50 protein-coding genes (2 of these 50 cut by a window edge) are annotated in these 56,016 nt (G+C 68.4%); 15 read left to right on the top strand and 35 right to left on the bottom strand.

What is annotated here, in order from left to right; all coding sequences use genetic code 11:
- Both glcF and L1081_RS18970 read left to right on the top strand, forming a co-directional pair.
- Positions 1 to 1,098, top strand: partial view of a glycolate oxidase subunit GlcF gene (gene glcF / locus L1081_RS18975; RefSeq protein ID WP_489413559.1) — the 3' portion only. 135 nt of this gene lie to the left of the window's left edge; only the last 1,098 of its 1,233 coding nucleotides appear in the window; the start codon falls outside the window, past its left edge; the stop codon is at positions 1,096 to 1,098.
- 89 nt (positions 1,099 to 1,187) lie between these two features.
- Complete coding sequence (locus L1081_RS18970; RefSeq protein WP_489413558.1) at positions 1,188 to 1,622, top strand: carboxypeptidase regulatory-like domain-containing protein; 435 nt, start codon at positions 1,188 to 1,190, stop codon at positions 1,620 to 1,622.
- 12 nt (positions 1,623 to 1,634) lie between these two features.
- Here the strand turns inward: L1081_RS18970 and L1081_RS18965 are convergent, their stop codons facing one another.
- The 3 genes from L1081_RS18965 to lplT all read right to left on the bottom strand — a co-directional run bounded on the left by L1081_RS18965 (position 1,635) and on the right by lplT (position 4,469).
- Positions 1,635 to 2,126: a redoxin domain-containing protein gene (locus L1081_RS18965; protein ID WP_489413557.1), complete on the bottom strand. Its 492-nt coding sequence runs from the start codon at positions 2,124 to 2,126 to the stop codon at positions 1,635 to 1,637.
- A 13-nt stretch (positions 2,127 to 2,139) separates the two neighbouring features.
- Positions 2,140 to 3,030: an EamA family transporter gene (locus tag L1081_RS18960; RefSeq protein ID WP_489413556.1), complete on the bottom strand. Its 891-nt coding sequence runs from the start codon at positions 3,028 to 3,030 to the stop codon at positions 2,140 to 2,142.
- A gap of 134 nt (positions 3,031 to 3,164) precedes the next feature.
- A complete protein-coding gene (gene lplT / locus L1081_RS18955; protein ID WP_319440340.1) occupies positions 3,165 to 4,469 on the bottom strand; it encodes a lysophospholipid transporter LplT in 1,305 nt (434 codons plus the stop codon).
- Positions 4,470 to 4,641: 172 nt separating this feature from the next.
- On the opposite strand from lplT, the gene alr reads away from it, so the two are divergent.
- Positions 4,642 to 5,742, top strand: a complete 1,101-nt coding sequence (gene alr / locus L1081_RS18950) for an alanine racemase (protein ID WP_489413555.1) — start codon at positions 4,642 to 4,644, stop codon at positions 5,740 to 5,742.
- 82 nt (positions 5,743 to 5,824) lie between these two features.
- Positions 5,825 to 6,358 (top strand): DUF4329 domain-containing protein, encoded by a 534-nt coding sequence (locus L1081_RS18945; RefSeq protein ID WP_489413554.1) that lies wholly within the window; start codon positions 5,825 to 5,827, stop codon positions 6,356 to 6,358.
- Positions 6,359 to 6,385: 27 nt separating this feature from the next.
- On the opposite strand, the gene L1081_RS18940 is transcribed toward L1081_RS18945, so the two are convergent.
- From L1081_RS18940 to tssI, 16 genes are all read right to left on the bottom strand, one after another.
- A complete protein-coding gene (locus tag L1081_RS18940; protein WP_489413553.1) occupies positions 6,386 to 7,363 on the bottom strand; it encodes a 2-dehydropantoate 2-reductase in 978 nt (325 codons plus the stop codon).
- A gap of 1 nt (position 7,364) precedes the next feature.
- Positions 7,365 to 8,162, bottom strand: a complete 798-nt coding sequence (locus L1081_RS18935; RefSeq protein WP_489413552.1) for a class II aldolase/adducin family protein — start codon at positions 8,160 to 8,162, stop codon at positions 7,365 to 7,367.
- A 20-nt stretch (positions 8,163 to 8,182) separates the two neighbouring features.
- On the bottom strand, positions 8,183 to 9,172 hold the full coding sequence (locus tag L1081_RS18930) for a tripartite tricarboxylate transporter substrate-binding protein (RefSeq protein ID WP_489413551.1): 990 nt from the start codon (positions 9,170 to 9,172) through the stop codon (positions 8,183 to 8,185).
- Positions 9,173 to 9,202: 30 nt separating this feature from the next.
- Positions 9,203 to 10,933, bottom strand: coding sequence for a dihydroxy-acid dehydratase (ilvD, locus tag L1081_RS18925; RefSeq protein WP_489413550.1), 1,731 nt, complete (start codon positions 10,931 to 10,933; stop codon positions 9,203 to 9,205).
- Between the two features lie 14 nt (positions 10,934 to 10,947).
- On the bottom strand, positions 10,948 to 11,769 hold the full coding sequence (locus tag L1081_RS18920) for an aldolase/citrate lyase family protein (protein ID WP_489413549.1): 822 nt from the start codon (positions 11,767 to 11,769) through the stop codon (positions 10,948 to 10,950).
- 10 nt (positions 11,770 to 11,779) lie between these two features.
- Complete coding sequence (hpaH, locus tag L1081_RS18915) at positions 11,780 to 12,583, bottom strand: 2-oxo-hept-4-ene-1,7-dioate hydratase (RefSeq protein ID WP_489413548.1); 804 nt, start codon at positions 12,581 to 12,583, stop codon at positions 11,780 to 11,782.
- A gap of 4 nt (positions 12,584 to 12,587) precedes the next feature.
- The gene (locus L1081_RS18910) at positions 12,588 to 12,992 is read right to left on the bottom strand and encodes a 5-carboxymethyl-2-hydroxymuconate isomerase (RefSeq protein ID WP_489413547.1); all 405 of its coding nucleotides are present in this window, start codon (positions 12,990 to 12,992) and stop codon (positions 12,588 to 12,590) included.
- 11 nt (positions 12,993 to 13,003) lie between these two features.
- Positions 13,004 to 13,879, bottom strand: coding sequence for a 3,4-dihydroxyphenylacetate 2,3-dioxygenase (gene hpaD / locus L1081_RS18905; protein ID WP_489413546.1), 876 nt, complete (start codon positions 13,877 to 13,879; stop codon positions 13,004 to 13,006).
- A 2-nt stretch (positions 13,880 to 13,881) separates the two neighbouring features.
- Positions 13,882 to 15,342 (bottom strand): 5-carboxymethyl-2-hydroxymuconate semialdehyde dehydrogenase, encoded by a 1,461-nt coding sequence (gene hpaE / locus L1081_RS18900; RefSeq protein WP_489413545.1) that lies wholly within the window; start codon positions 15,340 to 15,342, stop codon positions 13,882 to 13,884.
- Positions 15,339 to 16,112 (bottom strand): fumarylacetoacetate hydrolase family protein, encoded by a 774-nt coding sequence (locus L1081_RS18895; protein WP_489413544.1) that lies wholly within the window; start codon positions 16,110 to 16,112, stop codon positions 15,339 to 15,341. The genes hpaE and L1081_RS18895 overlap by 4 nt, the downstream gene beginning before the upstream one ends.
- Positions 16,109 to 16,744 carry a fumarylacetoacetate hydrolase family protein gene (locus L1081_RS18890; protein ID WP_489413543.1) on the bottom strand — a complete coding sequence of 212 codons (636 nt, stop codon included), beginning with the start codon at positions 16,742 to 16,744 and terminating at the stop codon, positions 16,109 to 16,111. Before L1081_RS18890 ends, L1081_RS18895 begins: the two co-directional genes overlap by 4 nt.
- Entirely contained in the window at positions 16,741 to 17,175 is a 435-nt protein-coding gene (gene hpaR, locus L1081_RS18885; protein ID WP_215245661.1) for a homoprotocatechuate degradation operon regulator HpaR, read from the bottom strand. Before hpaR ends, L1081_RS18890 begins: the two co-directional genes overlap by 4 nt.
- A gap of 183 nt (positions 17,176 to 17,358) precedes the next feature.
- On the bottom strand, positions 17,359 to 17,793 hold the full coding sequence (locus tag L1081_RS18880) for a hypothetical protein (RefSeq protein ID WP_489413542.1): 435 nt from the start codon (positions 17,791 to 17,793) through the stop codon (positions 17,359 to 17,361).
- Positions 17,794 to 17,813: 20 nt separating this feature from the next.
- Complete coding sequence (locus tag L1081_RS18875) at positions 17,814 to 22,118, bottom strand: RHS repeat-associated core domain-containing protein (RefSeq protein ID WP_489413541.1); 4,305 nt, start codon at positions 22,116 to 22,118, stop codon at positions 17,814 to 17,816.
- A gap of 44 nt (positions 22,119 to 22,162) precedes the next feature.
- Positions 22,163 to 23,746 (bottom strand): hypothetical protein, encoded by a 1,584-nt coding sequence (locus L1081_RS18870; RefSeq protein WP_489413540.1) that lies wholly within the window; start codon positions 23,744 to 23,746, stop codon positions 22,163 to 22,165.
- 7 nt (positions 23,747 to 23,753) lie between these two features.
- Positions 23,754 to 26,138, bottom strand: a complete 2,385-nt coding sequence (gene tssI, locus L1081_RS18865; protein ID WP_489413539.1) for a type VI secretion system tip protein TssI/VgrG — start codon at positions 26,136 to 26,138, stop codon at positions 23,754 to 23,756.
- A 195-nt stretch (positions 26,139 to 26,333) separates the two neighbouring features.
- Between tssI and radA the strand changes: the two genes are divergently transcribed.
- Entirely contained in the window at positions 26,334 to 27,722 is a 1,389-nt protein-coding gene (gene radA / locus L1081_RS18860) for a DNA repair protein RadA (protein ID WP_489413538.1), read from the top strand.
- Between the two features lie 249 nt (positions 27,723 to 27,971).
- Positions 27,972 to 28,415 (top strand): glycerate kinase, encoded by a 444-nt coding sequence (locus L1081_RS18855; protein ID WP_489413537.1) that lies wholly within the window; start codon positions 27,972 to 27,974, stop codon positions 28,413 to 28,415.
- A gap of 24 nt (positions 28,416 to 28,439) precedes the next feature.
- Here L1081_RS18855 and L1081_RS18850 read toward each other — a convergent pair whose 3' ends face one another.
- The gene (locus tag L1081_RS18850; protein ID WP_489413536.1) at positions 28,440 to 29,444 is read right to left on the bottom strand and encodes a recombination-associated protein RdgC; all 1,005 of its coding nucleotides are present in this window, start codon (positions 29,442 to 29,444) and stop codon (positions 28,440 to 28,442) included.
- Positions 29,445 to 29,576: 132 nt separating this feature from the next.
- On the opposite strand from L1081_RS18850, the gene L1081_RS18845 reads away from it, so the two are divergent.
- A complete protein-coding gene (locus L1081_RS18845; RefSeq protein WP_012745418.1) occupies positions 29,577 to 30,530 on the top strand; it encodes a branched-chain amino acid transaminase in 954 nt (317 codons plus the stop codon).
- An 8-nt stretch (positions 30,531 to 30,538) separates the two neighbouring features.
- Positions 30,539 to 30,748 (top strand): zinc-finger domain-containing protein, encoded by a 210-nt coding sequence (locus tag L1081_RS18840; RefSeq protein WP_012745419.1) that lies wholly within the window; start codon positions 30,539 to 30,541, stop codon positions 30,746 to 30,748.
- A 39-nt stretch (positions 30,749 to 30,787) separates the two neighbouring features.
- Here L1081_RS18840 and L1081_RS18835 read toward each other — a convergent pair whose 3' ends face one another.
- From L1081_RS18835 to L1081_RS18805, 7 genes are all read right to left on the bottom strand, one after another.
- The gene (locus L1081_RS18835; protein ID WP_489413535.1) at positions 30,788 to 32,047 is read right to left on the bottom strand and encodes an O-antigen ligase family protein; all 1,260 of its coding nucleotides are present in this window, start codon (positions 32,045 to 32,047) and stop codon (positions 30,788 to 30,790) included.
- A 71-nt stretch (positions 32,048 to 32,118) separates the two neighbouring features.
- Positions 32,119 to 33,318: an ATP-binding protein gene (locus tag L1081_RS18830; RefSeq protein ID WP_489413534.1), complete on the bottom strand. Its 1,200-nt coding sequence runs from the start codon at positions 33,316 to 33,318 to the stop codon at positions 32,119 to 32,121.
- Between the two features lie 7 nt (positions 33,319 to 33,325).
- Complete coding sequence (locus tag L1081_RS18825) at positions 33,326 to 34,048, bottom strand: response regulator (RefSeq protein ID WP_012745423.1); 723 nt, start codon at positions 34,046 to 34,048, stop codon at positions 33,326 to 33,328.
- The gene (locus tag L1081_RS18820; protein ID WP_489413533.1) at positions 34,045 to 35,751 is read right to left on the bottom strand and encodes a tryptophan 7-halogenase; all 1,707 of its coding nucleotides are present in this window, start codon (positions 35,749 to 35,751) and stop codon (positions 34,045 to 34,047) included. Before L1081_RS18820 ends, L1081_RS18825 begins: the two co-directional genes overlap by 4 nt.
- A gap of 6 nt (positions 35,752 to 35,757) precedes the next feature.
- Positions 35,758 to 36,606: a beta-ketoacyl synthase chain length factor gene (locus L1081_RS18815; RefSeq protein WP_489413532.1), complete on the bottom strand. Its 849-nt coding sequence runs from the start codon at positions 36,604 to 36,606 to the stop codon at positions 35,758 to 35,760.
- 112 nt (positions 36,607 to 36,718) lie between these two features.
- A complete protein-coding gene (locus L1081_RS18810; RefSeq protein WP_489413531.1) occupies positions 36,719 to 37,915 on the bottom strand; it encodes a beta-ketoacyl-ACP synthase in 1,197 nt (398 codons plus the stop codon).
- Positions 37,916 to 38,044: 129 nt separating this feature from the next.
- Positions 38,045 to 39,412 carry an AmpG family muropeptide MFS transporter gene (locus tag L1081_RS18805; RefSeq protein ID WP_489413530.1) on the bottom strand — a complete coding sequence of 456 codons (1,368 nt, stop codon included), beginning with the start codon at positions 39,410 to 39,412 and terminating at the stop codon, positions 38,045 to 38,047.
- A gap of 76 nt (positions 39,413 to 39,488) precedes the next feature.
- Here L1081_RS18805 and L1081_RS18800 point away from each other — a divergent pair, with 76 nt between their 5' ends.
- The gene (locus L1081_RS18800) at positions 39,489 to 40,355 is read left to right on the top strand and encodes a M48 family metalloprotease (protein ID WP_489413529.1); all 867 of its coding nucleotides are present in this window, start codon (positions 39,489 to 39,491) and stop codon (positions 40,353 to 40,355) included.
- Between the two features lie 19 nt (positions 40,356 to 40,374).
- On the opposite strand, the gene L1081_RS18795 is transcribed toward L1081_RS18800, so the two are convergent.
- From L1081_RS18795 to L1081_RS18780, 4 genes are read right to left on the bottom strand one after another with little or no spacing between them, the layout of a single operon-like run.
- Positions 40,375 to 42,360, bottom strand: a complete 1,986-nt coding sequence (locus L1081_RS18795) for a DUF4034 domain-containing protein (RefSeq protein ID WP_489413528.1) — start codon at positions 42,358 to 42,360, stop codon at positions 40,375 to 40,377.
- 37 nt (positions 42,361 to 42,397) lie between these two features.
- Positions 42,398 to 43,180, bottom strand: a complete 783-nt coding sequence (locus L1081_RS18790; protein ID WP_489413527.1) for a DUF1266 domain-containing protein — start codon at positions 43,178 to 43,180, stop codon at positions 42,398 to 42,400.
- Positions 43,174 to 44,418 (bottom strand): hypothetical protein, encoded by a 1,245-nt coding sequence (locus L1081_RS18785; protein ID WP_489413526.1) that lies wholly within the window; start codon positions 44,416 to 44,418, stop codon positions 43,174 to 43,176. The genes L1081_RS18790 and L1081_RS18785 overlap by 7 nt, the downstream gene beginning before the upstream one ends.
- A gap of 11 nt (positions 44,419 to 44,429) precedes the next feature.
- A complete protein-coding gene (locus tag L1081_RS18780; protein WP_489413525.1) occupies positions 44,430 to 45,233 on the bottom strand; it encodes an exodeoxyribonuclease III in 804 nt (267 codons plus the stop codon).
- Between the two features lie 12 nt (positions 45,234 to 45,245).
- Between L1081_RS18780 and pyrE the strand changes: the two genes are divergently transcribed.
- Both pyrE and L1081_RS18770 read left to right on the top strand, forming a co-directional pair.
- Positions 45,246 to 45,929, top strand: coding sequence for an orotate phosphoribosyltransferase (gene pyrE, locus L1081_RS18775; RefSeq protein WP_124958378.1), 684 nt, complete (start codon positions 45,246 to 45,248; stop codon positions 45,927 to 45,929).
- Positions 45,930 to 46,002: 73 nt separating this feature from the next.
- Entirely contained in the window at positions 46,003 to 46,623 is a 621-nt protein-coding gene (locus L1081_RS18770) for a DUF4124 domain-containing protein (protein WP_489416815.1), read from the top strand.
- A gap of 9 nt (positions 46,624 to 46,632) precedes the next feature.
- Here the strand turns inward: L1081_RS18770 and gatB are convergent, their stop codons facing one another.
- Genes gatB through gatC form a run of 3 tightly spaced genes read right to left on the bottom strand, consistent with a single transcriptional unit; the run spans position 46,633 to position 49,908 of the window.
- Positions 46,633 to 48,123: an Asp-tRNA(Asn)/Glu-tRNA(Gln) amidotransferase subunit GatB gene (gatB, locus tag L1081_RS18765; protein WP_489413524.1), complete on the bottom strand. Its 1,491-nt coding sequence runs from the start codon at positions 48,121 to 48,123 to the stop codon at positions 46,633 to 46,635.
- A gap of 1 nt (position 48,124) precedes the next feature.
- Entirely contained in the window at positions 48,125 to 49,612 is a 1,488-nt protein-coding gene (gene gatA / locus L1081_RS18760) for an Asp-tRNA(Asn)/Glu-tRNA(Gln) amidotransferase subunit GatA (protein WP_489413523.1), read from the bottom strand.
- Positions 49,609 to 49,908, bottom strand: a complete 300-nt coding sequence (gene gatC, locus L1081_RS18755) for an Asp-tRNA(Asn)/Glu-tRNA(Gln) amidotransferase subunit GatC (RefSeq protein ID WP_145742864.1) — start codon at positions 49,906 to 49,908, stop codon at positions 49,609 to 49,611. Before gatC ends, gatA begins: the two co-directional genes overlap by 4 nt.
- A 215-nt stretch (positions 49,909 to 50,123) precedes the next feature.
- Here gatC and L1081_RS18750 point away from each other — a divergent pair, with 215 nt between their 5' ends.
- From L1081_RS18750 to mrdA, 4 genes are all read left to right on the top strand, one after another.
- A complete protein-coding gene (locus L1081_RS18750; RefSeq protein ID WP_007833435.1) occupies positions 50,124 to 51,167 on the top strand; it encodes a rod shape-determining protein in 1,044 nt (347 codons plus the stop codon).
- 85 nt (positions 51,168 to 51,252) lie between these two features.
- On the top strand, positions 51,253 to 52,212 hold the full coding sequence (gene mreC, locus L1081_RS18745) for a rod shape-determining protein MreC (RefSeq protein ID WP_489413522.1): 960 nt from the start codon (positions 51,253 to 51,255) through the stop codon (positions 52,210 to 52,212).
- Positions 52,209 to 52,730, top strand: a complete 522-nt coding sequence (gene mreD, locus L1081_RS18740; RefSeq protein ID WP_124958383.1) for a rod shape-determining protein MreD — start codon at positions 52,209 to 52,211, stop codon at positions 52,728 to 52,730. Before mreC ends, mreD begins: the two co-directional genes overlap by 4 nt.
- 139 nt (positions 52,731 to 52,869) lie before the next feature.
- Positions 52,870 to 54,837: a penicillin-binding protein 2 gene (mrdA, locus tag L1081_RS18735; RefSeq protein WP_489413521.1), complete on the top strand. Its 1,968-nt coding sequence runs from the start codon at positions 52,870 to 52,872 to the stop codon at positions 54,835 to 54,837.
- Between the two features lie 44 nt (positions 54,838 to 54,881).
- On the opposite strand, the gene fahA is transcribed toward mrdA, so the two are convergent.
- Positions 54,882 to 56,016 carry the 3' portion of a fumarylacetoacetase gene (gene fahA, locus L1081_RS18730; protein ID WP_489413520.1) on the bottom strand. The gene runs 140 nt beyond the window's last position, so only the last 1,135 of its 1,275 coding nucleotides appear in the window; the start codon falls outside the window, past its right edge; the stop codon is at positions 54,882 to 54,884.

The raw sequence follows: 56,016 nt of genomic DNA, 5'->3' as shown, positions 1-56,016 counted from the left end.
GACGGTCCGCGCGGCCGCATCTACCTGATCAAGCAGGTGCTCGAAGGCAAGCCCCCCACGCGCAGCACGCAGCTGCACCTGGACCGCTGCCTGACCTGCCGCAACTGCGAGAGCACCTGCCCGAGCGGCGTGCAGTACGGCCACCTGGTCGACATCGGCCGCAAGATCGTCGACGAGAAAGTGCCGCGCCCCGCCATGGAGTCGGCCACGCGCTGGCTGCTGAAGGAAGGGCTGCCGTCGCCGCTGTTCGGCCCCGCGATGAAGCTCGGCCAGTCGGTGCGCGGCCTGCTGCCCGATGCGCTCAAGGCCAAGGTGCCGGCCAAACAGGAGGCCGGCGCCTGGCCCACCGCCACGCATGCGCGCAAGGTGCTGATGCTCGCGGGCTGCGTGCAGCCGGCGATGATGCCCAACATCAACAGCGCCACCGCGCGCGTGCTCGATGCGGCCGGCATCCAGGCCGTGATCGCGCCCGAGGCCGGCTGCTGCGGCGCCGTGAAGTTCCACCTCAACGACCAGGAAGGCGGCAAGGCGCAGATGCGCGCCAACATCGATGCCTGGTGGCCGATGGTCGAACGCAACGAAGTGGAAGCCATCGTGATGAACGCCTCGGGCTGCGGCGTCACGGTGCGCGAATACGGCCACATCCTGCAGCACGACGCGGCCTATGCCGCTAAGGCCGCACGCATCAGCGAGTTGACGCGCGACTTGAGCGAGCTGCTGCCCGACCTGGTGCCGGCCCTGAAGGCCCGCGTGCATGCGCCGCAGGGCGTGGTCGCCTACCACCCGCCCTGCACGCTGCAGCACGGCCAGAAGCTGCGCGGCGGCGTCGAGACGCATCTGCGCGCACTCGGCTTCGACGTGTGCGTGGCGCTGAATGAATCGCACCTGTGCTGCGGCTCGGCCGGCACCTACTCGGTGCTGCAGCCGGAGCTCGCCTATCCGCTGCGCGACCGCAAGCTCGGGCACCTGGAGCATCTGCAGCCGAGCGTCATCGCCTCGGCCAACATCGGCTGCATCACGCACCTGCAAAGCGGCAGCCAGAAGACGCCCGTGCGGCACTGGGTGGAGCTGCTGGACGCGGCGCTGGCAGCGGCCTGATCGCACACCGAAGAGCGCCCTGGTCCGACTCGCGCCCAGAGCTTTTGCGCCGCATCATGGCGGCACCGAATTTCCAAGGAGCAAGCCTCATGTCTTCTGTTCAAGCAGCTTCCATCGTTCCGAAGAAGCATGTGCGGCACGCCCTGCTGGTGCTGGCATGCGCGGCCGGCGCCGTGGGTGCGCAGGCCCAGTCGGCCATGCCGCAATGGAAGAGCGAGGGCGCGGTGCGCTATGTCTGCGGCGGCATCGGCTCGGACGAATCGACCGCCATGCGCGCGGCCATGAAAGACCATCCGCTGGCATTGCTTTTCGCGCGCTCCGACGGCGCCTACCTGGCCGATGTGCAGGTCGACATCAAGGGCGCCGACGGCGCGCCTTCGCTGGCCCTGCGCGCGAGCGGACCGGTTTGCCTGGTCGACCTGCCCGCGGGCCGCTACACGATCGATGCTGCCATGGCCGGCAGTGTCAAAAGCCAGACGGTGACGGTGGGCGGCGGCTCCAAGACCGCCAGTTTCCGCTTCTGAGCGGGCCTTGAATCAGCCCGCCGCCAGCGCCGCCTCGATGTCGCGCGCGATCGAGGCCGGCGTGTCCAGCGGCGCATAGCGCTTGCGCACCCGCCCGTCGCGGTCGACCAGGAACTTGGTGAAGTTCCACTTGATGGCCGTGCTGCCCAGGAGCCCCGGCTTTTCCTTGGTGAGCCACTGGTAGAGCGGCGCGGCGTTGCTTCCGTTGACGTCGATCTTTTCCATCATCGGAAAACTCACGCCGTAGTTGGTGGTGCAGAACGCGCCGATTTCCTCGTTGGTGCCCGGGTCCTGCGAGCCGAACTGGTTCGACGGGAAGCCCAGCACCACCAGCCCCTGGTCGGCGTACTTTTCGTGCAGTTCCTCGAGCCCGGCGAACTGCGGCGTGAAGCCGCACTGGCTGGCCGTGTTGACGATCAGCAGCACCTTGCCGCGGAAGTCCGAGAGCTTCACCTTCTTGCCGTCGATCCGGTTGGCTTCGAAGTCGTAGATGCTGGTGGTCATGGCGCTGCCTCGTTCAGGTGGGGGACGAAAGCCGATCATCGCCCTGCACCGGCGCTCGCGCAAACGCCGACCATACGGCCGCCAGCACGATCAGTGCGCCGCCCGCCAGGATGCGCGGATCCATCTGGGCCGCGCCCAGCGCCACGGAAGAGACGCTCGCGAACAACACCTCCGACAGCATGATCACCGCCGTGGCGCTGGCCGCCAGTCGGGCCGCGCCGTACTGCAGGCAGACGTTGGCCACCACGAAGCCTACGCCCAGCAGGGCCGCCCAGCCGATCCAGCCCGGCTCCGCGGCGAGCGGGGAGCCGAAGGCGCCCAGCAGGGTGCCGGCCGCCGCCGCGATGCCGGCCACCGCCGCGCATCCGCAGAACATGGCCAGCGCGCGCGATTCGCCGGGCGCGTCGCGCAGGTGGCGCAGCACGATGTTGGTCACGGCAAAGCTGAATCCGGCCGCCAGGCCCAGCCAGTCCGGCAGGCTCGAAGGCACCGGCCATTCGACGCCGGGCGTCTTGAGCACCACGGCCACGCCGGTCAGCGCCAGCGCCACGCGCGCGAGCGCGCCGCCGGTGGGCCGCTCGCCCAGCACGGCCCAGCCCAGCAGCACGCTCCACAGCGGCATCAGGTAGAACAGCAGCACCACGCGCACCACGTCGCCCTGCGTCACCGCCCAGTTGAAGCCCAGGTTGGTGAAGCCCGCCGCAAGGCCCAGCAGCACCAGCATCGGATACGCCGCGAAGCCGCGCCAGGCATGGCGGCGAAAGAAGCCCATCGCCAGCGAGATCGCCACGTAGATGATGCAGGTGGTCCAGACGGGATGGAGCCCGTGGCTTTCGATGTGTCGGAACGGGAACCAAGACACGCCCCAGACGAACGCGTTGAAGATCAGTGCAAGAGCAGGCATAGGTTGTTGCTCGCCCCCAAGCTGCGCGCACTTCGTGTCGCTACGCCAACCCCCTACCGGGGGCAACACCAGCGGCCCGGCAAAGCCGGTTCCGCGGTGTTCCTGGTGAAAGCAAAAGGCCGCAGCAGCGGGGGCTAGTGGTGTTTATCGCTGCGGGCGATGGCGAGCAGGTGCTCGACTTCCTCGGGGTATTTGCGCAGGTTGTGATGATGCCAGCGCTGGATCAGCCACATGCAGCCCGCCACCACGCCGCCGAAGGCGCCGATGGCCGCAAAGGCCGACAGGCCCAGGCCGGTGCAGGCGCTGTAGAAGCCGCCGAGCAGCAGGATGCAGGCCTGCTCGTTGAAGTTCTGCACCGCAATCGAGCGGCCCGCGCCCATGAGGTTGTGGCCGCGGTGCTGCAGCAGCGCGTTCATCGGCACCACCAGGAAGCCGCCCAGCCCGCCCAGCAGGATCAGAAAGGGCACCGCGATCCAGACATTGCCGATCAGGTTCATGCTGATGACCAGCAGCCCCATGCCGATGCCCATGGGGATCACGCGCGTGGCCATGTCCAGCCGCATGCGCATCGACGCGACGATGGCGCCCACCGCCATGCCGATCGTGACCACGCCGGTGAGCGCCGTGGCCTGCGTGGTGTTGTAGTCGAGCGCGAGCGCGGCCCAGGCCAGCACGATGTATTTGAGGTTGGCGCCCGCGCCCCAGAACAGCGTGGTGGTGGCCAGCGAGATCTGGCCCAGCTTGTCGCGCCACAGGCGCGCGTTGCAGTGCCAGAAGTCGGGCAGCAGCGAGAACATGTTGCGCGCCAGGCCATGCTCCGGATTCGCGCGCAGCGGCCGCATCTCGACGCCGGTATGCGGAATGCGCGTGTTGAACCAGGCCGCCAGCGCGTAGACGAAGATCAGCACCGAGATGGCCGCCTCGGCCGGTGAGTCGACCCCCGTGTCGATCAGCGGCATGTCGAAGGACAGCAGCTGGCTGGAGACCGCATGGCCCACCAGCGAGCCGCCGAGCACGATGCCCAGCAGGATCGAGGCGATGGTGAGGCCTTCGATCCAGCCGTTGGCTTTTACCAACTGCGACGCCGGCAGCAACTCGGTCAGGATGCCGTACTTGGCCGGCGAATAGGCCGCGGCGCCAAGCCCCACGATCGAATACGACAGCAGCGGATGCGAGCCGAACAGCATCATCAGGCAGCCGACCACCTTGATTGCGTTGCTGATGAACATCACCCGCCCCTTGGGCAGGGCGTCGGCGAAGGCGCCCACCAGCGGCGCCAGCACCACGTAGAAGACGGCAAAGATCGGCACCAGCGCCGCGCGCTGCCATTCGGCCGCTCCCGTGCTTCGCATGAGCTCGACCGCCACGACAAAGATCGCGTTGTCGGCCAGCGACGAAAAGAACTGGGCCGACATGATCGTGTAGAAACCGCGCTTCATCGATGGGCTGGCTGGCCAGGGAGGTGCTGGCAGTAGTGAGAAAGTGTCGCGTCTTTTGGGCGAATGGGCGGTTATAGCATGGGGGTACGACAGCGAAATCAGCGTTCCCACCCTGGACGGCCTTGTACGGGAAGATGCTAAAACCCCATCTGTTCACCATTCGACGCCACCCATGCCGCGCCCCATTCTCGCCACCGTCCACACCGCCGCGCTTCGCCACAACCTCGACCGGGCACGGCGTGCCGCTGTCGATGCCCGCGTCTGGGCCGTGGTCAAGGCCAATGCCTATGGCCATGGCATCGAGCGGGTCTATGAGGGCCTGCGCGGCGCCGACGGCTTTGCGCTGCTCGACCTGGCCGAGGCCGAGCGCGTGCGCGCCCTCGGCTGGCGCGGCCCGGTGCTGCTGCTCGAAGGCGTGTTCGACGCGCGCGACCTGGAGCTGTGCTCGCGGCTCGACCTGTGGCACACGGTGCACTGCGACGAGCAGATCGACATGCTCGCGGCCCACAAGACGCTCAAGCCGCAGCGCGTGTTCCTGAAGATGAATTCCGGCATGAACCGCCTGGGCTTCGCGCCCGAGCGCTTCGGCTCGGCCTGGACGCGCCTCAACGCGCTGCCGCAGGTCGACGAAATCTCGCTGATGACGCATTTCAGCGACGCCGACGGCGCGCGCGGCATCGCGCACCAGCTCGAGGTGTTCGAGCGCGCCACCCACGACCTGCCGGGCGAACGCTCCATCGCCAACAGCGCCGCCACCCTGCGCCATGCCCGGCAGACCCGCGGCGACTGGGTGCGCCCGGGCATCGTGTTGTACGGCAGCGCGCCCGACTTTCCCGAGCACGACGCCGCGCACTGGCAGCTGCAGCCCACCATGACGCTCTCGACCAAGCTGATCGGGGTGCAGGCGCTCCAGGCCGGCGACACCATCGGCTACGGCTCCAACTTCACGGCCGACGGGCCGCTCACCATCGGCGTGGCGGCTGTCGGCTATGCCGACGGCTATCCGCGCCACTGCAACACCGGCACGCCGGTGCTGGTGAACGGCGTCCGCACGCGCATGGTGGGCCGCGTGAGCATGGACATGATCACCGTCGACCTCACGCCCGTGCCCGGCGCGAAGTTCGGCACCGAGGTCACGCTGTGGGGCCGCTCGGCCGTGACCGGCGCGGTGCTCTCCATCGACGAGGTCGCGCAGGCCGCCGGCACCGTCGGCTACGAGCTCATGTGCGCAGTGGCGCCGCGCGTGCCCTTCGCTCCTGCCGATGAGGAATGAAGCGGGCGGAGCAAGGGCCTGCCGATCGTCATACGCTGTCCGTGGGATGGCTGCGCGCCCGTGCGGCCGCCACACTCGTGGCATGGCTGAACCACTTCCCGCACCCGCATTCCCTCCCGAGTACGAGCTTTTCGACACCGTCACCGAGGCGGCGCGCGCGGCACTCGAGTCCGTGCTGATCGAGTCGATCGAACGCCGCAAGGAGTTCGGCGCCATGATCTGCCAGCAGGGCAATCAGTTCTTCGCGATGCCGCCGCGCGAGGGCGACACCAACACGGTCGACGTCGGCCACCGCCTCGGCAACAGGGGCTGCCCCGAGGGCACGACGGCGGTGGCTTATTACCACACGCATCCGGCCTACAAGGGCGCAGGCTTCAACATGGAACCTGACCGCTTTTCGCCCGAGGATCGCGGCGTCGCGAACGACATGAAGATCGACGCCTACGTGGGCAGCGTCTCGGGCCTGTTCCTGCGCTACGACCACCGCATGCGCAAGATCATGGTGGCCGGACCGCGGCTGCGCAACGCCCGCGACCTGCCGCAGCCGATCCCGGTGAAGAAGCCCGCGCCGAAGACGCCGCGGCGACGCATCATTCCGGCGCCGCGGCTGCTCTGAAGCGCGTGCGCCGATGCCCCGCGGCGCTCAGTACAGCCCGAGCTTGCGCATCTTCAGCCGCGCCAGCCCCAGCAGCGCGTCGGTGAACGGCGCGGCCACCGCGGTCAGCTCGCCCAGCTCGCGCACCACGGTGACCAGCGCATCGAGCTCCACCGACCGCCCGGCCTCCACGTCCTGCAGCATCGAGGTCTTGAACGCGCCGAGCTTCATCGTCACCGCATGCCGGTCTTCGGGGCTCTGCGTGATCTCGATGCCGATGCGGCGCCCGATCTCCTTGGCCTCGAGCATCACGGCCGAGATGAAGCCGCGCACGTAGTCGTCACCCATGATCAGGTCGGTGGTGGTGCCCGTGAGCGCGCTGATCGGGTTCACCGTCATGTTGCCCCAGAGCTTGAACCACACGTCCTTCTGGATCTGCGGCGACAGCGTGGTGTCGAGGCCTGCGCGCTGCAGCAGCGCGACCAGCTTCTGCACGCGCGGCGTGGCTTCGCCCGAAGGCTCGCCCACGATCAGCCCGTTGCCGAAGTGATGCCGCACCACGCCGGGCCCGTCGAGTGAACAGCTCGCGTGCACCACGCAGCCGATCACGTTGCGCGAGGGAATGGCCCTTGCGATTGCGCCGTCGGGGTCCACGGCCGCGAGCCGGTGGCCCGTGATCGGGCCGCCGAAGCCGCCTTCGAGGAACCACCACGGCACGCCGTTCATCGCCACCAGCACGAGCGTGTCGGGCCCGATCAGCGGGCCGATGCGCTCGGCCACGCCGGCCAGCGCGGGTGCCTTCACGGCGATGACCACCAGGTCCTGCACGCCGAGCGATTCGGGATCGGCCACTGCGTTGACGGGCACGCGCGTGCGCACCTCGCCCCGCATCAGCGAAAGGCCGTCCTGCTGCAGCGCCTCGAGCGTGGCGCCGCGCGCCACCACGTTGAGCCGCTCGCCGGCCTGCGCCAGGCCGGCGCCGATCCATCCGCCGATCGCGCCGGCGCCGTAGATGCAGATCTTCATGTCAGTTCTTGTAGCTGGCGTCGACGCGGTCGACCTGGCGCACCAGCGCGTCGAACACGTCCTGCCCGGCGCCGTGCTCGGGGCTGAACTGCAGCGCATCGCGCGTGCAGCGCTGCGCGACCTCCTCGCTCACCGGAATGGCCGCGCCCATCGAGAAGGTGGCCATCTGGATCTCGCAGGCGCGCTGCAGGGTCCAGAGGATCGCGAAGGTCTGCGGCAGCGTCTGCCCCCAGGCCAGCAGGCCGTGGTTGCGCAGGATCACGGCGTTGCGGTCGCCGATGCTCCTGAGCAGGCGCGGGCCTTCGTCGGCATGGATGGTGATGCCCTCGAAGTCGTGGTACGCCACCATGCCGTGCAACTGCGCGGTATAGAAATTGGTCTGCTGCAGGCCGCCCTGCAGGCAGGCCACGGCCACGCCGGCCGTGGTGTGCGTGTGCATCACGCAGTGCGCGCCGGGCAGGCCGTCGTGGATGGCGGCGTGCACCGTGAAGCCGGCCGGGTTCACTGGCCAGGTCGAACCGTCGAGCACCTTGCCCTGCAGGTCGATCTTCACGAGGTTGCTGGCTGTGACCTCGCTGTAGTGCAGCCCGAACGGGTTGATGAGGAACTGCTTCTCGCCACCCGTCACGCTGTCGGGCAGCCGAAGGGTGATGTGGTTGTAGATCATCTCCGTCCAGCCAAGCATCGCAAAGATGCGGTAGCAGGCCGCGAGCTGTTCGCGCGCGGCGCGCTCGTCCGGATGGATCGAGGGATGGACCGGTGCCGAGGGCAGCACGCGGGTGGCGAGTGTGGTGTTCATTGCAGTTCCTTCATGCAGGTTTATCCCTCCGCGGTGAACCCGACCTCTTTCACGATCGGCGCCCACTTGGCGGTGTCTTTCTTCAGCAGCTCGGTCAGCTCGTCGGGCGTGGAAGACATGGCTTCCAGGCCGAAGTTGCCGAGGCCTTCGATCACGTCCTTGTGCGCCAGCGCGGTCTTCATCGACGCGTTGAGCCTGGCGACCAGTTCCGGCGAGGCCTTGGTCGGCAGGAAGAAGGCGAACCATTCGCTGTGCGCCATGTCCTGGATGCCCTGCTCGCCGAAGGACGGCACGTCGGGCGCGAAGCGGCTGCGCTTGGCGCCCGAGACGCCCAGGATGCGCACCTTGCCCGAGGCCAGGTGCTGCGTGATGTCGCCGATCGGGCCCGAGACGGCCGAGATGTTGCCGCCCAGCAGGTCCAGCATGGCCGGCTGCGTGCCGCGGTAGGCGGCATGCTTGAGTTCGACGCCGCCCTTCTTGCCCAGCAGCGCGCCGATGAAGTGCGGCGTGGAGCCCGCGGCCGGCGAGCCGAAATTGGCGCCGGTCGGGTTGGCCTTGGCCCAGGCCAGGAACTCGGGCACCGTCTTCACGCTGGCGGGCACCGAGGGGCCGACCGCAAAGCCGAAGTCGAAGATGCAGGCGATGCTCACCGGCGTGAGGTCGACCATCGGGTCGTACGGCAGCTTCTTGTAGATGTGCGGATAGATCGTGAGGATGGAGGTGGGCGTCTGCAGGATGGTGGCGCCGTCGGCGGGCCGGCCCTTCACGTAGCTCACGGCGATCTGGCCGCCCGCGCCGGTGCGGTTTTCCACCACCGCGGACTTGGCGTAGTCGGGGCTGAGCTTCTGCGCGATGCGCCGGCAGGTGGTGTCCGAGGTGCCGCCGGCCGCGAAGCCGGTGACGATGGTGGCGGTTTCGAGCGAGGCTTGCGCGAAGGCGTGCTGGCCCAGGCTGGCGAGCAGCGCCGAGGCGCCGGTGGTCTGCAGCAGCTGGCGGCGGGTGAAGGTCATGGTCTGTCTCCGGGGTGTTGTGGGTTGCGTTCACGACTCGTCGCGCAGCCAGGTGACTGCGCCCGAATGGGTCACGGCGCCCTGGTGGGCAGGGCGCACGGTGAGCGCGTATTTTTCCAGCAAGCCGCGGTGCGGGACCCCCGCGTTTACCTCACGTCGGGAAAGGCGCAGTGCGATCTCTTCCGCCGTCAGTTCCACCGAGATGGTGCGCGCCCCGGCCCGCGCGTCGATGGCCACCATGTCGCCGTCCTGCAGCGCCGCAATCGGCCCGCCGTCGGCCGCTTCGGGCCCCGCATAGCCGATGCACAGGCCGCGCGTGGCGCCCGAAAAGCGCCCGTCGGTCAGGAGCGCCACCTTGTCGCCCATGCCCTGGCCGTAGAGCAGGGCGGTGATGCCCAGCATCTCGCGCATGCCGGGGCTGCCCTTCGGGCCTTCGTTGCGGATCACGATCACGTCGCCGGGCTCGTAGCGGCGGTTCTGCACGGCGGCCTGCGCTTCTTCTTCCGAATCGAAGACGCGCGCCGGGCCGCGGTGCACCAGCGTCAGCAGGCCCGCGGTCTTGAGCAGCGCGCCGTCGGGGCAGAGATTGCCCTTGAGCACGGCCAGCCCGCCGTCGCGCGTGATCGGGTGGCCGGGCGCGCGCACCACGCGGCCGTCGGGCGCGGGGGCACCGGCCAGTTCCTCGGCCAGCGTGCGGCCGGTGAAGCTGAGCGCATCGCCGTGCACGAAGCCCTGCTCCATCAGCGTGCGAAGGATGACGCCCGCGCCGCCGATGTAGAACACGTCGCGCGCCAGGTACTGCCCGCCCGGGCGCAGGTCGGCAATGAGCGGCGTGCGCGCGAAGACCTCGGCCACGTCGTCCAGGTGGAACCGGATGCCGGCTTCGTGCGCGATGGCCGGCAGGTGCAGCGCGGCGTTGGTCGAGCCGCCGGTGGCCGAGACCACCGCGCAGGCGTTCTCCAGCGCCTTGCGCGTGACGATGTCGCGCGGCAGCGGGCTGTCGCCCAGCACCGCCTTCATGAGGTTCTTCGCGGCGCGGCGCATCAGCGGTGCGCGTTCGCTGAACACCGCCGGCACCATGCTCGAGCCGATGGGCGCCAGGCCCAGCGCCTCCGACACCATGCCCATGGTGTTGGCCGTGAACTGGCCCGCGCAGGCGCCCGCGGTCGGCAGGCAGGCGCGGCTCATGGCGTCGAGCTCGTCGTGCGTGGCGGTGCCGGCCAGCACCTTGCCGATGGTCTCGTAGGTGTCGACCACGTTGAGGTCGCGGCCGTCGGGTCCGGGCATCTGCCCCGGCAGCGCCGAGCCGCCATGCACGAACACGCTCGGCACATTGCAGCGCACCATGCCCATCATCAGGCCCGGCAGGTTCTTGTCGCAGGCGCCGATGGCGAAGATGCCGTCCCACTGGTGGCCGCGCGTCGAGGCCTCGACGCTGTCGGCAATCAGCTCGCGCGAGATCAGCGAAAAGCGCATGCCCGAATGCGCCATGGTGAGCCCGTCGCTCACCGACACCACCGGGCATTCGTGCGGCGTGCCGCCGCCCGCGTAGATGCCGGTCTTGGCATGCTGCGCCTGCTCGCGCAGGTTGAGGTTGCACGGGCTCATCTCGCCGCCGGTGTGGAACACGCCGATGTGCGGGCGCGCGATGTCCTCGTCGTCCTGGCCGAGCGCATGCAGGAAGCTGCGCGTGGTCGCGCGGATCGTGCCTTCGCGGATGGTGGCGGAGCGGAAGCGCTTGGGATCGGTCGGGGAAGTCATGGCGCGAAAGAGGTTCAGTAGCCGCTGGGCGTCACCGCGCTCGCGGCGTTCTTGTACCGGGACGACAGCTGCCTTGCCGCCGCCGTGAGCAGGATGGTGTCCACGCCCACCGCCACGAACTGCGCGCCGGCGGCCAGCCACTTGCGCGCTTGCTCTTCGGTGGTCGACAGAATGCCCGGCGCCTTGCCGGCCTTGCGGATGCGCGCGATGGCGTCGCCGATCATGGCCTGCACCTCGGGATGGTTGGGCTGGCCCACGAAGCCCATCGAGGCCGACAGGTCGGCCGGCCCGATGAACACGCCGTCCACGCCCGGCGTGGCCGCGATGGCGTCGAGGTTCTTCATGGCCTCCACGGTTTCGGCCTGCACCAGCAGGCAGGTTTGCGCATTGGCCTCGTGCAGGTAGCGCGGATAGGCCTGCCAGCGCGAGGCGCGCGCCAGGGCGCTGCCCATGCCGCGGATGCCTTCGGGCGGATAGCGCATGCCCTGCACCAGGCGCGCCGCCTGCTCGGCGGTGTCGACCATCGGCACCAGGATGGTCTGGGCGCCGATGTCCAGGAATTGCTTGAGCAGCGTGACGTCGCCCACCGGAACCCGCACCACGGGATGCGAGCGATCGGACTCGGGCTGCGCCGACCATGCGCTCGAGATGCCCTGCAGTTGCGCGAGCACCGAGCGCACGTCGTTGGGCGCGTGCTCGCCGTCGACCAGCAGCCAGTCGAAGCCGGTGCCAGCCAGGATCTCGGCCGCATAGCCGTCGGCCATGCCGACCCAGAGGCCGATCTTCTGTTCGCCGGCCTGCATGGCCTGCTTGAAGGTGTTCAGGGGTGTTTGCATGGTGTGTCTTTTAGATGAGACGAAAGGCAATGCTGCCCAGAGGGCCGTAGTCGGCATGGAAGGTATCGCCGGGCAGCGCGGCGGTGGGCCGCGTGAACGAGCCGCCCAGCACCACTTCGCCGGCTTCGAGGTGCTCGTCCCACGGCGCTAGCTTGTTCGCGAGCCAGGCCACGCCCGTGGCCGGATGGTTGAGCACGGCCGCGGCCACGCCCGATTCCTCGATCACGCCGTTCTTGTAGAGCAGCGCGCTCACCCAGCGCAGGTCGACCGCATCGGGCTTGACCGGACGGCCGCCCATCACGATGCCGGCGTTGGCCGCGTTGTCGGCAATGGTGTCGAACACCTTTCGCGGCGCCTTGGTGTGGCGGTCGAACTGCTCGATGCGCGCGTCGATGATCTCGATGGCCGGCACCACGTAGTCGGTGGCCGCCAGCACGTCGAAGATGCTCACGTTCGGCCCCTGCAATTTCTTGCCGAGGACGAAGGCCAGTTCCACCTCGATGCGCGGCGCGATGAAGCGCTTGAACGGAATGTCGCCGCCCTGCTCGAAGAACATGTCGTCGAGCAGGGTGCCGTAGTCGGGTTCGTCGATCTGGCTGGACTGCTGCATGGCGCGCGAGGTCAGGCCGATCTTGTGGCCCTTCACGACGCGGCCTTCCGCGATCTTCTGCCGGACCCATTCGCGCGAGATGGCGTAGCCGTCCTCGATGGTCATGCCGGGAAAGCGCTTGGAGAAATGTTCGACCTGCACGCGCGACTTTTCGCTTTCGTGCAGTTCGGCGGCCAGCTTGGCGATGGTGTCGGCAGTGAGCATGGTTCTACTTGTTGAAGAGAGGATGCAGGTTGCTGTGCTTGCCGTCGTACACCTGGCCCGGGCTTTCGTCGATCTGCAGCGTGATGCCGATGTGGCGCTTGTCGAAGATGGATGCGAAGTGCTTCTTCGCGCCATCGAGCAGCGCGTCGCCGGCCTTCTTCTTGTCTTCCTCGCTTCGGCCTGCCGCGATGCGTACGTTGATGTAGACGAAGGCATAGTCGTCCGCATCGTCAGCCACGGCGTAATGCATGGCCGGGTAGGCCAGCACCCGTGTGCCGCCTGTGGGAAAGAGCTTGCGGCGCGCGGTGTCCTTCTGCGCGACCAGGACGGCGGCGAGCGAGCGGCACAGGCCGCCCATGTCGGCTTCTGCTTCGAGATTGGCGGTGTACTGGATGACGACGTGGGGCATGCGATGCTTCCTCAGGTGGTGGTTTCCGCGGGCAATGGCGTCACGGGAAAGATCGCGTTGATCTGCCCCGTGCCCGAGCTCCCGAAGTAGGGCGTGACCACCTCCACCGGCGCGGCATAGCGGTCCCAGCCCAGGAGGCCCAGCAACATCGCGGTGTCGTGCATATCGCCTTCGCCCCAGCACTTCTCGGCATACATCGGCAGCATGCCGACGAAGGTCTGCCAGTCGCCGGCTTTCCACAGCTCGACCACACGCCGGTCCACCTGCTCGAGGAAGGGGTCGTACACCTTGTGCATGAACTCCGGCGCGCGGCCGTTGTCCGCGAAGTGGTGCGAGAGCGAGCCGCTCGCGAACACCGCCACCGTGCCCTCGTAGCGCTCCTCGATCGCGCGGCGCACCGCCAGGCCGAAGCGGCCCGACTCGGCGAGGTCGTGCCAGTCGCACCAGCCGCTGATGCTGATCACCTTGTAGTGCTGGTCGGGGTTCATGTAGCGCATCGGCACCAGCGTGCCGTACTCGAGTTCGAGCGTGGTGTCGCTGTGCGCGCGGCTCTTCACGCCCATTTCGTTGGCCACGTCGGCGATCAGGTGGCCCAGCGCCGGGTTGCCCGGGTAGGCGTAGGGCATGTTCTTGATAAAGTGCGGCAGCTCGTTGCTGGTGTAGGTGCCGCCGAACTTCGGGCCGCAGTTGATGTGGTATTCGCTGTTGACCTGCCAGTGCACGTCGAACACCACGATGGTGTCCACGCCCAGCGCGCGGCAGCGCCGGTCGATTTCCTTGTGGCCGTTGATCGCGGCGTCGCGGCAGCCGAAGTTCGGTCCCGGGAATTCCGAGAGGTACATCGACGGCACGTGCGTGATCTTGGCGGCGAGTGCGAGCGTGCCCATGGTCAGGCTCCCCAGTGCGGAATGTGGTGCGAGCCCATCGACACCGCAATGTTCTTCGGTTCGCAAAACACTTCATAGCTCCAGGTGCCGCCCTCGCGCCCCGTGCCCGAGGCCTTGGTGCCACCGAAGGGCTGGCGAAGGTCTCTTACGTTCTGGCTGTTGACGAAGCACATGCCGGCCTCCACCGCGGCGGCCACGCGGTGGGCGCGGCCGATGTTCTCGGTCCAGACGTAGCTGCTCAGGCCGTAGGCAATGTCGTTGGCGAGTTCGATGGCGTGCGCCTCGTCCTTGAACGGAATCAGGCAGGCGACCGGCCCGAAGATCTCGTCCTGAGCGATCTTCATGCGGTTGTCGACATCGGCGAACACGGTGGGCATCACGTAGTTGCCCTTCTTCACGCGGTCGGGCAGGTTCGCTGGCGCATCGAGGCCGCCGCACAGCAGCGTCGCGCCTTCCTTCGGCCCCAGCTCGATGTAGCTGCGCACCTTGGCCAGATGCGCCTGCGAGATCATCGGCCCGACGATGGTCTTCTCGTCGAGCGGATCGCCCACGACGATGCGCTTCGCGCGCTCGGCGAACCTGGCGGCAAAGTCGGCATAGATCGACTGCTGCACCAGGATGCGCGAGCCGGCGGTGCAGCGCTCGCCGTTGTTGCTGAAGATCATGAACACGGCCGCGTCGAGCGCGCGGTCGAGGTCGGCATCCTCGAAGATCACGAACGGGCTCTTGCCGCCGAGTTCCATGCTGAATTTCTTCAGGCCCGCGCTCTTCACGATGCGGTTGCCCGTGGCGGTGGAGCCGGTGAACGAGATCGCGCGCACGTCGGGGTGCGCCACCAGCGGCTCGCCAGCTTCCTTGCCGTAGCCGTGCACCAGGTTCAGCACGCCGGGCGGAATGCCCGCTTCGAGCGCCAGCTCGCCCAGGCGCGCGGCCGTGAGCGGCGAGAGCTCGCTCATCTTCAGCACCGCCGTATTGCCGAAGGCCAGGCAGGGCGCGACCTTCCAGGTGGCGGTCATGAAGGGCACGTTCCAGGGACTGATGAGCGCGCACACGCCGACCGGATGGAACAGCGTGTAGTTCAGGTGCGTGGGCGTGGGGTAGGTGTGGCCGTCCACCCGCGTGCACATCTCGGCGAAGTAATAGAAGTTGTCGGCCGCACGCGGAATGAGCTGCTTGCCCGTTTGCGCGATGACCTGGCCGCAGTCGTCGGTCTCGGTCTGCGCGATCTCGGGCACGTGCCTGGCGATCAGGTCGCCGAGCTTGCGGACCAGCTTGGCGCGCTCGGGGGCGGGCATGCCGGCCCACTTCGGGAAGGCTTCCTTGGCGGCGGCCACGGCCGCATTCACTTCGGCCTCGCCGCCCGAGGCGACCTCGGCCAGCACTTCCTGCGTGGCGGGGTTGACGGTTTCAAAGTAGTCCTTGCCGGCAACTGCCTTGCCGGCGATCAGGTGATCGACTCTCATGCTTTTCCTTGGATGGTGTTGACCAGCGCGCCGATGCGCTCGATCTCGCAGACGACTACATCGCCCGGCCTGCAATCGACGACCCCGTCGGGCGTGCCCGTGAGGATCAGGTCGCCCGGCGACAGCGTCATGAAGCGGCTGAAGTACTCGATGAGGAAAGGCGCGTCGAAGATCATGTCGCGCGTGTTGCCCTGCTGCGTGACGGTGCGGTTCACCGTGGTCTTCAATGCGAGCGCCATCGGATCGGGCACGTCGGCCGCATCGACGAACCAGGGGCCGAGCGGCGTGCAGGTGTCGCGGTTCTTCACGCGCAGGTTGGGGCGGTACCAGTTCTCCAGGTAGTCGCGGATCGCGTAGTCGTTGGCCACGGTGTAGCCGCCGATGAAGTCGTAGGCATCGTCGCGCTTCACGTGCTTCGCGGTCTTGCCGATCACGATGGCGAGCTCGCACTCGTAGTGCATGAACTGCACGCCGGCCGGCCGGTGCGTGTGCTGGCGGTGACCGATCAGCGTGCTCTGGCCCTTGACGAACACCAGCGGCTCCTCGGGCGCCTTGAACTCCAGCTCTTTCGCATGGTCGGCGTAGTTGAGGCCCAGCGCGAGGATGGTGCGCGGGAGCGGCGTGGGCGGGAGCGGCGGCAGCCACACGAGCTGTTCCTGCGGCACCACGCGGCCGTCGTCCAGCCGCACGGCGGCGTCGGCCTGGCCGTTGAAGTCGTGCGCGGTGCCGGTGTGCTCGCGGCCTTCGAAGATGACGCGTGCGTGCTTCATGCGGCGGCCTCCTGCACGAGCGTGTTGCAAAGGGTTTCGAAGCCCGGCGCGGAGATCTCGATGCGGTCGCCTGCGCGCGCCAGCGGTCGGCCGGCGTCGCAGCCCAGCATCAGCACGTCGCCATGCGCGAGCGTCATGAATTCGCCGACGTCGGCCAGCAACTGCTGCGCGGGCCGCACGAGCTGCGAGAAGTCGATCGACTGCTTCAGCGCACCGTTGACGCGCACCTCGGCGCGAAAGCCCGCGGGATCGGCCACCTCCTGCGCATCGCGCAGCGCCGGTCCGACGCCCAGGAAACCGTCGACGCACTTGAACTTCACGGGCGGGCGGAAGAAGCTCGCATGCGGGATCGAGAGGTCGTTCATCAGCACGAAGCCTTCCACGTCGCCCTCGGCACCGATCACCATGCCGATGCTCGCGCCGATCTCCACTTCGGGCACCGAAGCAGGCACCGTGATGGCGCTGCCGTGCGGGCTCCAGGTGTTGGCGGTCTTTACATAGAGCACGGGCGCCTTCGGCGGTGCCTTGTAGGGCGGCTCGGTCATCTGCGGCGCGAGCGCTTCCACTTCCGCACGGAAGTTCAGCAGCGTGCCGTACACGGTGCCGGCGGGCAGGAAAGGGGAGGAGGTCATTCGGGTTGCTCCAGCGCGATCAGTTCATCCAGCAGCCCATACAGCTGCGTCAGCTTGGCCTTGCCCAGCGACTGCTCCAGCCACTGGTAGTGCGACTCGATGCTCGAGGACAGCTTCTTCACCAGCTTCATCCCGTGCGCCGTGGCCTCGACCACGGTGCGGCGCTGGTCCTCGGGGTCGCGGCTGCGGGTGATGAGGTCGTCGCGCTCCATGCGCGCGAGCACGCCCGTGAGACTGGGCCCGAGGATGAAGGCCTCGCGCGCCACGCGGCCGGTCTCCACCGCGCCGTGTTCGCCGAGCACGCGCAGCACGCGCCATTGCTGGTCGGACAGCGCGTGCTCGCGCAGGCTGGGCCGCGTGTGGGCCATGACGGCTTCGCGCGCCTGCAGCAGCAGGCGCGGGAGGTTGCGGTGGGTGAAGGTGCTGGCCACGGAAGGTGTCTTGCGGATTATTTAATATATTAAATGATCTGCTGTGACGGGCCCAATGGGCAATCGGGAAAACCCGTGTCAGGCGAGCGGGCGCTGCTCAGCGCGGCGCTGAGGGCTCAGAACGTGTGGTGTTCTGAAAGGGCGTGATCGGAGATGCCGCCGCGATCACCGTGTCCAGTTCACTCAGAACTTGGGATAGTGCGTGGCGTCGCGCTTCCTGAAATCCGACGCTGCAACACCGAATTCCTTTTGGCAGTGGTCGAGCAGTGTCGACAGGTTGTCGAACACCTCTGATCTGTAGTCCGTCGCGTGGTCGTTGAATACCTCTTGATCGTCGTGATACTCCCGACCGACCTTGAACGACTCCACTTCGTACAACCAGCGTGTTTCGGGAGAGGGCGTCCTGCCGAGCCTGAGCACCTCCGGATGCAGCTCTTCCAGCGAAAGTACTCCCTGATCGATCAGTTCCCGGTCTCTGGCCGTCAGATAGGGTCTGGGACGAATGATCAGATAGAAGGAGGTTGCACCGCCGTCGAGACTCCGCTCGAAGAAGGCGCCGTCCGGGTCTGCTTCCATTGATGCCGGAAACGGGCGGTGTGTCTGCGCGATGTTCGCCATAGGTAGAGCAGTGTTTCGGCTCAGGGAAAAAAGATCCGGATGATCTTCCCGTCGAAGTTGTGAATCTGCAAGTGATTGCCTTCGAGGGCATGGTCTCCTGCCTTGGCATTCGGGTCCGCTGCATCCCAGTGGTAGGTGCCTTCGCGCTGATAGGCGCCGCGTCCGCCCGGCAGCCAGTCCGAGCCCGACTCGGACTTCTTTCCCTCGGGCAGCGGTTGATCCGTAGTGTTCCGGAACGCGCCCCGGCGGCCGGCCGGTCCTGTGATGTAGGCGAGGAGCAGCTCGATCGCATCGTCCTTGGACGCCACATCGATTCGCGCACGTCGGCCCTGCTGAAGCTGTTCGTCGATGCTCCTCAAGTGCCTTTCGCAACTGGCAGCGAGTCCCAGCGGATCGATCCAGAAGTAAGGGTTGCTGCAGCCGTAGGCGTAAGGATTCACGCCACCCCGCAGGCCGATGGGGTCTGCTGAAACATAGGCGCCGGTGATGGGGTCGAAGTACCGATGCCTGTTGTAGAAGAGGCCCGTCTCGGCGTCTTCCTGTTGCCCCTGGCATCTGATCGGCTGTGCAAGAAGCTCGCAATCCTTGCGGGCGATGCCGCCCCAGACGTCGTAGCGAACGGCCCATACGATCTGGCCGTCACGGGTTGTCATGCGCAAGGGACGGCCATCGGGGGCGTTGTGATAGTGAAGAACCCGTGCGGTGTCCTCAGGGGTGTCCACGCTGGGCGGCGGCATATCCTTGTCTATCAACGCCAGGGGCTCGAAGGTGCCGGGCTTGAGGACGAATTCGCGCGTCTTCGCATGCAGCTGTCTGAACGCGTCCTCTTGCCTGCGTCGTTCCAGCAAGCTCGTCACCGGGGATTTTTTTGCCTTCGGCGCCACGGCGTTTTCCTGACAAGCCTCGCCGAGCAGCGCATCCCCATCCCAGAAGAACCAGGTCGTATGCGTCGTGTTGCGTTTGAAGACACGGCGGCCCAGGGGGTCGTAGCCGTAGGTGGTCACTTCTCCGTGGTGTGGGCCGCGCTCCCATCGGCTCTGGGTCAGCCGCTGATTGGCATCCCATGCCAGGTGCAGGGCAGGCTGATCGGGTGCGCGCGTCTGTGTACGGCTCGTGAGGTTGCCGGCGCGGTCGAAGACGTAGTGCCATCCCTCGTGCTCGCCCTCACGTGTCCAGTGTTCGGGTTGCTGCTGGCCGCTTGCGGTCTGCGCCATCGCGACGGTTCGCACGCTTGTCCTGAGCCGATCGCCCGCAGGGTCGTTCAGGTAGTGCCTGACGCGACCCATGGGATCGACGTGGGACAGGATGCGCCCCATCGGATCGTGGGTGTAGAGGTCATTGCCTTGTTGGCTGTCCGTTCGCCGCGTCAGATTGCCGGCGGCGTCGTAGTCGAAGCGCGTGTCGAACAGTGGCGCGCCGTCCTTCGCGACGGCTTGGGCAGCGAGCAAGCCCTGGTCGTTGTAGCGCAGGGTGCGAACCACATGCTCGCTCAGATGCTCCACCGTCGCTTGCCCCAAGGCGTTGCGTTCGATGGTGATCGGGGTTTCGTCGTTGATGGCGATCGCTGCGGGTCGATTGAGCAGGTCGTAGCTGACGGCCACCCGGTTGCCCGCACTGGTCTTACGCTCGACGGAGTTTCCGGCCGCGTCGTAGGCGCGTTCGATCCGGAAGCTGCCCTGCTGTTCCTCGACCAGGCGACCGAGCGCGTCGAAGCGATGTTTGAAATGGCTGTGGGCGTTGCGAGCCTCGACGAGCCGGCCCGCTGCGTCGTACCTGAAGTCTTCCGCACCGGCCGGCCCGGCCCCCCAGGTATCGGGCCAGGTCTTGTGCGTAATGCGGCCCATGGCGTCGGTGCGGAAGCTGATCGTGCGGCCCATTGGATCGATGCTGCGCAGGAGTCGCCCGCTGGCGTCGTAATGGAAGCGTCGGCGTTGCCCCCAGTAATCGATTTCCTCGACGATTCGGCCCAAGGGATCGCGTGTGAGTTCATGGCGTTCGCCGCGCGGATTGATTACAGCGACGAGCTGCTCTTCACTGTCGTAGTCGTAGCGCACGGCATGGCCGTCGGGTTGAACTCGCAGGGCGATCAGTCCCGTGCCGCTGTAGGTCAGTTCGGTGACCGCACCGTTCTCGTCGGCATAGCGTGCCAGCCGGTCCTCGGCGTCGTACGCACAGGTGAGTTGGGTGCCGTCGTGCTGCGTGATGCGTTGCAGCCTGCCTTTCGCGTCGCAGTGATACCGGCTTCGTTGCCCCAGTGCGTTGACTTGCGTGCGCAGTCGCCCGAGCGCGTCGTAGTCGAAGCGGGTGACATGCGCCAGGGCGTCGATCATTTGGGCGGGCAGCCCATACCGGTCATAGCGCAGCTGCGTGACCGCACCCCGCGCATTGACATGGCGCACCAGCTGGCCGTGGGCATCGTACTCGAAGCGAGTGACCGCGCCCAACGGATCGGTCTGGCTCGCCGGCAGGCCGCGTGCATCGTTGGTGTGTTGCCAGCAATGACCCAATGGATCGACGATGACGCGCAGCTGGTCTTCGTCGTCGTACTCGCAGCCGATGGTGCTCCCATCCGGCCGCTGCACCCCCAGCAGATTGCCCCGCGCGTCATACGTGAACCCCGTGCGCAACCCTCCAGGCGCCGTTACCGCCACCGTCCGCCCCGCATCGTCGTATTCAAACGTCGTGACCCCATCCAGCGGATCGATCTCCGCCAGCGGCAGCCCCGCCTCGTCGAACTTGACCACCGTCAGATGCCCCAGCGAATTGGTCACCTCGGTCTGCCGCAGCGCCGCGTTGTAGGCAAAGCGGTAGTCGTGCAGCCCGCCGTCGCCCCAGGCGTGCACCACGCGCCATTGTTCGTCGTACGCATAGTGAAACGACAGGCCCGTGCGGTCGGTGTGGCGCGCCATGCGGTGCTGCAGGTACGCGAACTCGCGTGCCGCGCCCAGCGCGTCGATGGCCGCCAGCAGGTCGCCGTCGGCATGGCGGTAGCGCACCAGCGGATGGTCCTGCCCCGTGGCGGGGTCGCGCAGCGCCATGGACTCGATGTACCCGCCGCGCGACTGCACCTCGATGCTGCGGCCCGGCAGGCCGTTCACGCCGCTTTCGGCGATGCGCACCAGTTCGCCGCCCTGGCGCACGAAGCGCCAGTGGTTGCCGCACGCATCCTCGATGCGCGCGATGGGCAGGGCCGCGGCCTGCGGCTCTCCCTCGGGCGACAGCGCATCCTCGAAGTGGTAGCGCAGGCCGCTCTTGAAGCGCACCACCAGCGCCGAGCCCTGGCGCATCAGCCGCGCGCCGTCCACCACGTCGAGCACCTGCTGTCCCTCGGCCTGCGGCAGGGCAGGGAACAGCGCGAACTCTTCCGGCCCCTGCAGGCTGAGCAGGCCATCGGCTTCCACCGCCAGGCGCACATCCGCCGGGGTCTGCCAGCCGTGGCCGCAATGGCCGGCCAGGCCGTGGTCGCGCGATGCATAGACGCGCGTCCAGCTGAGCGGCAGCCGCCCCGGAATGCTGAAGTCCTCGTGCGTCACCGAGACGCTGCCGTCGCGGATGTCCACCGGCTCGGCCCGCAGCACCTGGCACTTCAGAAGGCCCGGCGGCATGTTCTTGAACACGCGCCGCGCGACGCGCGTGTAGGCCCGGCCCAGCGCCTTGAACAGCCCGCGCTGGACCATCGCGCCCCACGAGATGGTCGGCGGCCCGCCCACGAACACCTGCGGCGGAATGGCGACGTTGAAGGTGGTCGGCAGCATCAGGCTCAGCCGCAGTGGCTTGACCGCCTTCTTCTTGCGGAATGGCGGCACCAGGCCCACGATGTTGCAGGCCAGCACCGGCACGCTGATGCGCGAGAAGGGCTCGCCGTCGGCCAGCACGATGCGGCTGCCCATGAAAAGCTCGTCGTCGAACTGCGGGCCGCCGGGCGCCTTGATCACCGGCATGGGGGCGCCGACGAGGATGTGGAAGTCCACGCCGCCCGTGCCGGCATTGGCCCGGCGCACGCCCGCCACCTCGACGGTGGCACCGAGCGGAAAGGGGATGCTCGCGGGCATCTCGCCGCCGCCGGCCGGCGCGCCCGGCGGCGCCGGCACCTCGGGCGCCGCGGTGCCTTGGCCGATGGTGTCCAGGCCGGCCTGCATGGCGCTGTCCATGGCGCTCAGGCCCTTCACGATCGGGTTGTCGGGCGAGACCTGGATGGTTGGCAGGTAGTCGAACGGGTCCATCACGATGCCGATGTGCAGCGTGGGCCATACGCCGGGCGGCGCCAGGTAGGTGTGGGCATCGATGCCCAGCTGGGGGTCGAAGTGCTTGGCCGCGAAGAACAAGGTGTTTTTCTCTCTGGCGTGCGGTAGGGGTGGGGCGGCGCGGCTCAGGCCGCTTCGACGAAGGGCTGCGGATCGGGCAGGCGGGCGAACGCGGGCGGCTCGCGCCATTCGTCGACCCCCTGGTCCAGCGGATGGCTCACGTGCGGCAGCCCGCTCCAGGCCGGATCGAGCCACTGGCGGCCCAGCGCGACGACGGTGCGGAACACGTCCTCGCTGCCCTGGACCCACTGCTCGCGCTCGCGCAGCAGGGTCTGGAACGCCTGCTCGTAGCGCTGCGCGAGCCGTGCCTCGATGGCATCGACCGCGGGCCGCGGCGGCCGCTCGCCCAGCCGATGGCCGGCCAGGTCGGCTTCGACCAGTGCCGCGCGCGCGTCGCGCTCGTATCGGGTGGCGCAGTGCGCGATGCGCTCGCAGCGCCTGGGGTCCTGCATGACGAGCATGTCGTGCAGCAGCTGCGGCACGGTGCTCTGGGGGCGGTCGCGGTCGGCCATGGTGCGCGCCTCGCGGATGCCGGCCAGCGCCGCGGCCCACGCCCGGTCGCGCTCGCCGGCGCCGCGCCAGGCCTGGGCCGCGGCGCGCTGGCCTTCGACGGCGAACATGGGATGGGGCACGCGGCGGGCCGCTTCGGCGGCCTGCTCGAACGCATGGGCGGCCTGTTTCATGTCGCCCGCCGCGGCCCAGGCCCCGCCTTCGGCCATCCAGCCCTGCATGAACAGCGTGGCACCCATGGGGTTGCCGGCTTGCGCCGCCTCGGCCGCCGCGCCGCGGGCCCGGCGGTAGCGCGTGATCGATGCGCCGAAGTCGCGCGCCTGCAGCCAGGCGCCGCCCACCATCATGTCGAGCACGGCGCGCTGGTCGGCCCAGCCGTTGCGCGCGGCCAGCCGCAGGGCGCGTTCGCCTGCAGCCTCCACCCCGGCCGCGTCGCCCTGGCGCAGCAGCGACAGCATGTCGGCATAGAGCTGGCGAAAGAGGGCCACGCCGCTGCCTCCGCCGCCGCTCTGGGCGGCGATCTCGCGCGCGGCCTCGAGGATGTCCAGCGGCGCATCGACCACGCGCATCGCGCCCGCATGCCGCTCCACCAGCGGCTGCCAGGCGCGCGAGTCGCTGTCGTCCACCAGCACCAGCCGCAGCAGCCCGGCTTCCTGCGGCGGCACGGGCGTCTGCATCGCCGCATCGAACCAGCGCTCGAAGCAGTCCGCGTCGCTCACGCTGGCGGGCTGCAGCACGATGGAGATTCGCTGGCAGCGCAGGTGCCGCGCCAGCGAACAGCCGGCCTCCACGAAGCCGGCGGCGCTGTCCCAGCCGGGCTGGTCCTCTTCGTCCCAGCTGCCCGCGACACCCTGCTTCACGAGCTGCGGCCGGTTGTGCCGATATGTGTCAATCAACTGCTGCCGCAGCTCGCGGCTGTAGCGAAAGCCGGTCTCGAAGGCCGTGTCCAGCCGCAGGAAGAGATCGGGCGTGCTGTATTCGCTGTCGACCATCTGGAGCGTGAAGAAGGCCTCCAGCATGCGCTGCGAGTCGGGTGATGCGCGCAGCACGATGGCGCGCAGGGCCGGGTCGTCGGTGCGCTCCCACCACAGGTCGTGCAGCTGGGCCATGCGCTTCTCGACGGGGTTGCGTGTCGACACGGCGGCCTCAGCAGTTCAGGAAGATCTTGGTGCCATTCACCGTGACGCCCGCGTCGTCCAGCATCAGGGTCGCGCTGCCGGCGCGCAGCACGATGCGCCCGGGCGTGACCTCCACCGTCGTGCCCTCGACGTTGAGCACCACGCTGGTCGGGCTCGCGTGCGTCATGGCGCCGGAGGAGTAGGTGTCCAGCGTGCCGCCCTCGGCGCTCAGGCCGACGTTGGTCGAGGCCACGGCGGAGAAGTCCCCGCCTTGCGCGAACAGGCCCATGTTGAGGGCGGCCGTTCCATAGATGTTGGCGGCCGAGCTGGTCAGGGAGAAGTCGCCCTGCGAGGTGGCCGAGGCCGGGCCGGCCGGCACGTTCAGCGTCATCGCGTCGTTGTAGGTGCCGGTGTGCGACTTGGCGGACACCTGGTAGGCCTGCCCGATGGTGGTGGTCTGCCCGAGGGCGACGTTCCAGGTGTCGCTGTCCTGGACCGTGACGGTGCGGGCCTGCGTCACCGCGAGCGAATCCGTGCCCGTGACCGAGGTGCTCTGGTTGCCGGTGACGCTGGCGGTGCGGTTGGCCTTGGCGGTGTGGGTCTGGTCGCCCGTGACCGTGAGGGCCTCGGTGCCGGTGACCGAGTGGCTGCGGTTGGACTTGATGGTGACCGTCTCATCGCCATCCACCGTCTCGGCGCGCTTGCCGTGGACCGTGATCGTCTCGTTGCGGTCCACCGTTTCCGTGCGGTCGTTCTTGATGTGATTGGTCTCGTCGTGGTCGACGGTCTTGGTGCGGTCGCGGCCCACCGTGTGCACCTCGTCGTTCTCGACCTCGATCAGCTGGTCCTTCTCCGCATGCAGCCAGAGCTGCTCTTCGCCCTTCTTGTCCTCGAAGCGAAGGGCATTCGCATTCTCGCTGGTCCCGCCTTCGGAGCTGCGCGACAGCAGGCCGCTTTGCGTGGCGTTTGCCGGCAGCTCCCACGGCGGCATGTTGTCCGCGTTGTAGACGCGGCCGGTGATGATCGGCCGGTCCGGGTCGCCGTATTCGAAGTCGACCACCACCTCCTGGCCAATGCGCGGGATCTGCATGCCCCCGAAGTTGGTGCCGGCCCAGGGCGATGACACCCGCACCCAGCACGAACTGCTTTCGTCCCTGGTGCAGTAGCGGTTCCAGTGAAAGCTGAGCTTCACGCGCCCGTACTGGTCGGTCCAGATCTCGCGGCCCGCGGGGCCGGTGACCACCGCGGTCTGCGGGCCGGTGGTGCGCGGCTTGGCCGCGTCCGGAGTCGGGCGGAAGATGTTGCTTGCCGGGATGACCTCGAACTCGACGTTGCACTGGAACTCTTCCTGCCCGGTGGCATCGCCTGCTTCCTGCAGGAACAGGCGTGCCGCGGTGACGAGGTAGTCGGCGTTCGCGCTGTCCTGCGGATGATCGACCAGCGTGAAGCGATGGCCGGCTGCCACGGCCCGCAGGTTGCCCGCGCCGCTGGCGACCTGGCCCGGCGCGCCGGCTTCTTCCATGCGTGCACGCGCGAGCTGCTCGCCCTCGGATTCCACGGTGTAGTTGCCGGGCCACGCGAACACCTCCCGCGTGCTGTGCTGCGTGCGCCGCGGCATGGCGCGGGCCTGCGTGAGGTCCGCCTTCGGCCGCGTGAAGTCGAAGTCGCCCGTGACCCACTTGCCGCTTTGCAGGCCTTCGGACAGCCGGAAGCGGTGGCAATGCTCTTCGTTGGAGGATGCCTGCATGGCAGCGAAGGGAACCTGCTCGTAGCCGCCGGCCGGAAAGGGCCGGTGCGACTGCATGTCGTCGACGATCACCATCGTGTGGCTGGCCTCGCCATGCTCGAAGTAGTAGTACAGGCCCCACTCGTGCAGCAGGCGGCTCGCGAAGTCGTAGTCCGTCTCGCCGTACTGCACCACGAACTCGCGCGCGGGATAGCTGCCCGTGGCCCGTACCGCGAGCGGAAAGCCGTACGCGCCAAGCACTTCGCTCACCGTGTCGAGCACGCTGTTGTTCTGGAAGATCCTGAAATCGCGCGTTCGCTGGGCCAGGCTCAGCCAGGGCTCGATGACCACCTCGTAGAGCGCCCGCCTGCTCTCCAGGCGCAGGAAGCGGGCGCGCGTCACCAGGCCGGAAATGTGGCGCTCCTGTCCCGCGCCGCCGGTGCGTCCGTCGAGCAGGATGTGCACGCTGAACTCCTCGCCGATCAGGGGCTTGAGCTTGACGTTCGCCGCCGAGCGCGCGTCGATGTCCGGCGACTCCGGGGTGGTCAGCGTGATGGTGTAGCTGTAGGGGCGGCTGAGGGCTTCTTCCCCCTCCACCCGCATCGGTTCGAGTGCATCCATGCCTGCCAGCGTGGGCATGGCACTGGATGTCGCGGCGAGCTTGCGGCCGCGGTTGAAGGCGGACATGACGATGAGACTCCCTGGATTGCCGATGGGTGCGCAAAGGACCCGGGCCCCGCTCTTGCGTTTCCGAGCGTTGCGCCGAAAGGGCGGGGCTGCGCATGCTATCGCGGCCGCTCCCCCTTCCGCAATGCAGACGTTTTCATGACATTTCCCCCGGCGGGCCGCCGTTTTGCTTCCTGCGCCTCCCTACACTTGGGCATGGCCAAGGAAAAATCTCTCTTCGTCTGCAGCGAATGCGGCGGCACCAGCCCCAAGTGGCTCGGCAAATGCCCGAGCTGCGGCGCCTGGAACACTCTCATCGAACAGGTGGCGGGCAGCAACGGTCCGGCCAACAACCGCTTCGGCACGCAGTACGCCGCGCTCGCGGGCGTGTCCGAGCTCGCGACCCTTTCCGAAATAGAAGCGACCGACGTCGCGCGCACGCCCACCGGGCTCGACGAGCTCGACCGCGTGCTGGGCGGCGGCATCGTCTCGGGCGGCGTCACGCTGATCGGCGGCGATCCGGGCATCGGCAAGTCGACACTGCTGCTGCAGGCGGTCGATGCGCTGCAGCGCGCGGGGCAGAACGCGCTCTACGTCACCGGCGAGGAAAGCGGCGCGCAGGTGGCGCTGCGTTCCAAGCGGCTCGGCCTGGACCACTCCCAGGTGCAGGTGCTGGCCGAGATCCAGCTCGAGAAGATCATCGCCACGCTCGACGCCACGCGCCCGGCCATCACGGTGATCGACTCGATCCAGACGGTGTACTCCGACCAGCTCACCTCCGCGCCGGGCTCGGTGGCGCAGGTGCGCGAGTGCGCGGCCCACCTCACGCGCTTTGCCAAGACCAGCGGCACGGCCGTGGTGCTGGTGGGCCACGTCACCAAGGAAGGCGCGCTTGCGGGCCCGCGCGTGCTCGAGCACATGGTCGACACGGTGCTGTACTTCGAGGGCGACACGCATTCGAGCTTCCGCCTCGTGCGCGCCATCAAGAACCGCTTCGGCGCCGTGAACGAGATCGGCGTGTTCGCCATGACCGAGCGCGGCCTGAAGGGCGTGACCAACCCGAGTGCGATCTTCCTGAGCCAGCATGCGGAGCCGGTGCCCGGCAGCGTGGTGCTGGTCACGCTCGAGGGCACGCGGCCGATGCTGGTGGAGATCCAGGCGCTGGTCGACAACGGCGGACCGAGCCCGCGCCGCCTCTCCGTGGGCCTGGACCGCGACCGGCTCGCGATGCTGCTGGCCGTGCTGCACCGCCACGCCGGCGTGGCCTGCATGGACCAGGACGTGTTCGTGAACGCGGTGGGCGGGGTGCGCATCAGCGAGCCCGCGGCCGACCTGGCCGTGATGCTCGCCATCACCTCGAGCCTGCGCGGCAAGCCGCTGCCCAAGGGCTTCATCGCCTTCGGCGAGGTCGGGCTGGCCGGCGAGGTGCGCCCAGCGCCGCGCGGACAGGAGCGCCTGCGCGAAGCGGCCAAGCTCGGGTTCAGCGTGGCCGTGGTGCCCAAGGCCAATGCGCCGCGCAAGGGATCGAAGGAGATCGAGGGCCTGACCATCCATGCCGTCGAGCGCATCGAGGAGGCGATGGACGTGGTGCGCCGCCTCGATTGACCGAGGGATCGATCGCGCAAAAAAATGCCCGGCGCACCACTGGTGCGCCGGGCGATCCTCCCTGTTCCCCGATATGTGTGACGTGTCTTCTTGTTGTGCTGGCAAGCTCGGTTGCCTCTCCCTGAAGCCGGTGGCGTTGGCCCGTGCGGCGAAATGTGCCTGCTGGCGCCGCGGCGCGGCGCGCTTTTCGGGGCGAGTACCGTCTTGCGCGCCCGGCGGTAGTCAGGGCCGCTACCGTGCGCGGCGACAATGCGCGCCATGAATTTCCAGAAAATACTGGTGCCCGTGGGCGCCATCGTCCTGCTCGGGCTGGCCTGGCGCAGCGGTGGCTGGGGCGGTGTCGCCCTGGCGGGCGGGGCCATCGTGATGTTCTTGCTGCTGCATTTCCATCGTGCGATGCAGGTGCTCAAGCGCGCGGCCGACCGCCCGATCGGCTACGTGGCGAGCGCGGTGATGCTCAACGCCAAGCTCAAGCCCGGCGTGACGCTGATGCACGTGATTGCGATGACGCGCGCCCTGGGCGAACTGCGTTCGCCCAAGGACGAACAGCCCGAACTCTACCGCTGGACCGACACCGGCGGCTCGCATGTCGACGCCGTGTTCAACGGCGGCAAGCTGCAGAGCTGGACACTGACGCGGCCCGAAGCCGCGCCCGACGACGCCCCGTCTTCCGAGGAAAGCAAGGCGGGCTAGGAAGAAGCCAGGAAGCGCCGGCCCTCAGAAGGGCGCGTCTTCTTCCTCGGTTTCGGCATCGGCCGGTGTGGTGGTCGCAGGCACTTCCGCGGCAGCCTTCGGCGCTGCTGCGTCCGTTGGCGCGCCGCTGAAAGCCGCCTCGCCGCCCAGCGCGTCGAGCAGCGCCGGCACCAGCTGGCCGAGTTCGCCGGTGGCAATCGCCACGTCGGCGTCGAAGTTGTCTTCCTTCTTGCCTCCGGCCGCGCCGTCGCCCGTGCCTTCGAGGAACACGATCTTGCGGATCAGCATACCGTGCGTCAGCTCGAAGGACACGCGGTCGTCCCAGGTGAGCGCCAGGCGCGTGGGGCGCTTGCCGTCGGTGATGTGCTTTTGCACTTCCTCGATGTCGAGCGGGTGCTTGGCGTAGCGCACCACGGCCTTGGAGTCGTCCGAGGCCTTGAGCTCGCACTCGCGGTCGATGGTGAAGCCGGCGGGCGGCTCCTGCGTCAGGAGCCAGTTGGCCATGGCGGCGGCCGGCTCCACCTGCGTGTTGATCAGCGCCACCGCAAAGCCGTCGAGTGACTTCACGAGGCTGGTGACCACTTCGTCGGCGCGCGCGGCATTGCCGCTGTTGATCACCAGGCGGTGCTCGGCCTTGTCGATCCACACGGCCACGCGGACGCTGCGCGTGAAGGCCATCGGCAGCAGCTCCAGGGTGATGTCCTCCTTGAGCTCCTTCTTTTCCTTCTTGCCGGGCTTGCGGCCGGTGGTGGCCTCGATCTGCGCGCAGCGCTCGTCGAGCTTGCGGCGCACCACGGAACCGGGCACCGCCTTGCTCTCGATCATGTATTCGACCAGCCACTGGCCGTCGATGGATTCGACCAGCGGGCCGTTGGCTTCGCCGCGGGGTTCGACCCAGCCGGCGGACTTTTCCTGCGAGGGGCCGCAGGGCTCGAAGCGCGCCTTGGCGAGCGCTTCTTCGGCCTCGGCCAGTGTTTGGGACCAGGCAGGTTCGATGCGATAGACGATGACGTTCTTGAATACGGACACGGAAACCCTTTTTTCCACTGGTTTGGACAACCGGCCATTGTCGGGCAGCACGCCGCGCCCGCCGCCGTAAAATCGAAAGCTTTTGCGACTTCCCCCGGTCGCTCCCCACACAGCTCCCAAAGGAATCAGGAAATGAGCTCGATCCCCCCCTCGCTGGACGACCGTGACGGCAAGATCTGGATGGACGGCGAACTCGTGGACTGGCGCGACGCCAAGATCCACGTGCTGAGCCACACGCTGCACTACGGCTGCGGCGCCTTCGAGGGCGTGCGCGCCTACAAGACGGCCGACGGCAGCACCGCCATCTTCCGCCTGGCCGAGCACACCGAGCGCCTGTTCAATAGCGCCAAGATCCTGCGCATGAAGATTCCCTTCACGCAGGAACAGCTCAACGAAGCCCAGAAGCAGGTGGTGCGCGAGAACAAGCTCGAGAGCTGCTACCTGCGCCCGCTGATCTGGATCGGCTCCGAAAAGCTCGGCGTGAGCCCCAAGGGCAACCGGATCCACGCCATGGTCGCGGCCTGGTCCTGGGGCGCCTACCTGGGCGAAGAGGGCATGAAGCGCGGCATCCGCGTGAAGACCTCCAGCTTCACCCGCCACCACGTCAACATCACGATGACGCAGGCCAAGACGGTGAGCAACTACACCAACTCGATCCTCGCCAACATGGAAGCGCTGGACGACGGCTACGACGAGGCGCTGCTGCTCGACGCGAGCGGCTTCGTCTCCGAAGGCGCGGGCGAGAACATCTTCGTGGTCAAGGGCGGCGTGGTCTACACGCCCGACCTCTCGGCCGGCGCGCTCAACGGCATCACGCGCAACACCATCCTGCACGTGTGCAAGGACCTGGGGCTGGAGCTGGTGCAGAAGCGCATCACGCGCGACGAGGTCTACATTGCCGACGAAGCCTTCTTCACCGGCACGGCCGCTGAAGTCACGCCCATCCGCGAGCTCGACCGCATCGAGATCGGCAACCGCGGCGACGGCGGCTCGCGCGGCCCGATCACCGAAAAGATCCAGGCTGCCTTCTTCGACATCGTGAACGGCAAGAACCCCAAGTACGCCCACTGGCTCACGAAAGTCTGAGAAAAACCATGCCTACCAACGCAGTCGTCGAACTCCTGGCCCGGGAGCTCAACCATCAGGGCGGCGTGTTCTGCCCCAGCCCCAAGGCCGACATGAAGCTCTGGGACACCCACCCCAAGGTCTACCTGGACGTGGCGCGCACCGGTGAAGCCAAGTGCCCGTACTGCGGCACCGTCTATCGCCTGAAGGCGGGCGAGACGGTGTCCTCCCGGCATTGACCGTTCGCGACCCCTGAAGCCAAGCGCAGCAGCCGATAGCTATCGGGATTGCAGCGGGACCTCGAGCGCCGCCGCGATGCGGCGCGTCGGCCACAGGTCGCGCCAGGGCTGCGTATCCCGCGGTTCCTGCGCGAGCCGCAGGTAGACCATCGCGATCCACAGCAGCGCCAGCCCGATCTGCGCGTCGCGCACGGCCGAGTTCACGCTCGATGCGATCAGCGCGATCAACGTGGCCGCCAGCGCGTAGCGGCCCGCGATGTCGGGCCGCTTCCATGCCTGCCAGACGGCGCCCGCCATGATGACCAGCAGGCTCAGCAAGGCCGGCAGCCCGCCCTGCGCGCCGACCCACAGGAAGTCGTTGTGCGGCATGTTCGAGTCGGCGAAGAGCGCCGGGCCGCGCTTGTGCCACTGGTCGGTCCAGCCGCCGATGCCCCAGCCGGCGAGCGGCCGGTCGGCGATCATGAGGCCGGTATCGCGGTACATGTAGTAGCGGATGACCCAGCTGCCCTTGAAGATTTCGCCGGCCTGCGCCTTCTCGATTTCCTCCACGCCGGTCTCGACCTTGTGCTGCAGCTGCGGCACCTGGTAGAGCGCGGCCGCCAGCACCGCGGCCCCCAGCACCAGCGCGCTCACCAGCATCTTGAGGTGGCTGCGCCATTGGTGGATGCAGACCGCCGGGATCACCAGCATCAGCGCGAGCACTGAGGTGCGCGAGGTCAGCGGCAGCGCCACCACCAGCCCCAGGCCCAGCACCAGCGCAAAGGCGGGAACGGCGCGCAGCGGCCGGTGCGCGGCGATCTGCGCAATGCCCCACACGGCGGCCGTGGACGCCACCACGCTGAACAGCAGCGCATTGCTGATCGACTTGTTGCCCACTTCCATGACCACCGCGCGCAGCGGCGACCAGATCGGAAAGCCGATCGCGTAATAGGCCACGATCAGCAGGATGTTCAGCGCCGCGATCAGCAGGAAGCCGCGCAGCGCCCAGACCGCTTCCTCGCGCGTGAGCGCCATCGCCATCAGGATGGTGAGGCCGATGCGCAGGCCGTGGAACAGGTTGGAGCCGGTCTGGGGGTAGTGCGGCCCGATGGCCAGCACGATGAAGGTCCAGGCCAGGTACGCCACCAGCGGCCACCACAGCGGATTGGTGCGCAGCCGCGCGAAGCGGTCGCGCAACCCGCCGGCCAGCAGCATGGTGGCGAGCAGCAGCAGGGCCGAAAGGTAGGTGACGCCGACGGGCATGAACACCACCAGCCCCCAGAACATGGCCGCGGGCCTGACGATGTGCGATCTCTGCATAGGGGCGGGATTTTAGGTGGGGCCGGCGGGCCCAACCTGACTTGCCCCGGTGCACCCCCCGGGGCGCGGGCTTAGTGCGCGGGCGCGCTCGCCGGCAGACGGATCACGAAGCTCGCGCCGCCCTCCGGGCCGTCTTCGCAGCGCACGCTGCCGCCATGCCGCTCGGCGATCGACTTCACCAGCGCGAGCCCCAGGCCCACGCCGCCGTTGCGCTCGCTGGCGCCAGGCAGCCGGTAGAAGGGCTCGAAGATGCGTTCGCGCAGCGCCGGTGGCACGCCCGGGCCGCGGTCGGTGACGCGCACCGTGGCAAAGCCGTTGGCGCTGCCGAGCTCCACCCTGATCTCGCCCGCGCCGTAGCGGCGCGCGTTCTCGAGCAGGTTGCGTATCGCGCGGCGCAAGAGGCGCGAGACGCCGGGCACGGTGAGCCTGGCGTTGTCGGTGCCTTCGACCAGGTCGAGCTCGGCATTCACCTGCGAGCACTCCTCGGCCGCGAGCCCCGTGAGGTCGACCGCCTCGATGGTGCCCATGTCGGCTTCGCTCGCGTCGAGCCGGCTGGCCAGCAGGATCTCGTCGATGAGCTGGTCGAGCTCGCCGATGTTGCGCGAGATTTCCTCGCGCGCCTTGGGGCTCGGGCGCTCGCCCATCAGCTCCAGGCCCATGCGGATGCGGGTGAGCGGCGAGCGCAGCTCGTGCGATGCATTGGCCAGGAGCGACTTGTGCGAACGCACCAGCTGTTCGATGCGTTCGGCCGACGCGTTGAAACGTTTGGAGAGATCAGCCACTTCGTCCTGCCCTTCTTCGGTCACGCGCGCCGAGAGATCGCCCTCGCCCCAGCGCTGCACGCCGCGCTGCAGCGACTCCAGCCGCTGGGTGAGCCGCCGCACGATCGGATACACGCCCAGCGCCACCGCAATGCCCACGAGCGCGATCATCCAGCCCAGGCCGAACGGCGTGCGCCAGGGCGCGAACCCGCCGGTGCCCGAGGGCCGGTCGCGCGGCGCCACGCGCAGCGTGAGTGCCTTGCCGTCGCTGAGCGTCACGTCGAACTCCAGCCCCTGGCCCGGCACGCGCAGCGCCTTGCCGGTGCCGATGGGCGTGTCCTGCGCATCGAGCACCACCACGTTGCGCGGCACCGGCGCCAGGCGTTCGCGCTCGGCCTCGGCCGCCTCGCGCACGATCCAGTTGGCCATCAGCGTGAGGATGACGACGCCGCCCACCACCGCGAGCCAGATGCGCACGTAGAGATGGCGGGAATAGAGGCTGCGCAGCATCGGCCGGTCAGTCCTGCTGCTTGGCGAACACGTAGCCCACGCCGCGCACCGTGAGGATGCGCTTGGGGTTCTTGGCGTCGACCTCGATGGCGGCGCGGATGCGGCCCATGTGCACGTCGATCGAGCGGTCGAAGGCCTCCAGCTCGCGGCCGCGCACGGCCTCCATGATCTGGTCGCGCGTGAGCACGCGCCCGGCGCGCTCGGCCATGGCCACCAAGAGGTCGAACTGGTAGGAGGTGAGGTCGGCCAGCGCGCCGCCCACCGACACGGTGCGCGCGTTGCGGTCGATCTCGAGCGTGCCGAAGCGCATCACCGTGCTGGCTTCGGTATCGGCATTGTTCTCGCTGCGGCGGCGCAGCACCGCGCGGATGCGCGCGAGCAGCTCGCGCGGCTCGAAGGGCTTGGGCAGGTAGTCGTCGGCGCCGATCTCCAGGCCGATGATGCGGTCCATCGGATCGCCCTTGGCGGTGAGCATCAGCACCGACACCTTCGAAGCCGGAGGCGGCAGCGAGCGGATGCGCCGGCAGATCTCCAGGCCGTCGGTGTCGGGCAGCATCAGGTCGAGGATCACGAGGTCTGGCGCGTGCTGCTGCAGCTGCTCGAGGCCGCTCGCGCCGTCGCCGGCATGCGTGAAGAGGAATCCCGACTGCGTCAGGTATTCGCCCACCATCTGTGCCAGGCGGGCGTCGTCTTCGATCATCAGGAGCTGGGGGGTACTCATGCGCTTCATGGTCGTGCACGGGGGGCAACGGGGCTTGAACGCTCCGTAAAGTTGGGTAAACGCGGCTTCCGGCTGTCCTCCGGAAGTGCTGCGAAAAGCATAGCGCCGTCTTGCGCGCCAGCGGGCAGGCCGGCGATGTTTTCCTCAAGCAGCGAGGGCAGGGCGCAGCCGCCCAGGTCCGCATTGTCCGCCCGTGCGCGCGCGAGGATCTCGCCGGCCAGCTGGCGCAGCTGCGCGGCCGAGGCCCGGATGCGCGCTTTGAACGCGGCGTCGCCCATCCGCGGGTCCTTCAGGCTGCGGTTGAGCTCGGCGAACCAGGGCATGGCGGCCTGGTCGAGCATCACGGGCGCGTTGCGCCTGGCACTGGCGGCGGACCAGCTGCGCAGCAGCTGCTGCACCGCGAGGTTCAGGCGCTGGCAATGCTGCAGTTCTTCCTTCAGGCTGCCCAGCAGCATCAGGTCGGTGAGCCGCTGCTGGAAGAAGATCTGCGACAGCACGCCCCAGTAGTAGGCATAGTCCCAGATGACTTTCACCGGCAGCACTTCGGGGTCGCCGAACAGCGGGTACTGGTCCTGGTAGAGCGCCAGTGTGCTGTCGTAGAACGAGTGGTAGATCTGGTCGTAGAGCTGCGCGCGGGCTTCCACCGGGCGGCCCGCGCGGTCGTGCGCCACCAGGTCGGCGATGTAGGTGTTGCTGATCGCGATGAAGTCGCTGCCCGGCGAATAGAAGGGGTCGAGGAACAGGCCGGCCTCGCCCGTCAGGGCCCATCTCTGGCCCGAGAACACTTGCCTGCATCCGTGCGAGAAGTGCTTGAGGAACGCGAAGTCCTGCAGCAGGTGCCGCTTGCCGTCGAGCGCGTCGTACAGCCGCGGCTGGTAGGTGGCGAACCACTGCATGGCCTTGTCGAAGGTGTCGATGGTGTCCAGCGGATGCAGCTTCGGGTCGGCCACGATGCCCACCGAATGCGAGCCCGAGGCCAGCGGAATCAGCCAGGCCCAGTAGCCCGCGCCCACCAGGTGGTTGGTCGAGAGCCAGCGCGCCTGCGGATCGCAGCGCCCGCGCCAGGTGGCGTCGTCGCTCCACTCGTCGATGGCAATGCGCTCGCCGATGCGGAACCACACGGCATTGACGTCATGCGCGTTGGCCTCGGCCAGGCCGAGCTTGCGCTTGAGCAGGCCGGCGCGCCCGCAGGCATCGACCAGCCAGCGCGCCTCGGCGTTGTGGGTTTCGCTGCCGCGCGTCCATTCGAGCCGGTGCAGTGCGTCGGCGTCGGGGGCCAGCTCGACGCGGCGCACCAGCGCGGCATCGTCGAAGCGCACGCCGCGCCGCACGGCCTCCTCGGCCAGGTAGTTCTCGAAGATGCCGCGGTCGATCTGGTAGCTGGGCACCGCCAGGTAGCGGCTGGCGCCGATCTCGGTGACCTGGTCGATGTCGCGCCGGCCCTCGCTGAAGAAGAAGCGGAAGCCGAACTTGCGCAGCTGTGCGCCGTCCATGTGGGGCTTGAGGCCGAGCACCGTGTCGAAGTAGTGCGCGCCGATCTCGACCGATGACTCGCCCACCTTGTGCGCTGCATGCGGCACCGGGTGCGTGCGGCGCTCCAGCACCAGCACGTCGATGTCCTGGAAGCGCTGCTTCAGCTGCAACGCCAGGGTCAGCCCCGCGAGCCCGCCGCCCATGATCACTGCGTCACATCGTTGCGCAGTGCCGGTCATGGAGCCTCAGTCCCGGATCGGCCGCAGTTGCAGCCGCAGCGACAGGGTGGCGGAAAGCGGCAGGCCGATGGGCGGCGGCGGGCCGTCTTCGTCCAGCCGCGCCAGCGCTTCGAACAGGCCGAGCGCATGGGCCATCGGGTTGATGTGCGCCAGGGTTTTGGCGGCGTCGGAAAGCGGCGCCGGCGCGGCGCCGTCGCCACCGCTGTCGTCCACCGACCAGTCGAGTGCGGCCACGCTGCGCGCCGTGCGCCCGGGTGCGATCACCAGCGCCACGGCCAGCAGGCCCTGGCTGTCGGTCACCGAGGTCAGCGGGCCCACCGTTGGCGTGTCGTAGCCCACCAGCAGCACCGGCGACTGGTCGGCCGCGCATTGCACGGCCGCTTCGAGCAGGCCGGCCGCAAAGCTGTTCTCGTAGGCCGAGACCGAGTTGCTGGCCGCCATGCAGCCGGTGCCGATGGTCCAGTAGCCCACGGCCGCGTTGTGCACCGAGTTGTGGAAGCGCGTGGGCGACAGCACGGTGGGGTCGGTGGCCAGCGTGCTGCACATGTAGTCGTTGATCGACAGGTCGCCATGCGCCGAGACGAACACGCAGGGCACGTCGGCCGCGTTGCGGCCCGAGCCCGCCATCGACGCGGCGGCCACTTCGAGCGCCAGCGCCACGGTGTCGGGCGCGCGGCGGCGCTCGGCCGGCGCCAGCACCTGCGGCGACGGCCGCTTGGCCGGCGGATCGGCCAGCCCGCCTTCGCCGCGGAAGGCGGCGCGCGCGGCGTCCCAGCCGGGCAGGGTGGGCGTCCAGAAGGCCGGGCCTTCGATGTAGAGGGTCGGGGGCGTGGGAGCGCTCATGCGGGCTGTCATTGGGGGGATTCTTCGCGAAACACCGTGGAACCGGCTTTGCCGGGCCACCGGTGTTGCCCCCGGTAGGGGGAAGGAGGAGCGACACGAAGTGCGCGGAGCCTGGGGGCGAGCTTCATTTTTTGCCGAACACGAGCGAGCAGTTGTTGCCGCCGAAGCCGAAGGAGTTGGTCAGCGCATAGCGCACCTCGCCATGCGCGGGCGCGAGCCGGATCTGCGGACCGAAGCCGGCGTCGAGCTGGTTCGTGTTGACCGTGCCCGGCATCAGGCCGCGCTCGATCGCGAGCAGGCTGATCACCGACTCGACGATGCCCGCCGCGCCCAGCGTGTGGCCCATGAAGCCCTTGGTCGAGCTGGCATGGGTGCGCGCCGGAAAGCGCCGCGCCACCAGCGCGCCTTCGACCTCGTCGTTCTTCTGGCTCGCGGTGCCGTGCATGTTGATGTAGTCGATCGCCTCGGGCGCGAGGCCCGCGCGCGCCAGCGCCTCGTCGAGCGCGCGTTCGGCGCCCAGGCCCCCGGGGTGCGGCGTCGACATGTGGTGCGCATCGCTGGCTTCGCCGTAGCCCAGGAGCCGCAGCGGCGTGGCGTCGTCGTCCTGCACGCGCTCCACCAGCGCGAAGCCGGCCGCCTCGCCGAGGCTGATGCCCTTGCGGCTCGCATCGAACGGCCGGCACGGCTCGCTCGACACCAGTTCGAGCGAATTGAAGCCGAACAGCACACTGCCGCACAGCGTGTCGACCCCGCCGACCACGGCAGCGTCGGCCAGGCCCAGGCGGATCAGCCGCTCGGCCGAGGCGAACACCTTGGCACTCGACGAGCAGGCCGTGGAAATCGTTTCGCTCGGCCCGGTGAGCCCGAGCACCTGCTGCACGAACATGGCCAGCGAGTGCGGCGTGTGCACGGCCGCACGGCGCTGGTCCATGGGAAAGAGGCCGTCGGCGTCGAGCTGGGTGTAGGCCAGCTCGGTTTCGCCAATGCTGGAGGTCGAGGTGCCGAGGATCAGCGCGATGCGCGACGGGCCGTACTTGGCCCGCGCGGCCGCCACCGCTTCGGGAAAACCATCCGCGTGCAGGCCCAGCCAGGCCAGCCGGTTGTTGCGGCAGTCCCACGAGGCCAGCGCCTCGGGCAGGCGGATGTCCTCGAGCCCGTCCACCCGGCCGATCCAGGTGGGCAGCGGCGCATCGCCGAAATCGTTGGCGCGCAGGCCGCTGCGCGAATGCTCGAGCGCCTCGGCGAGCGGCTCCTTGCCGACGCCGACGGCCGAAGTGGCCGTGAAGGCGCTGATCTGAAGGGGAGAAATGCGGGGCGGCACGTTGCTTGTGGGTTGGCGGACGGAAGGTGAATGGTCGCTCTGGGAGCGAAGCGGAGGTAACCAGAAAGTGACAGCCTACCAGTTGCGCGGGCCCCGCAGCGTCAGCTGTTTTCCTATAGGGCCCGTGCCCTATTGACGCCCGGCCGGGGCCTTGGTGGTGGTAATGCGGGCGGCCAGCGCCACCAGCAGCAGCACCGGCACGCCCAGAAAGGCGGTGGCGGTGAAGAACTGGGCGTAGCCGTGGCTGTCGACGAAAGCACCCGAATAGCCGGCAATGAACTTCGGCAGCAGCAGCATCAGCGAGCTGAACAGGGCGTACTGCGTGGCCGAATAGCTGATGTTCGTGAGGCTCGACAGGTAGGCAATGAAGGCCGCCGAGGCAATGCCGCCGGCCAGGTTGTCCGCCGACACCACCGCGATCAGCGCCGTCAGGTCGTGCCCGCGCGAGGCCAGCCAGGCGAAGAGCAGGTTGCTCGCGGCGCTGAGCACCGCGCCCAGCATCAGCACGCGCATCACGCCCAGGCGCATCGACAGCACGCCGCCCACGAAGGCGCCGGCCAGCGTCATCACCACGCCGTAGATCTTGCTGACCGTGGCCACCTCGTCCTTGGTGAAGCCCATGTCCACGTAGAAAGGGTTGGCCATGATGCCCATCACCACGTCGCTGATGCGGTAGATCGCAATCAGCGAGAGGATCAGCGCGGCCTGCCACTTGTAGCGGCGGATGAAGTCGGCAAAGGGCTCGATCAGCACGCTTTGCAGCCATTCGGCCGCGTTCCTCGCCTTGGGCAGCACGCGGCGCACCGGCTCGGGCGACAGCAGCACGGTGAGCACGCCCACCGCCATCGAGGCCGCCATCACCAGGTAGGCCGTCTTCCAGGCGCTGTTCTGGTAGGCCGCCGCACCCGTGGCGCCAGCCACCGGCGCCACCTCGGCCCAGGCCGCCACCCACAGTACGCCGGCGCCGGCCCAGATCATCGCCAGGCGGTAGCCGGTCTGGTAGGCGGCGGCGAGCGCGGCCTGCTTGCGCGTTTCGGCCGACTCGATGCGGAAGGCGTCCAGCGCGATGTCCTGCGTGGCCGAGCCGAAGGCCACCAGCAGCGCGCACCAGATCAGCGGCGCGAGGCCCTGGCGCGGATCGTTGAGTGCCATGCCGACCAGCCCCGCGACCACCATCCCCTGCGCCAGCAGCAGCCAGCCGCGCCGGCGTCCGAGCAGCGTGGTCAGCGGCGGCAGCGGCAGCCGGTCGACCAGCGGCGCCCAGACCCACTTGAAGCCATAGGCCAGGCCCACCCAGCTCAGGTAGCCGATGGTGGTGCGGTCGATGCCCGCCTCGCGCAGGCGAAAGCTCAGCGTGCCCAGCACCAGCAGCAGTGGCAGGCCGGCGGAAAAGCCCAGCGCCAGCATGCGCAGCGTGGCGGGCTCGAGGTAGACCTTCAGCGCATCGCGCCAGGGCAGGGAAGGGGCGGTGGAGGTTTCGGCGGGCTGGGCAGACATGAACTTCGGATTGTCCATGAGCGCGCGCCGCCTGCCGAGCCGTCTTTTTGTCGGCAATTGTTCCTATGATCCGCGCATGTGCACACGATGCGAGCTTCTCCTTTCTTCCGCGGCTTCCTCGGCGCCGCGCGCCTCCGCCTGGCAGCCGCGGCGGGCCTTCCTGCTCGCGGCGGCCGGTGCCGCGCTGGCCGGGCCGGCCCTGGCGCAGGTGAACGTGGGCAATGCCTCGGTGGCGCGCAACCTGGTGCCGGCCGACCGGATCGAAGCCGCCGGCGTGCAGCAGTACGGCCAGCTGCTCGAACAGGCGCGCGCCAAGCGTGCGCTCGCGGGCGATGGCAATGTGCAGCTGCAGCGGCTTCGCACCATCGCGAACCGGCTGATTCCCTTTGCCACGCCATGGAACTCGCGCGCGCGTGAATGGAAATGGGAGGTCAATCTGATCGGCAGCAAGCAGATCAACGCCTTCTGCATGCCGGGCGGCAAGATCGCCTTCTTCACCGGCATCCTCGAACAGCTCAAGCTCAGCGACGACGAGGTCGCCATGGTGATGGGGCACGAGATGGCCCACGCGCTGCGCGAGCACGCACGTGCCCGCATGGCCAAGAGCGCGGGCACCGGCGCGGCGCTTTCCATCGGCGCACAGCTGCTGGGCCTGGGCCAGATGGGCGACCTGGCGGCGCGCGCCGGCACGCAGCTGCTGACTCTCAAGTTCAGCCGCAGCGACGAGACCGAGGCCGATCTCGTCGGGCTCGAACTTGCGGCGCGCGCGGGCTACGACCCGCAGGCCTCGGTGTCGCTCTGGAAGAAGATGGCCGTGGCCTCGAAGAACCAGGGCGGGCTGAGCTTTCTGTCAACTCACCCGAGCGGGCCGGACCGGATCCAGAAGCTCGAGGCCAACCTGCCGAAGGTCGAGGGGCTTTACAAGGAAGCCAGGCGCAGCTGAGGCATGGCGCCCCCGCGCGTCAGACCATCGCGTTGTCTGCGCCCGGGATCTCGTGCGCCTTGATGCCCTTGCGGTGCAGCTTGAAGTTGAGCTTGGCGATGAGGCCGTCCTCGTGGTGGATGCGCGTCATGTTCTTCACATAGCCGTCGTCGGGCGCCACCGCCTGCGCTCCGAGGATCCAGCGCACGCTCTCGCGGTAGTCGTAGAGCTGCTTGTCGGAGGGGTCGGCCAGCAGGCCCGACAGCGCCGCCATGGCCGCCGCATTGCCCTGCTGCGCGTGCTCGCGCACCAAGTCCACGTAGCGATGCCGTGCCGGAATCTCGTCCAGGTCGCCGATGAACATCAGCATGCCTTCGAGTCCGTCGGTGTGCCCCATCTCGTGCGCCTTGCGCATCGCCTCCACGGCCTCCAGCATCAGCTGCCCGCGCTCGGCGGGGTCCTTTGCGGCGAGCGAGATGTTGTAGCAGGCGTAGCCCAGCTTGTAGGCCCCCATGTTGCCGCCGTCCTCGGCGGTCTTGCGGTAGTAGGGAATGGCCTGGCTCAGATCGGGTGCGACATGCACGCCGTCTTCATGGAACAGCCCGAGCAGGTAGTCGCAGGAGTCTCCGCCCGCCGCCTGGCCCATCGTCGCCAACGCGAAGGCGTCGGCCTCGCGCCCGCCGTACCGGAGGGCGGACGCCAGCTTGTTCCATGCCAGCGTGCCAGGCGCGCGCATGCGGGCGAGTTCGAGCCAGGCCTGGCCCGCGGGCTCGTCGGGCACGAATCCAAGCACGCCCTTCAGGCTGCAGTAGCCGTGCAGGATCATCGCGGCCGGGCATTCCCCGGCATTGGCGCTGCGCACGACGGCCTGGCCCAGCCAGGACGGGTCCTGCGGCTCGAGCTGGCAGGCCAGCAGCACCGCGAGGGACATCGCGTGGTCGTCGTCGATGGGCGCGTGGACCTCGGCTTCCTTCAGGCAGGCGAGCGCCTGCGGCCGCTCCTCGCGGCCGTAGTGGCTCTTGGCGATCCAGTACAGCGTTTCCCAGCGGTGGTAGGGGTGGAGTGCCTCGCCCGCGCGCTGGCGGGTCGCGGCCATCCACCGGCGCACGTCCTCGGGGTCGTCGTCGCCGTCGACCTCGTTCTCCAGGTAGTCGTCGCGCCAGATCTCGTGCCGCAGGCGGTCTTTCTCGATCTCGCTCAGGTGCGCACAGGCCGGCGACGCGATGAAGGCGCGCACCCGGTCATGGCTGCCGCCCCAGCGCGGCTGCATGAACCAGATGCACTGGCGCAAAAAGAAGAACAGCCGCGGATGGATCTGCATCGTGGCGTGCATCCAGTACTGCTTGCCGGTCAGCATCTTCTTGCCCTGCATCGGCGATGGCAGCGCCGCGGGCGCGCTCGACGGACAGGCGATGCGTTCGTCCGCCTGCAGGCCGGAGCGCGCGAGCATGGCCAGCAGTTCCTCGCGCGCCTCGGGGGACATGCCTTCGAGCGGCAGGTCGTGGACGAGCGGGGCTTCGGGCCCGCGTCCGCTGCGCACGAGCTCGGTGAGCCAGTCGGGCTCGTCGAAGGCCGACACGCTCTGCATCATCAGTGCGGTGGCGTTCCACAGGGTGGCCTCGCGCTCGAGCGAGCGCATCGCCGACACGGCCGCATGCGTGGCGCAGGCGTGGGCGCAGGTCCATCCCAGGTCGGTCACCGAACCGGCCCAGCCCGAACCGCGGTATTCGTAGGCCCAGTGGAACCAGTAGTGCGCCTCGCACAGCCATGCATGGGCCGACTGCGGGCGCGCGGCCTGCCAGGCGCGCAGCCGCGCCAGGCCTTCGGCGCCGGCCCCGGTGCAGCCCTCGAGGTCGGCGGGCAGGGCGCCGTGGTAGCGCTCTTCGGCGGCGCGGTCGTGGAAGCTCGCGGCCAGCGCCTCGTCGAACAGGCGGTCGAGCGTGGCGTGCTCGCCCGCGCGCAGCAGCGCATCGACGTCGCAGATCTTCCATGGCGAGGGAACGGACGGGATCGGGTTCGTGGTCATGGTTCGTAGCGAATGGAGGAAAGGAACGCCGGCCGTCTCAGGCCGGCAGCGGTTGCGGATCGAAGATGCGGTAGCGCTTCCAGGGCAGCATGAGCCAGCTGCCCTCGACGTTGCGCAGGTGCTCGCGCACTTCCGTGGTGGCGCGCGTGGAGGCGGGGCCGTCCTGGGTGCTGATGCGCAGCCAGTGCTCGCGCGCCCGTGCATAGGCCAGGCCGAAATCTTCCCAGCTGTCGAAGCTGTCCTGCGCACGCTGGGCGTTGAGGAACAGCACGGGCCACGCCTGCGCCTCGGGCACCCAGCCGAGCAGTGCGATGCAGCGCACCAGGAAGGCGGTGCGCGCGCAGTCGAAGGCCAGCGCGTCGCGCACACGGCCCTGGGCCGCGAGCTGCTCGTAGAAGCCATCGTGCGAACGGCCGAGGCCACCGACCCAGCCGGTGAGCGCGGCCTGCATGCGCGCGGGAATGGCAGCGGCGGGCAGGTCGGCGGGGAAGTTCATTTCCCTCAGCACCTGGCGCGCGAGCTGCACACGCTTTTCGGCGGGCAGTTCGAGCGCGAGCGTGTCGCCGTTGCACGGCAGGCCATTGCGAATCAGCAGGATGTCCGCGAGCGCAAGGGCCCAGCGGCGCCTGTTGGGCAACGCGTTGTCGGCTGCGGCGCGGGCGGCGCGCAGTGCAGGGTCTTCCCTGGCGGGGGCAGCGCCCTGGCTGCCGGGAGCGGTTGTTTCGCGGTCCTCGCGCATCAGGCCGGACAGCACGACGGCCACGCGCCACGCGAAGAACAGCAGGCCCAGCCCCACGAGCCACAGCAGCAGCTTCAGCATGGCAGTGCGCCCGGGGCGATGGCCGTGAACGGAATGCCCTCGATCTCGCAGGCCGCGGCCGGCAGGTCGCGCAGCATCGGCGGCAGCGATTTTTCGGGCAGGGTCAGCCGCGCGGCCGCGGCAACGGCCGGATCGACATACCGCAGGCGGCCGAGCTCGTGGGGCGCAATGCGCAGCAGCAGCCATTGCAGTGCGGCCGGCGGGCGTTCGAAGTGTTCGATCAGGTGGAAGTTGGCACTCATCACGCTGAGCAGGAAGCCGGCGTCGGCCACGTCGGTCACGAATTTCCACTGGCCGGCCGCGCTGCCTCCGGCCGGCGCGGCCGCATCGGGCTCGAACACCAGGCCCATGCCTTCGCAATCGGCATGGCGTTCGCCGCGCGGTGGCAGGGCGCGCAGGAACTGCAGCACGTCGTCGGCGTACTTGCGGACGGGGTGGCGGTTCTGCTTGCCCTTGATCTGGTCCACGCGCAGGCCGTCGGCGGCCACGCCGAGGCTGATCGTCACATGCGGCAGGTTGCCCGCGCTGCGCAAGGTGAAAAGACGCAGCCGGCCGTCCTGCGCGGCCTGCGCATACTGCTCGCCATAGCCGCCGCTGAGCTTCTTCAGGCTCGCGAACTGTCCGAGGCAGTGCTGCATGTGGTAAGACTCGTAGGCCATCTCTTCGCGCAGCGCTGGATGGCTGCCATCGAACTCGAAGAAGGTGCCGTTGGGCGTGCGCAGCACTTCGCGCAGCGCGAGCCCGCTGCTGGGCACCCAGCCCTTGCTGCGCCGCGCCTGCATGCGCTGGTGCTCCCGCTCCCACATCGCCAGGGCCATGAAGCAGGTGATGCGCTGCAGCTTCTGTTCGAGCCGCGTGCCGCGCCGCGCGCGCAGGAACTCGACCAGCACGCGCTCGCGCTCGATCAGCAGCAGATGGTCGGGGTCGAGGTAATGGCAGGCCGGGGGCTGTGCATCGGCGCGCGGCTGCAACCGCCTGGCCAGCCACTCGGGCGCCAGCCTGCCGGGGCCCGCCGCCGCGAGGTAATCGGCCATCGAGTGCACCGGCAGCACGTGCTCGAAGCTGCCGATGGCCCAGCGAAAGAAATGATTGCGCAGCCAGGCCGCCATGTCGGCGTCGTCGCCGCGCTCGGTGCTGCGGCGTGCGATGGCCGCCTTGACCGCGGGCGCGTTGACGACATCGCGCGGCAGGTAGGCCGCCGGTGGCGCGGGATCGGCGACGGGCGTGGTCAGCGGCATCGGCCAGCGGGCTACAGCGTGAAGTCGTAGTCCACCGTGATCGGCGCGTGGTCCGAGAACTTCACGGTCTTGTAGATCTGCTCGCTGCGCGCCAGCGCGCCCAGGGCCGGCGTGGCCAGGTGGTAGTCCAGCCGCCATCCCACGTTGTTGGCGTAGGCCTGGCCGCGGTTGCTCCACCAGGTGTAGGCCTCGGCCGTGGTGTCGGGCTTGAGCAGGCGGTAGACGTCCACCAGCCCCGCGCCGTCGGTGCCGGCATCCAGCAGCCGGGTCATCCAGGCGCGCTCCTCGGGCAGGAAGCCGCTGTTCTTCTGGTTGCCGCGCCAGTTCTTGAGGTCGATTTCCTTGTGGGCGATGTTGATGTCGCCGCAAAGGATGAATTCGCGCTCCTTCTTGAGCGCGGTGAGGTGCGGAAAGAACCCCTTCAGGAAGCGGAACTTGGCTTCCTGCCGCTCCTCGCCCGAACTGCCGCTCGGGAAGTAGCAGCTGATGATCGAGAGCTTGCGCTTGGGCGTGTCGAAGCGCAGCTCGAGGTAGCGGCCCTCGGCGTCGAATTCGGCGTCGCCCCAGCCCACGACGACGGCGCTTGGCGCATGCTTTGTGTAGATCGCGGTGCCGGCATAGCCTTTTCTCTCGGCGAAATGGAAATGGCCCTTGAGGCCGGCCATTTCCTCGAAGCGGCCTTCGATGTCGCTCGCCTGCACCCGGATCTCCTGCATGCAAATACAATCCGGCGCAAGTTCGGCCACCCAGTCCGCCACCCCCTTCGTGGCGGCCGAACGCAGGCCATTGAGATTGAGGCTGGTCAGTTTGAACACAAGGAATTTCCGATGGCTGTAGATGGTGTGCAAGGCAGCGCGGTGGCGCAGGATTTCGTCCAGTTCGCACTCGACGCAGGGGTGCTGCGCTTTGGCGAGTTCAAGACCAAGGCCGGGCGAATGAGCCCTTATTTCTTCAATTCGGGCCTCTTCGACGACGGCGCCAAGATCGCGCGGCTCGCCGGATTCTATGCAGACCGGCTGATCGAGAGCGGCGTCGAGTTCGACATGATTTTCGGCCCCGCCTACAAGGGCATTCCGCTGGGTGCCACGGTGGCGGCCGAACTGGCCCGGCGCGGGCGCAACCATCCCTTTGCCTACAACCGCAAGGAAGCCAAGGCGCATGGCGAAGGCGGCAACCTGGTGGGTGCACCGCTCAAGGGCCGCGTGCTGATCGTCGACGACGTGATGTCGGCCGGCACCGCAGTGCGCGAATCCATTGCCGCCATCGAAGCCGCGGGCGCCACGCCGCACGCCGTGGCCATTGCGCTCGACCGGCAGGAAAAAGCCACCGAGAACGGCGTCGACGTGGACCACAGTGCCGTGCAGTACGTGCGCAACCAGCTGGGCCTGCAGGTGGTGGCCATTGCCACGCTCGACGACCTGCTGAACTACCTCTCGGGCAGTGCCGCCGCCGACCTGGGCGTGCATCGCGAGCGCGTGCTCGCCTACCGGGCGCGCTACGGCGCCAGCTGAGATCGACGCCGTGCCCAAGCGCAAGCTCGACCTGGCGGCCCGGCCGTTCGCAGCCCCCTGGGCGCTGCTGCTGATGGCCCTGTGGGCCGGCGCGGTCCCGGCGCAGCCCGCACCGGCGCCGGCCGCCGGCATCTATTCGTGCACCGACGCGCGCGGCCGCACGCTCACGGCCGACCGCCCTATTGCCGAATGCATCGACCGCGAGCAGCGCGAACTGAACCCGAGCGGTACCACGCGCCGTCGGCTCGAGCCCACGTACACCGCCCGTGAACTGGCCGAGCGCGAAGACCGCGCCCGCGAGGCCGCCTTGCAGGCCGCGCGCCTGACCGACGAACGTCGCCGCGAACGCGCACTGCTGGTGCGCTATCCCAATGCCGAGGTGCACGACCGCGAGCGCGCCGAAGCGCTGGTGCAGATCGACGCGGTGATCCAGGCCGCGAAGAAGCGCCTGGCCGAACTCGCCGAAGACCGCAGGAAGGTCGACGAGGAGCTCGAGTTCTACAAGCACGATGTGAGCAAGGCGCCCGGTGCCGTGCGCCGCAAGCTCGAGGACAACGCGCAGAGCGTGGCGGTGCAGAACCGCTTCATCGGCGAGCAGGAAGACGAGAAGAAGCGCGTCAACGCGCGCTTCGACGAGGAGCGCACGCGCCTCAAGCAGCTCTGGTCTCCCCAGAACGGCATCAGCAAACGCTGAGGGCCGGCGTCAGCCCAGCTTTGCCTTGAGCAGTTCGGTCACTTGCGCGGGGTTCGCCTTGCCGCCGCTGGCCTTCATTACCTGGCCCACGAGGCCGTTGAGCGCCTTTTCCTTGCCGCCGCGGTATTCCTCGACGTTCTTCGCGTTCTTTGCGATCACTTCGTCCAGGATTTTGTCGAGCGCGCCGGTGTCGCTCATGGGCTTCAGGTCCTTGGCCTCGATGATCGCGTCGACGTCGCTGCCTTCGCCGGTCCAGAGCGCGTCGAACACCTGGCGCGCGGCGTTGTTGGGCAGCGTGCCGTCGGCAATGCGCCCGACCAACTGCGCCAGCTGCTGCGCCGTGACGGGCGCGGCCTCGATGCCGATCTCCTGCGCGTTCAGGCGGCGCGCCATTTCGCCGGTGATCCAGTTGCTGGCCAGCTTGGGCGTGGCGCCGGCCTTGACCGCATCGTCGAAGTAGCGTGCGAGCGCCGGGCTCTGCGTGAGCTGCGCCGCGTCGTATTCGGACATGCCGTGGTCGCGCACATAGCGCTCGGCCATGGCGCGCGGCAGCTCGGGCATGGTGGCGCGCACGCGCTCGATCCACTCGGCCTCGATGGCGAGCGGCGGCAGGTCCGGGTCGGGAAAGTAGCGGTAGTCGGCCGCGTCTTCCTTGGTGCGCATGGTGCGCGTCTCGCCGGTGTCGGGGTCGAACAGCACGGTGGCCTGCTCGATCTTGCGGCCGTCCTCCAGCTCGTTGATCTGCGAGTTGATCTCGTAGTCGATCGCCTGCTGCATGAACTTGAAGCTGTTCAGGTTCTTGATCTCGCGCCGCGTGCCGAGCTTCTCGCCGGGCTTGCGCACCGACACGTTGGCGTCGCAGCGGAAGCTCCCTTCCTGCATGTTGCCGTCGCAGATGCCGATCCAGGTGACGACCTTGTGCAGCTCGCGCGCATAGGCCACGGCCTCGGCGGTGGAGCGCATGTCGGGCTCGGTCACGATCTCCAGCAGCGGCGTGCCGGCGCGGTTCAGGTCGATGCCGCTCTGGCCGATGAAGTTCTCGTGCAGCGACTTGCCCGCGTCTTCCTCGAGGTGGGCGCGCACCAGGCGCACGGTCTTCTTTTCCTGGCCGAGGAAGAACGAGACCGCGCCGCCCTGCACGACCGGGATCTCGTACTGGCTGATCTGGTAGCCCTTGGGCAGGTCGGGGTAGAAGTAGTTCTTGCGCGCGAACACGCTGCGCGGCGCAATGTGCGAGCCGAGCGCCAGGCCCAGCTTGATGGCGCGCTCGACCGCGCCCTTGTTCATCACGGGCAGCGTGCCGGGCAGCGCCAGGTCGACCGCGCAGGCCTGGGTGTTGGGCTCGGCGCCAAAGGCGGTGGAGGCGCGGCTGAAGATCTTGCTCGCGGTCGAGAGTTGCGCGTGCGTCTCGAAGCCGATGATGACTTCATAGCCGCGCACCAGCGGGCCGGTCGGGCGGCCTTCCTGCTGTGCTTCGAAAGTGTTCACGGGTTCGCTCATTTCAAAAGCCCTCCGGCGTGCGCGTGTGCCAGTCGGTGGCCTGCTGGAAGCGGTGGGCCGCGTTCAGCAGCTTCGCTTCGCCGAAGTAGTTGCCGATCAGCTGCAAACCGACGGGCATGCCGGAGTCGAAGCCCGCGGGCACGCTCATGCCCGGCAGGCCGGCCAGCGAGGCCGGCAGCGTGAAGATGTCGGCCAGGTAGTCGGCCACCGGGTCGCCGCCGTGCTCGCCGATCTTCCAGGCGGTGGTCGGCGCGGCCGGGCCGGCGATCACATCGCACTGCCTGAAGGCCTGCTGGAAATCGTCGGCGATCATGCGGCGCACCTTCTGCGCCTGCAGGTAGTAGGCGTCGTAATAGCCGTGCGAAAGCACGTAGGTGCCGATCATGATGCGGCGCTTGACCTCGTCGCCGAAGCCTTCGGCGCGCGTGCGCTCGTACATCTCGGCCAGGTCTTTGTACTGCTTGGCGCGGTGGCCGAACTTGACGCCGTCGAAGCGGCTCAGGTTGCTCGAGGCTTCGGCCGCGGCCAGGATGTAGTACACGGGAATCGACAGCTCGGTGAGCGGCAGCGACACCTCGACGCGCTTCGCGCCGAGCTTCTCGTACTGCGCGAGCGCCGCATCGATGGCCGCGCGCACGCCGGGCGCAACGCCTTCGCCGAAGAACTCCTTCGGCACGCCGATGCGCAGGCCTTCGAGCGAATCGTTCAGCGAGCGGCCGAAGTCTTCGGCGGGCCGGTCGAGCGAGGTCGAGTCGCGGTCCAGGTCGGGGCCGCAGAAGGCCGACAGCAGCAGCGCGCAGTCTTCGGCCGAGCGGGCCATCGGGCCGGCCTGGTCCAGGCTCGATGCGAAGGCCACCATGCCATAGCGCGAGGCGCGGCCGTAGGTCGGCTTGATGCCGGTGATGCCGCAGAACGAGGCCGGCTGGCGGATCGAGCCGCCGGTGTCGGTGCCGGTGGCCGCGGGCGCGAGGCGTGCCGCCACGGCCGCCGCGCTGGCGCCCGAGGAGCCGCCCGGAATGCGCTCGCGGTTCCAGGGGTTCTGCACCGGCACGGCCTTGTCGTGGCCCACGGCGGGCACGGCGACGTTCTCGTTGGCCGAGCCCATCGCGAATTCGTCGCAGCTGAGCTTGCCCAGCGTCACTGCGCCGGCCTCGGCCAGGCGCTTGACCACGGTGGCGTCGAAGGGCGAGCGGTAGCCCGCGAGCATCTTGGAGCCGGCGGTGGTGGCGAAATCGGTGGTGACGAAGATGTCCTTGTGCGCAATCGGCACGCCGGCCAGTGCGGGCGCGTTGCCCTTGGCAATGAGCGCGTCGGCCGCGCGGGCCTGGGCCAGCGTGACTTCCTCGTTCACGTCGACGAAGGTGCCGAGCGACTGATGGGCCTTCATGCGGCCCAGAAAAGCCTGGGAAGCCTCGACGGCGGAAATCTTGCGGTCGGCCAGGGCCTTGGTCAGGGCGACCACGCCCATTTGATGCAATTCGCCGCTCATTCGATCACTTTCGGCACCAGGAACAGGCCGGCTTCGACGGCCGGGGCGCTCTTCTGGTTGGCTTCGCGGTTGTCGGGCTCGCTCGCCACGTCGTCGCGCAGGCGCAGCGTGATGTCCTCGACGGCCGCCACCGGATGGGCCAGCGGCTCTACCCCCGTGGTGTCGACCGAACGCATGCGTTCGACCAGGTCAAAAAAGCCGTTGATCTGGCTGAGCATGCGCTCGCTTTCGTCGGAGGCAAGCTGCAGCCGTGCCAGGGAGGCAATGCGTGCAATATCTGAGGCGGAAAGTGACATGGGTCGGACCGGCCGAAAAACCGGAAGTAATCGCACGCCGGAGAGGGTGCTAACACAGGAATCAGAGGGGATTCGGGTATTATCCCGCCTTTGCCGCAACCCCCGCGAACGCGCCGGCTTTTGCGCCAAAAACGATCAATTCACCCCCGTCATACGACCCAAAAAACAGAGCGACGACCTGCCGACGCGCAGGCGTGCTCCAGAGGATTCCGCACATGTTTGGAGCTTTCCGTCGGTACTTTTCCACCGACCTGGCGATCGACCTCGGCACCGCCAACACCCTGATATTTGCCCGCAACAAGGGCATCGTGCTGGACGAACCCTCGGTCGTCGCCATCCGCCATGAAGGCGGCCCCCACGGCAAGAAGGTGATCCAGGCCGTCGGCCGCGAGGCCAAGGCCATGCTGGGCAAGGTGCCCGGCAACATCGAAGCCATCCGCCCGATGAAGGACGGCGTGATCGCCGACTTCGTGATCACCGAGCAGATGATCAAGCAGTTCATCAAGATGGTGCACCCGCGCACGCTGCTCACGCCGAGCCCGCGCATCATCATCTGCGTGCCCTGCGGCTCGACCCAGGTCGAGCGCCGCGCCATCAAGGACGCGGCCGAGGCGGCAGGCGCCACTTCCGTCTACCTGATCGAGGAACCCATGGCCGCGGCCATCGGCGCCGGCCTGCCTGTCAGCGAGGCCTCGGGCTCGATGGTGGTCGACATCGGCGGCGGCACCACCGAAGTGGGCGTCATCAGCCTGGGCGGCATGGTCTACAAGGGCTCGGTGCGCGTGGGCGGCGACCGCTTCGACGAAGCCATCATCAACTACATCCGTCGCAACTACGGCATGCTGATCGGCGAGCCGACGGCCGAGGTCATCAAGAAGAACATCGGCTCGGCCTTCCCGGGCTCCGAGGTCAAGGAGATGGAAGTCAAGGGCCGCAACCTCTCCGAAGGCGTGCCGCGCAGCTTCACCATCAGCAGCAACGAAGTGCTGGAAGCCCTGACCGATCCGCTCAACAACATCGTCTCGGCCGTGAAGAACGCGCTGGAGCAGACGCCGCCCGAGCTGGGCGCCGACATCGCCGAGCGCGGCATGATGCTGACCGGCGGCGGCGCGCTGCTGCGCGACCTGGACCGCCTGCTGGCCGAGGAAACCGGCCTGCCGGTGCTGGTGGCCGAAGACCCGCTGACCTGCGTGGTGCGCGGTTGCGGCATTGCGCTGGAACGCATGGACCGCCTGGGCAGCATCTTCACGAGCGAGTAAAAGGCGTAAGCCATCATCGGCCGGCCTCTGCTTGCGCAGGCCGGCTTTTTTGCCATCTGACGTTGCACACAGCCAGGCCTGAACCATGCCCTTGGGCACGCTCGATCGCACAGCCCCACCCCTGTTCAACCAGGGGCAGTCGGCGCTCAGCAAGCTGATCTTCTTCGGCGCGCTCTCGCTGTTCCTGATGGTGGCCGATGCGCGCTTCCATCTGGTTCAGCCGCTGCGCGCGGCCGTCGGCGCGGTGCTCTATCCGGTGCAGTGGCTGGCGCTCAAGCCGGTGCAGATGGTGGTTGGCGGCAGCCGCTATTTCGAAGACCTGCAGACGGCCCAGCGCAACGAAGACGAGGCGCACAAGGCGCTCATGCTGCAGGCCGAGCGCGCGAGCCAGGCCGACACGCTCGCGCAGGACAACGCGCGGCTGCGCGCGCTGCTCGAACTGCGCCAGACCACCCAGGCCCCGGGCCGGGCGGCCGAGGTGCTGTACGACGCGGCCGACCCCTACACGCGCAAGATCGTCATCGACCAGGGGCTCACGCAGGGCGTGGCCGCCGGCTCGCCCGTGATCGACGCGCACGGCGTACTGGGACAGGTGACGCAAGTGCAGCCGTTCACGAGCGAGGTCACGCTGGTGATCGACCGCGATCTTTCCATTCCCGTGCAGAACACCCGCACCGGCGTGCGCAGCGTGGCCTTCGGCGACGCGTCGGCGCATGGCGGCGGACTGGAGCTGCGCTTCATGGCCGCCAATGCCGACCTGCAGGAGGGCGACCTGCTGTCCACCAGCGGCGTCGACGGCGTTTATCCGCCCGGCCTGCCGGTGGCGAAGATCGAGCGCATCGAGCGCCGGGCTGATTCGGCCTTTGCCCGCATCTACTGCGTGCCGCTGGCCCATGTGACCGCCGCGCGCTACGTGCTGGTGCTCGCGCCCACCGGAGCACCCTCGGCACCGCCGCCCGCGGCGCCTGCGGCAGCGGTGCGCAAGAAGCCCGAGGCCAAGCCGGCCGCCAAAGCGGACAAGAAAGCCGCGGAGCCCACCCGATGATCAAGCGTCCAGGACAACAGCAGCTCCTGCTGCCCGTGAGCCCGCTGTTCATGTGGGCGAGCCTGGTGGTGGCGCTGCTCATCAACATGATCCCGATCGGCCGCGCCGCGTGGATGCCCGACCTGCTCGCGCTGGCCATCGTGTTCTGGGGCGTACACCAGCCGATGCGCGTGGGCATCGGCGCGGCCTTTGTCTTCGGGCTGTGCATGGATGTGCACCAGGCATCCATGCTGGGCCAGCATGCGCTGTCCTACACCACGCTGGGCTTCTTCGCGATCACCATCCACCGGCGCCTGCTGTGGTACCCGGTGGCCTCGCAGGCGCTGCAGGTGCTGCCGCTCTTTGCGTTGTCGCAGCTCATCGAGGTCATCACGCGGATGGTCGGCGGCGGCGTGTTCCCGGGCTGGAGCGTGCTGATCTCGCCGGCCGTCGAGGCTGCGCTGTGGCCGCTGGCCACCGCCTTGCTGCTCGCGCCCCAGCTTCGCACGCCGGACCCCGACGAGAACCGGCCGTTATGAGCTCACCCCCAGTCTTCGCGCACTTCGTGTCGCTTCGCCCACCCCCTCGCCGGGGGCAACACCAGCGGCCGGGCAAAGCCCGTTCCGCGGTGTTCCACGACAGATCTGCGCTGCTTTTGAGCGCCTAAGCTCGCATGCCATGACCGAAATCCGCAACGTCGCCGCCGATCTCGCGCGCTTCAAGCGCCGCGTGGTCGTGATCGGCCTCGTGGTGCTCTTTGCATTCGGCCTGCTCGGCGCCCGCCTGTTCTACCTGCAGGTGGTGCGGCACGAAGACCTGGCGGAGCAGGCCGAGAGCAACCGCACGGCCATCGTGCCCGTGGTGCCCAACCGCGGCCTCATCCTCGACCGCAACGGCATCGTGCTGGCCTCCAACTATTCGGCCTACACGCTGGAGATCACGCCTTCGAAGGTGGGCGACGTCGAGGAGACCATCGAAAGCCTGACCCAGGTGCTTGAGGTTTCCCCGCGCGACCGCCGCCGCTTCAAGCGCCTGCGCGAAGACTCGCGCAGCTTCGATTCCATTCCGATCCGCACCCGCCTGAGCGACGAGGAAGTCGCGCGCTTCGCTGCGCAGCGCTACCGCTTCCCGGGCGTGGAAATCAAGGCCCGGCTGTTCCGCAACTACCCGCACGCCGAGCTGGCCTCGCACGTGCTCGGCTACATCGGCCGCATCAACCAGCGCGAGAAGACCGCGATGGAAGACTGGGCCGAGGAAGACCAGGCCAACTACAAGGGCACCGACTACATCGGCAAGCTCGGCATCGAGCAGAGCTACGAGAAGACGCTGCACGGCCAGACCGGCGTCGAGCAGATGGAAACCTCGGCCGGTGGCCGCGCGGTGCGCCGGCTCGCCAGCCACCCGGCCACGCCTGGCAACACCGTGATGCTGTCGCTCGACATCAAGCTGCAGAAGCTGGTGGAAGACATGTTCGGCGACCGCCGCGGCGCGCTGGTGGCCATCGACCCCAAGACCGGCGAGGTGCTGGCCTTCGTGAGCAAGCCCACCTTCGACCCCAACCTGTTCGTCGAAGGCATCGACACCGAGAGCTGGCAGGCACTGACCGAATCGCTCGACAAGCCGCTTTTGAACCGCGCGCTGCGCGGCACCTACCCGCCCGGCTCCACCTACAAGCCCTTCATGGCGCTCGCGGCGCTGCAGACCGGCAAGCGCGGCCCGAACGTGGTGGTGAACGATCCCGGCTACTTCAACTTCGGCGGCCACCGCTTCGGCAGCCCCGAAGGCAACATCGGCGGCGTCGACATGCGCCGCTCGATCCAGCTGTCGAGCAACATCTACTACTACTCGCTGGCCAACGAAATGGGCGTGGACCTGATCCACGACTTCATGAAGCCGCTGGGCTTCGGCCAGATCACCGGCATCGACCTGGGCGGCGAGGTGCGCGGCGTGCTGCCGAGCACCGAATGGAAGCGCAACGCCTACAAGCGGCCCGAGCAGAAGAAGTGGTACGCGGGCGAGACCATTTCGCTGGGCATCGGGCAGGGCTACAACACCTTCACGATGCTGCAGCTCGCGCAGGCCACGGCCATCGTGGCCGACGGTGGCTTGAAGCGCAAGCCGCACCTCGTGCTGGCCACGCGCAACACCGTGAGCGGGCAGGTGGTGCCGCTGCCCCAGCCGCCGGCCGAGAACCTGGGCTATACCGCGGCCAACATCGCGGTGATTCGCGAGGGCCTGACCAGCGTGGTCAGCAGCGGCACCGCGCGGGGCGTGTTCGCGGGCGCGGGCTACCAGGCGGCGGGCAAGACCGGCACCGCGCAGGCCGTGACGCAGGCGCAGAACACCAAGTACAACGCCAAGGCGCTCGAGGAGCACCAGCGCGACCACGCACTGTTCATGGCCTTCGCCCCGGCCACCGACCCCAAGATCGCGCTGGCGGTGATCGTCGAGAACGCCGGCTGGGGCGCGGGCGCAGCGGCGCCCATTGCCCGTCGCGTGTTCGACTACTGGCTGATGGACCAGTATCCGAGCGAAGCCGACATGGCGGCCGTCAGGATCGGCAAGGCTACGGCGCCGATCGGCAAGCCGCGCGTGGCGAGTGAAGTGGCCTGGCCCGCGGCGGCCTCTGCCGCAACCGCACCTTGAATCCTGCTCCCTCTCCCAGAGGGAGAGAGGACAACACGCAGACCTCAGGCGGCCACCGTGCCGCTGACCTCGCCCAGCCCGATGCGCACCGCCCCCGCGCGCTCGCAGTAGCCGCGGATCACCAGCGTATCGCCGTCCTCGAGGAAGGTGCGCTTCTCGCCATTGGGCAGCGTGATCGGCTGCTTGCCGCCCTGCGTGAGCTCGATCAGCGAGCCGGCCTCGTCGGGCCTGGGGCCCGACAGCGTGCCCGAACCCAGCAGGTCGCCGGGCTGCAGGTTGCAGCCGTTCACCGTGTGGTGCGCCACCAGCTGCGCGGCGGTCCAGTAGGCGGCCTCGGTGGTGTTGCCGCGCGTGAGGCGCGCGGGCGCCACGCCTTCGGCGCGCATCTTCGCGGTCTGCAGCAGCACCTCGAGCGTGATGTCGAGGGCGCCGCTCTCGCGATTCGAGGGCGCGTCGAGGTACGCGAGCGGCTGCGGATCTCCCGCGGGCCGCTCGAACCTGGCACGGAACGGCGCCAGCGCTTCCATTGTGACGATCCACGGCGACAGCGTGCTCGCGAAATTCTTCGAGAGGAAGGGGCCCAGCGGCTGGTACTCCCAGGCCTGCAGGTCGCGAGCCGACCAGTCGTTGAGCAGCGCCACGCCGAACAGATGGTCCTCGGCCTCGCCGATGGCAATCGGCTCGCCGAGCGCATTGCCGCGGCCGATGAAGAAGCCCAGTTCCAGTTCGTAGTCCAGCCGCTTCGAGGGACCGAAGCCGGGCTCGGCCGCATCGGGCGCCTTGGTCTGTCCCTGCGGCCGCTTGAAGGCCTGCCCGCTCACGCCGATGGACGAGGCGCGGCCGTGGTAGCCGATCGGCACCCACTTGTAGTTGGGCATCAGCGGCTGGTCGGGGCGGAACAGCTTGCCGATGGTGGTGGCGTGGTGGATGCCGGTGTAGAAGTCGGTGTAGTCGCCGATGCGGCAGGGCACGGTCATTTCGACCTTCGATTGCGGCAGCAAGGCTTTGGACCATGCGGCCTGCTGGCCGCTGCCTTCGGCGAGGCCCGCGGAGATGGCTGCGCGCAGGGCCTGCCGCTCCTTCACGCTCGCGCTCATCAGCACGTTCATGTCGTCGGTGTCGACAAGGCCGGCCGCCTTCAGGTCGAGCACCTGGTCGCCGATGGCCACGCCGATGCGG

The sequence above is a fragment of the Variovorax sp. MSC1_012 genome (assembly GCF_023667525.1).
GTDB classification, from domain to species: Bacteria; Pseudomonadota; Gammaproteobacteria; order Burkholderiales; family Burkholderiaceae_C; genus Variovorax; species Variovorax beijingensis_B.
This window is presented reverse-complemented; position numbering and strand designations above follow the sequence as displayed.

What these genes read in the sequence shown, in the direction of transcription:
- L1081_RS18830 (WP_489413534.1), bottom strand. Translation starts at nt 33,318, where the DNA reads ATGCTGCGCAGCCTCTATTCCCGCCATCTCTACGTGCGCATCTGGCTC.
- L1081_RS18785 (WP_489413526.1), bottom strand. Translation starts at nt 44,418, where the DNA reads ATGCCGCTGACCACGCCCGTCGCCGATCCCGCGCCACCGGCGGCCTAC.
- L1081_RS18855 (WP_489413537.1), top strand. Translation starts at nt 27,972, where the DNA reads ATGCGCGCCATGAATTTCCAGAAAATACTGGTGCCCGTGGGCGCCATC.
- L1081_RS18820 (WP_489413533.1), bottom strand. Translation starts at nt 35,751, where the DNA reads ATGACCGGCACTGCGCAACGATGTGACGCAGTGATCATGGGCGGCGGG.
- ilvD (WP_489413550.1), bottom strand. Translation starts at nt 10,933, where the DNA reads ATGACTTCCCCGACCGATCCCAAGCGCTTCCGCTCCGCCACCATCCGC.
- alr (WP_489413555.1), top strand. Translation starts at nt 4,642, where the DNA reads ATGCCGCGCCCCATTCTCGCCACCGTCCACACCGCCGCGCTTCGCCAC.
- L1081_RS18890 (WP_489413543.1), bottom strand. Translation starts at nt 16,744, where the DNA reads ATGACCTCCTCCCCTTTCCTGCCCGCCGGCACCGTGTACGGCACGCTG.
- L1081_RS18840 (WP_012745419.1), top strand. Translation starts at nt 30,539, where the DNA reads ATGCCTACCAACGCAGTCGTCGAACTCCTGGCCCGGGAGCTCAACCAT.
- L1081_RS18880 (WP_489413542.1), bottom strand. Translation starts at nt 17,793, where the DNA reads ATGGCGAACATCGCGCAGACACACCGCCCGTTTCCGGCATCAATGGAA.
- L1081_RS18790 (WP_489413527.1), bottom strand. Translation starts at nt 43,180, where the DNA reads ATGCTGAAGCTGCTGCTGTGGCTCGTGGGGCTGGGCCTGCTGTTCTTC.
- L1081_RS18970 (WP_489413558.1), top strand. Translation starts at nt 1,188, where the DNA reads ATGTCTTCTGTTCAAGCAGCTTCCATCGTTCCGAAGAAGCATGTGCGG.
- mreC (WP_489413522.1), top strand. Translation starts at nt 51,253, where the DNA reads ATGCCCTTGGGCACGCTCGATCGCACAGCCCCACCCCTGTTCAACCAG.
- L1081_RS18910 (WP_489413547.1), bottom strand. Translation starts at nt 12,992, where the DNA reads ATGCCCCACGTCGTCATCCAGTACACCGCCAATCTCGAAGCAGAAGCC.
- mrdA (WP_489413521.1), top strand. Translation starts at nt 52,870, where the DNA reads ATGACCGAAATCCGCAACGTCGCCGCCGATCTCGCGCGCTTCAAGCGC.
- L1081_RS18945 (WP_489413554.1), top strand. Translation starts at nt 5,825, where the DNA reads ATGGCTGAACCACTTCCCGCACCCGCATTCCCTCCCGAGTACGAGCTT.
- L1081_RS18800 (WP_489413529.1), top strand. Translation starts at nt 39,489, where the DNA reads ATGTGCACACGATGCGAGCTTCTCCTTTCTTCCGCGGCTTCCTCGGCG.
- mreD (WP_124958383.1), top strand. Translation starts at nt 52,209, where the DNA reads ATGATCAAGCGTCCAGGACAACAGCAGCTCCTGCTGCCCGTGAGCCCG.
- L1081_RS18770 (WP_489416815.1), top strand. Translation starts at nt 46,003, where the DNA reads ATGGCCCTGTGGGCCGGCGCGGTCCCGGCGCAGCCCGCACCGGCGCCG.
- L1081_RS18845 (WP_012745418.1), top strand. Translation starts at nt 29,577, where the DNA reads ATGAGCTCGATCCCCCCCTCGCTGGACGACCGTGACGGCAAGATCTGG.
- gatB (WP_489413524.1), bottom strand. Translation starts at nt 48,123, where the DNA reads ATGAGCGAACCCGTGAACACTTTCGAAGCACAGCAGGAAGGCCGCCCG.
- L1081_RS18795 (WP_489413528.1), bottom strand. Translation starts at nt 42,360, where the DNA reads ATGACCACGAACCCGATCCCGTCCGTTCCCTCGCCATGGAAGATCTGC.
- L1081_RS18815 (WP_489413532.1), bottom strand. Translation starts at nt 36,606, where the DNA reads ATGACAGCCCGCATGAGCGCTCCCACGCCCCCGACCCTCTACATCGAA.
- L1081_RS18750 (WP_007833435.1), top strand. Translation starts at nt 50,124, where the DNA reads ATGTTTGGAGCTTTCCGTCGGTACTTTTCCACCGACCTGGCGATCGAC.
- pyrE (WP_124958378.1), top strand. Translation starts at nt 45,246, where the DNA reads ATGGCTGTAGATGGTGTGCAAGGCAGCGCGGTGGCGCAGGATTTCGTC.
- radA (WP_489413538.1), top strand. Translation starts at nt 26,334, where the DNA reads ATGGCCAAGGAAAAATCTCTCTTCGTCTGCAGCGAATGCGGCGGCACC.
- L1081_RS18940 (WP_489413553.1), bottom strand. Translation starts at nt 7,363, where the DNA reads ATGAAGATCTGCATCTACGGCGCCGGCGCGATCGGCGGATGGATCGGC.
- L1081_RS18935 (WP_489413552.1), bottom strand. Translation starts at nt 8,162, where the DNA reads ATGAACACCACACTCGCCACCCGCGTGCTGCCCTCGGCACCGGTCCAT.
- hpaH (WP_489413548.1), bottom strand. Translation starts at nt 12,583, where the DNA reads ATGCTCACTGCCGACACCATCGCCAAGCTGGCCGCCGAACTGCACGAA.
- L1081_RS18920 (WP_489413549.1), bottom strand. Translation starts at nt 11,769, where the DNA reads ATGCAAACACCCCTGAACACCTTCAAGCAGGCCATGCAGGCCGGCGAA.
- L1081_RS18825 (WP_012745423.1), bottom strand. Translation starts at nt 34,048, where the DNA reads ATGAAGCGCATGAGTACCCCCCAGCTCCTGATGATCGAAGACGACGCC.
- L1081_RS18835 (WP_489413535.1), bottom strand. Translation starts at nt 32,047, where the DNA reads ATGCAGAGATCGCACATCGTCAGGCCCGCGGCCATGTTCTGGGGGCTG.
- L1081_RS18930 (WP_489413551.1), bottom strand. Translation starts at nt 9,172, where the DNA reads ATGACCTTCACCCGCCGCCAGCTGCTGCAGACCACCGGCGCCTCGGCG.
- gatA (WP_489413523.1), bottom strand. Translation starts at nt 49,612, where the DNA reads ATGAGCGGCGAATTGCATCAAATGGGCGTGGTCGCCCTGACCAAGGCC.
- tssI (WP_489413539.1), bottom strand. Translation starts at nt 26,138, where the DNA reads ATGTCCGCCTTCAACCGCGGCCGCAAGCTCGCCGCGACATCCAGTGCC.
- hpaD (WP_489413546.1), bottom strand. Translation starts at nt 13,879, where the DNA reads ATGGGCACGCTCGCACTCGCCGCCAAGATCACGCACGTGCCGTCGATG.
- gatC (WP_145742864.1), bottom strand. Translation starts at nt 49,908, where the DNA reads ATGTCACTTTCCGCCTCAGATATTGCACGCATTGCCTCCCTGGCACGG.
- lplT (WP_319440340.1), bottom strand. Translation starts at nt 4,469, where the DNA reads ATGAAGCGCGGTTTCTACACGATCATGTCGGCCCAGTTCTTTTCGTCG.
- L1081_RS18960 (WP_489413556.1), bottom strand. Translation starts at nt 3,030, where the DNA reads ATGCCTGCTCTTGCACTGATCTTCAACGCGTTCGTCTGGGGCGTGTCT.
- hpaE (WP_489413545.1), bottom strand. Translation starts at nt 15,342, where the DNA reads ATGAGAGTCGATCACCTGATCGCCGGCAAGGCAGTTGCCGGCAAGGAC.
- L1081_RS18965 (WP_489413557.1), bottom strand. Translation starts at nt 2,126, where the DNA reads ATGACCACCAGCATCTACGACTTCGAAGCCAACCGGATCGACGGCAAG.
- L1081_RS18895 (WP_489413544.1), bottom strand. Translation starts at nt 16,112, where the DNA reads ATGAAGCACGCACGCGTCATCTTCGAAGGCCGCGAGCACACCGGCACC.
- L1081_RS18805 (WP_489413530.1), bottom strand. Translation starts at nt 39,412, where the DNA reads ATGTCTGCCCAGCCCGCCGAAACCTCCACCGCCCCTTCCCTGCCCTGG.